Source organism: Pseudomonas sp. NFPP04 (assembly GCF_900113815.1).
Lineage (GTDB): Bacteria > Pseudomonadota > Gammaproteobacteria > Pseudomonadales > Pseudomonadaceae > Aquipseudomonas > Aquipseudomonas extremorientalis.
Map to the genome: position 1 here is coordinate 1 of NZ_FOQS01000020.1, position 57,671 is coordinate 57,671.

Here is a 57,671-nt window from a genome sequence, read left to right on the forward strand (position 1 = left end):
CGACGGCCAAATCATAGAGTTGGTAATACAGCGCCGCGAGGCGGCCGGCCTGCCAGTTGAAGAGCGTCTGGCTGTTGAAGCGGGTGCTCAGCGTATCCAGGACCGCTTGGTTATAGGCCTGTTCCCGTTCTGTTTGCGCCGACTGTTTGTTCGCCATGGTGATCTGTTCCGTTGCTGAAAGGATCTGCGCGTCCAGTTGGGCAATGTCATGCGCGCTCTGGTCACGCAGGGCCTGCCACTCTTCGCGTCGGCGTGCATATTGCTCGGAAGCCTCGAGTTTGTTGGCTTTGCCGTTGTTGGATTGCGCATCCAGCTCCAGCACCTTTGCCGCCGCTTGGGCCAAGCCGCCAAACTCCTTGTAGCCGATGCCGTAGGCCATGCCAGCTGTGAAATGGGTTGGGATCTGGTTTAAGAGGGCCGCGGTGGTGGTCAGTGCGCCGGCGCTGAGTTGTTTGTCATTGGCGCTGGTGCGCAAATCCATGGCGCGTTGTTCGTTGTCGGTGATATGCCGGTCATACAAACCCTTGTAATGCAGTTGACGCTTCTTAACGCCGGCTAGGCTCGCCTGCAACGAGGCCAGGTTGTGTTCCAGTGACGCGATGTTCGCCAGATGCACTTCGTTGGCCATACCCAACAAGGCGCCCTGTTGGGTCTGTTGCAGTACCCCCAACGCATCGGCGTCGCGCCGCTCCAGGATGCCCTGCAAGTTGCTGCCAAACTGGATCACCTGTTGCACGGCCGTACGGGCGCGCTCCAGCAACAGCGGGAAGCGTTGGCTCCAAAGGTCCAGGCCGGCCATTGAGGGCGCCGGGTCGCTGCCATCCCCGGCTTGACGGGCCTGCTGCAGGGCGGTGGGGGAGACGGGTTCTTCGAACAGCCGCAAAATCAACGGCTGGCCGTCAAGTGAGAGGTTATTGCGCAGGTTGAACAGACGCTGCTCCACCCGCCGCCAGTAATCCAGCAAGGCGTCATCGAAGGGTGCCTTGAACGGGCCGTTGGTCACTTGGATCTGCCCAACCAGGCCGGGTGCCAGTGCCTTGGGGTTGTCATCGAACAGCTTTTCCAGGCGTTTCAGTGACACGCTGTTTTCGACACTCGCCTGACCCAGCGTCGGATCAGCCCAGTTCAGCAGCAGCGGCATGGCTGGCCGCTTACCCAGCAGTTGCAGGGCCTGGATATACCACATCTTGGCTTCGGTCAAACTGTCACGGTTTTGCTGGCGGTACAGATGGTCGCCCCGTGCGAGCAACAGTTCCAGCCAACGCAGGTACACGGCCAGCTTATAGTGCATGGGGTCGTTGGCGGCGATCAGGTCTGGGTCATAGGTGTTTTCCGGCGAGGAAGTGTTCCAGGTGGTGTCCTGCTGCAATGGCTGGACGTTCCAGAAGCGCGGTGTGCTGCCGATCATGTCGAGACTGCCGTCTTCCTTGCGATAGCCGGCGGGATTGAAAATGCGCTTGAACCAGCGCTCGGCCTCGTCGAAACGCTGCTCGGCCAGCAGCCGATTGGCGATCAGGAAAGGCACGTGGAAAAACAGCTCCCAGGTATATTGGCCTATGCCACCTTCGAAGCGCATGGGGGTATTGATGATTGTGCCGCCCCAATTCGATCCACTCGGGTCGACAGGGATGGCTTGCGTGTTCCAAGAAAGCAGCACGTCGGTGCCTTCCTGCATCCGTTGTTCCAGTAGCGGCCCTCCAAGGGTCGTCATCACATGCTCGGCACCGCCGTTGGTTCCGTTGGATCGTAGGTGAAAGATTTGACTGTGTCCCAAGCGCTTGGGAGAAGTCACCATCCACCAGTTGACGTTCGGCGTGAAGTTCGTGATTTTTGCGGGTTGATCGAAAACCGCTCGCACGAGAGGGACATCGTAGACAATACGCTCACTGTATTCGGGGAAGGTAGTTATCAAAAATAACCTAATCGTTATACCGTGATTCGACGCTATGACTTGCTGGCTATAACCTGTTGGCAAACGCACTCTTTTATTTGCATTCGTGCGGATCTCTATAGACGAATATAGAGGTTCAATGCCGCCGCCTTTTGTCAATGTAACAAAGTACGCATGGTCGTCGTGATTCTTGGGGGTAGATGTAAAAGACAATGCTCCACTCGTTATTCTAAAGTCAGTAAGAGTGGCGGTGTTGTCCTCGGCTCTCGCTGATGCCGCTACCGTCAAGGTATCAATCGGGGGAGCCAAGCGAGCTTGGTATTTAAGTGGTGGAAACACTGGGTAGTTGGTATGCGTGGTGACGGATTCAATGTCATAGTTGAAATTGAACTCCCACGACTTACCGGGCGAGTCGATATGTTGTAGAAGTTTGTTTAAAAGACATAAGTAGCGCACGTTGGTGTTTGTTTCCTGTTGAACGAAAAACACACCCAATGGCCGATCTGCTGAGCTCCCTTCCTCTCTTAGTTCTGCTGCAAACAAACGTGTAGGGCTGACGAGATCCGTAGAAGGAATTAAATGTTCCAATGGATAGCTACGCTGCGCCCATTGACCATTTGCCTGCAACGAAGCGAGGTGCAGCTCCCACGAGACAATTTCCCATGCCCGCACATCGTTTTCCGAACTACTGGCTTGATCAACCTGCAGTTTACGAATCTTTTTGTGTAACCACATCACATGGACCCGGTGATTGAAGTACACAATCGCTGGATCACCTTCTGCTTTGATAGGCACTTGGATCCTGGACCACTCACTCCAGGCCACAGGATTACGCAATCGACCGTTGACTCCGCCGCTGCTGCCATCAACATAGCGCCAGTAGTAGTCGCCATCCTGATCAAGCGAGCGACCCAAGAAATAGACCGGTGTGTCGCTCACATCCGGCTCGGCCTGGTAGGCGCTGAACGACCTGATATCCAGCACAGCCCGCAACTCCCCCACATAATCGCGCATCGCCTGCTCGACCCGCTCTTCGGTCACCCGTCCCTGGTTGATGGTCTGCTCCAGGTTTTTGAACAGCGTGGTCTTGCGGTAACGCAGTGCCGGGTCCAGATAACTGGCCGGGTAGTGCAGCAAGAGTTGCAACCCGGCCCAAGTGGCATAACGCTTGTTGTAGGCGTCCCACTGGTCCAGGTAGCGGCCGGGGCGCGAAGCCTCTGCCATGGCGGGTAGGCTGACGCCGGGTTCCAGGTACTGGCGACAGCGATGGATATACAGCTGAACGCTGGCAATCGCCTCGGCAATCCGGCTGGTCGTGACCTGGCCGCTCACCTGCGGGTCCAGCAGCAGGTACTCGTAAAGGTCGTCGGCCGTTTTGATGTTTGTGGCGAGAGTACCCAGCCCACGATCAGGAATGACGTACTGCAGGTAGTAGCTCACCAGCGCATCGCGCTTGGTTTGGTTGAGCGAGTTTTCCAATGCGCTATTCATGATGCCTCCGGTTCAGGCGTGGGCAGCGGCGAGGATATTGGCAGCGAATTGTTCAAGCGTATTCTGATCGGGTATCAGTCCGGCCAACAGATCCAGGAGGCTCAGATCCGTCGGGGCCTGGCCCAGCTTCTGCCCCAGTTGCATGCGCGCGACGAGCGGGTACAGCTCACGAAAGCTCCTGGGCGAGACGCCTAGTGATTCCATGCAGCCGAGTACCTGGATTTTGTCCCAGCCATGTAACAGCGCAAGCTCCTGTGCTATGTCCGCGGGCGCCGTCCACTCGCCGGCCGCAGCGCGCTGCAAATACCGCCGCCCTTCGGCCACCGGCAGTACCAGCAATTTCTGCCAGTGCCGGTAGCGTGACAGCAGCAACAGCAATGGCAGGTCAGGAAGCGGCGGCAATAATTCGCCGGTCAGCAGCGAACGGGAAGGGCGCGGCATGATGAGTGCCAGGTCCTGCTCGCTGAGTTGCGCCCAATGGCACAGCAGGGCGAACTGGGCAATCAGGTTTGCATATTGCACCAACTGTGGGAGATCAGATTCCAGGGTAGATAACCCCCTCACCGGGCTACTGTAATAGGCTTGGATCTGATTCCAGAAGGTCAACACCGAGTAGCCGGTAAATGCCGGATTCATGCGAGCGGCAACGGCATCCATCCATTCGATCAGACGCAGGGACGTGCTCGGTTTCAAACCAAACTGCGCACCGATGTGCCGACACAGCAGTTCGAACAGCGCCTGCTCGCTGCGAGTATCACCGGGTTGTCCACTGAGTGTGCTGTAGATGTTCTGCAAAAAGCCTTGCAGCTCCGGTGTCGCGACCTGGCGGTAGTCGCGAGAGGTCATCACAATCAGACGGGCGGCATCCAGACCTTCGCGCCGCATCCAGTCCACCAGGTAACCCGTGCGTTCCAACGCCGCGAGCGCTGCCCCCACCGGACGCTCTTGCTGGCTGAGACTCTGAGCGATCACTCCCGGTGCATCCAGCAGATTCCACAACTGCAATGCTTCGTCCGGAGCCAGCCCAAACAGGCGTGGGATCGCCACCAGCCGATAGAGTGCGTCTACATGCGTTATATTCAGGGTGGGCAGGACATAGCCGATGGCGCCCCCATTATCGATGACTCCAGGCAGCAAGCGGGCCAGCATGATGAGCACATCGGCACTGATGCCCAACCCTCGGCACAATATGGCGCGTGCCGCCTGTGAAGGTGCGTCGTCGCGCGGTGGCGACAGGAACAGGCGCGTACTGAGAAAATCGTCGTTTCCAAACAACTCCCGGAAAAACGACTGCTCGCCCGGGCGGTGGTAGGTGTTGATCGAGCCGATACACGCAACGAAGGCATTGACGGAAAAACCGTAGCGTTCACGCAGCGGCAGGTAGACGGCCAAGGCTTGGAGTGGCCGGGTCAACGGGTAATCGGAGAGGTTGACCGCCGCCGCCACGATCAACCAATCGAGCTCTTCGAAGGTTATCCCGACGCGCCGCTGAAGCCGGATCACGCGATTGAGCCGTTCCAGATTTTGACCATGACGGTTGTACAGCCTGCTGGTCGCCGGGTTGTTGGCAGGCGGCGTCGCGGGGTGCCCTGCCCGTGTTCCTACGTACGCATACAGAGGGGGGTCGGGGTTGACGTCACTATCCCAGCCGTGAATGTAGCGGGCGCCGTACTTCTGCGGGGCAATCAACGGCCACTCCAGGGAGATTGGGCCGTTTGATACATATTGCCGAGGCCTGGGTCGGTAGGGGGGGGAATACCCAAGAACAAAGGTTAGAACAAAATCAGATCGGCTCAGCACTCCTGAGTCGATATCCAAGGTTATTCTCACTTCTCGCGTCACTCCTGCCGGCGTGCCGTTACTCCAATGGATCATGGGGTCGTCACTCGTGACCGATTCGTTTCCCCAGCGCATTTCAATAAAGAGTGACGCATCGTCCATATATGAATAGGTGACGGTATGCCGGGCATTTACCTGAGCCACCCAAGTAATCTGATCAGCCTCCCTATCTATTCTCATGTCGTAGATCGTGACTAAAGAATAGCCACCATCATCAGGCGAGTGATCGATCCTTAGTTCTACCGGTTTACGGTATTCGAGTGTGCGATCGCCCACATCTCTCTGAATGGCACCCACACCCAGTGCCTGCATCAACGTCTCCTGGTCCAGCTGAGTACGTTCCAGCAAGGACCGATCCTTCTGGATCGCTGTAATAGCGGCCTCCGACCCCACATGCGTCATGTCCGCAATTCGGCTCAAACCGTAGTATCGCCCGACTGTGGCCTGGGTGTTCTGCATGCCCTGCGTCAGTATCCCGAACTCCTCAGGCGATAACGCCAGCCGATCGCGCACGCAGCCCGGGGTCAGTACTTGGGTGATCCATGCATCAAAGGGGATAGATGAGAACGCGCGCGCTTCGTTATCGCCCAGCGTGGCCCATATTTCGGCTTGCGAACTCTTCAAGGCAGCCAAGCCCTGGCGGATCTGCTCGCTGGCATGGTTGTAAGGCAAGATCATCGGAAAAACCTTGGTACGCAGCTGTTCCTCGGCATCCCCCACCACGCCTTGCTCCAATACCTCCAGGATCAGGGTCAAGGTGGATATTTCTTGGTTCAGGTGGGTGTCACTCAACGGCAGGCGATTCAGGTCGGGGCGCCGCTTGTCCAGCTGCAAGCCGTGGGTGGCGGGATGCAACGGTTTGGCGACCCGGTACAGCGTCGTCAGGTAACTGCCAGGGGAAAACAGCGAGCCCACCGAATCGGGATGGGCATAGAGCAGGTTCCGGCCGAACCAATCTTGATAATTGCCGCTGGAGCCGATGGCGCGATCCAGCCACTCGGCATCATAGGCAATGCCCAGCTTGGCGATGGCCTGGGCGATCGGCTCGCCGCGTGCGGTCAACTGGCGATGCAACCGGGTCAAGGCTGCGGCGTGGGCTTCGGCCTGTTCAAAAAACTGTTGCGCCGCAGCCCGCTCGCGCTTCGCGGTTTTCTTTCCCAGATAGTTGGATATCGTCTCGGCACGGCCCTTACGGACGACGTCGAACACTGACTCGTAGCCCCGCTCGGCCAGTTGCTGGCGAAACGCTTTGATCTGAGCCACATCACTCTCGGGGGGCGGGGTGACTGCCGGTTGCGGCTTGTTTGCTGTCTTTACTGTCTTGTGGATGCGTGCGGGCGGCTTGGTCTTCGCTGCAGTAGCGCTGGGTGCGCTTTTCTTTGCCATACGTTTCTCCTGACGTACAACATTGCGCACACTGCGGTGGACCGTGCATTGAGTGGGTAATATAAAGTAATAGACGATTTGTTTAAGAGAGCAAGACGAGGCCGTTTCTGGTCCTTCACTTAACAGTAAGCCTCACCGATGTGTTCTTTATGAACCGGCAGCACGGCGATCTCGTAAATCATGGCGTTGCTTCCTGAGTGGGCACGACGGCTATCGCGTTCTTGCCCCAGGCCTGGACCAGGTTCCGCGGCTGCGCTATGTCCATGATCGAGGCCGTGAACGCGTGTGGCCGCCGATGGTATCGAACACCACATCAACGCCGCGCCCGTCCGTTTCCCGCAGGATGGCGTGAACGTAATCTTCCTTTTCGTAGTCGATGATCACATCGGCGCCCATGCGTTGTGCGAACTCAATATTGGCTTCACGCACGGGGGGGAACACCCTGGCGCCGATGGCCTTGGCCAGATGGATCGCCACATGGCCGACTCTGCCGGCGCCGCCATGTATCAGAGTTTTGATCCGCCTCCTATAGCGCACTGTTCACGATCGTGAGTATCAAACGGCTCGGATGCCCGGCGCCGATATGCACGGTATTGCGCGCCACCTGCGGATGCTCGCCCATGCCTTCGGCCTCGCCACTGTTGGGGTTTACATCGAAGCGCGGAAAGTTGCTGCTGGCGATATCCAGGCGCAGGCGGTGGCCACGCTTGAACAGGTTGCAGGTGGCGAAGGGTTCGATCACCACCTTGAACGGCTCTCCCGGCGTGAGCGGAGCCGGGTGTTCCCACGAGTCGCGGTAGCGACACCGGATAATCCCGTCGGTGATATTCATGGCGTACCCCTGCGGGTAATCGCCGCTCGGCGGGTAGACGTCCACCAGCTTGGCGGTGAAATCGGTATCCGGCGCACTGCTGTGCACCCACAGTTCGACTTTCACCGGGCCGGCGACCACCCAGTCGTGCTCAAGCGGTTGGGTTTCGAAGCTCACTACGTCATCTCGGTCGCACAGTGCCGAGTGGTCACCCCGGGTGCCGAAAAAGTCCGGGCTTTCGATCTGGTTGAAAGCGCCACCCACGAACACCGGAGCGCCAGACGTCAACGAGCCGCCAATGGTCGGCACCGGGTGGGCGGGATCGCTGAAGTAGCTCAATGAACTGGGCGGCCCCACAGGAGCGAGCGGCGAAAGGGCTTTTTGTGGTGTCAGGTAGAGGTTCAGCTGTTGGCTGCCCGCGAGCGGCCAACACGGCGACTTGAGCCAACGCCCGCCATGCTCCAGCCGACCCTCTGCATTTTTTCGGCCGCTGCCGCCCCCCATCAGGAACACATCGACCTGATGGGTGGCGTGCCGTCCGGCGTCGGTCGGTTTGAGCCAGCGTTGCATCCATTCCACTCGGCAACTCAACCAGTCTTCGCCCAGGTTGCCGTCGAAAGGCGCGGCGTTGCCAAATTCGGCGTTGCCGCTGTAGCTGATGTTGCGGTCACCGTGCAGCCACGGGCCCATGATCAGTCGTTGAGGTGACTGCTTGCGTGCGGTGAACGCCGTGAAGTTGTCCAGCGTGCAACTGACATAGGCGTCGTACCAACTGGACATGAACAACACCGGGATGTCCGGGATCTGCTCGTAGAAACCTTCAGCGTAGATACCCAGTTGCTTCCAGTACTGGTCAAAGTCACCGTGGGACCACTGCTCGAACAGGTAGTTTTCATACTCCGGTACATGGCGCAATGGCGAATGCCCAGGGCGCCACGGCATGCGCGCAAACCAATCGAGAATGTCTTCCTGGGCCAACGCCTCTCGCAACTGCGGGTCGGCCTGCACGGCGGCGCTTTGCTGGGCTTGCTTGTAGGCCCAGGTCGCTTGCTTGAGTTCGAACGCGCCGCCCTGGCGAATGCCGCACTGGTAGGCGTTAGCGAACCCCCCCGAGTCCAGCACCATGGTCTTGAGACCTGGCGCATTGCAGCAGGCCATCGCCATCTGCGTGTGCGCTGCATAGGACAGGCCCATGCTGCCGATGTGGCCATTGCACCAGGGCTGTTCGACGATCCAGCGCAAGGTGTCGTAGCCGTCTTCGCCTTCATTGATGTATTTGGTGAACACGCCTTCGGAACGGTAACGCCCGCGACAATCCTGGAAGATCGCCACAAAGCCCTGCTCGGTAAAAGCTGCGGCCATTTGCTCGCGGGTAAGGTGCAGCCCGTCCAGGCGTTTTTCCGAGCGTGAGGGGCCGGATTTGTCGTAGGGCGTGCGCTCGATGACAACCGGCCAGGGCCCGGTGCCCAGCGGTAGATAAATGTCGGTGGCCAGGCGCACGCCATCGCGCAGGGTGATCATCTGGTTGCGTACAATGTGCATGTTTTCGAATGCGGGGTGGGTCATGACAAAGCCTTGGTCAGTCGAATTCAATAGCCGGTGAGGGCGGCGCAGGCGAGCAGGAGCAACGCCACCGCGGTGCAGATCAGGAACAGCGGCAGCACAAACCGAGCCCACTGCACCCAGCCCACATTGGCCGCAGCAAGCAGTACCAGCAGGCCGCTGGAAGTGGGCGTGATCATGTTGGTCAAGCCGTTGCCCAGCAGGAAGGCATACACCGTGGTCTGCGGGCTCACGCCGGCCAGTTGGCCCAGCGGACCGAAGATCGGCATCGTCACGGCGGCCTGCCCGCTGGTGGATGGAATCACCACATCCAGGCTCATCTGCGCGAAGAACATGCCGAACGCCGCAGGCAGTTGGCCGTGCTGGCCAATGATCTGCGACAGGCCGTGCACGATGGTGTCCAGCACCTGGCCGCTGGCGAGGATCGACTCCACGGCCGTGGCCAGTGCGATCAGCACGCCGGCCATGAGCATCTTGTTCATGCCTTCGACAAAGGTGCTTGCCGTGGTGCTCGGGCTCATGCCTGCGATGGCGGCGAAGACGATGGTCAGCGCCAGGTAATACGAGGACAGCTCGGGGTACTTCCAGTGCCAGGTGTTGGAGGCGTACACCAGGAAGCCGACCCCAACCCCCAGTGTGATCAGGCTGAGAGTGTGCCGCACGGAGAGTTTTTTGCCCGAGTGGGAAAATGTGGCCGAGGTATCGAAGCCGCTCCGGCGGATGTAGAACAGGATGTAGCCCACGGCCAGCGTGACAAAAATGAAGTACGCGACGATGCGCATGCTCAGCCCGCTGAACACTGGCAGGCCGACCAAGGGTTGCGCGACAGACAGCGCGATGGGGTTGGAAATCGAGCCCATGTACCCCGTCTTTACCGCCAGCGCGACGATTGCCAAGCCGACGATGTTGGGCAGGCCCAGGCGGTTTGCCATGGCCACCATCACGGGCACGAACATGATGTATTCCTTCGCCAGCCCCATGAAGGTGCTACCTGCCGACAATGCGAGCATCAGGGTTGGCACCAGAATGTAGACGTTGCCTTTGGTGGCACCGAGCAGTCGGTCCAGGCCGGCATCGATGGTGCCGGTCTTGTTCAGCACGGCAAACATGCCACCGATGAACAGCACCATGAAAATCAGCCCGGCGCGTTTCTCGATGGCCAGGGGAATGGCCAGAAAGGTCTCGGCCAGCGATACCGGTTGTGCCACGGTTTTATTCGACGAGCGCGGCGGCAGGGCGAAGAGTTGGCTGAGCGAGGTGTCTTTTTCCAGTACCTGATAGGTCCCGGGAATCACGCGGACGTCTTGGCGTTCAAACTGGCCGGAGCGCACCACATAAGTCAGCACCATGGCCAGAAACACAATGCTCAGCAAGATGATTGCCGGGTTGAGTTGGCGGGTGTTTTTGGGTGGCGCGGTGTCGGTGACTGTTGGCGCAGTGGATGACATAGCGGTGCTCTCATCTTTTTTTTATGGGAATAGCCAACGGCTACATCGGCACAGTAGGGCAATCATAAATACCTCACAACGTTATGAAGAACGCGTATTGGGCTATGCGTTTCAAGGTGTTGTCGGGTTATCTGTCATAGCCTGATGCGCTTTTGTCATAAGCTTGTCGCCCCTGTTTTAATTCGATAGCGTTGTTTGCTCATTCAGGTCATTAACACCCAAGAGCATCGGCCAGGAAATACTTGGTCAAGCAACTTTTCTTACTCTCTGCCGCAAAAAATAAAACACAGCTGAGGGCTTTAACATGCGTGCGTTTATAACGACCGGCGGGCTTTTGTGCGCCAGCTTAATGGTGCCTGGTATATCAAGCGTGCGCGCCGAAGGTTTCCTCGAGGATTCCACCGGCCACCTTGCGTTGCGTAATTACGCCTTCAATCATGACAACCGCAGCGGCGGCAACGACCGTGTCGAATGGGCACAGGGGTTGTTGCTGACGATGCGTTCCGGATTCACGCCCGGGACCGTCGGGTTTGGCCTTGACACCCTGGGCCTGCTGGGGCTGAGGCTTGACTCCAGCCCTGCACACGCCGGTACAGGCCTGTTGCCAGTGCATGATGATGGCCGCGCCGCCCGTGATTTTTCCAGCCTAGGCGTGACCGGCAAGCTGCGTTTTGCCGATGTCGTGGTGAAGACGGGCACGTTGTTGCCCAAGAACCCGGTGGTCAGTTACAACGATGGGCGTTTGCTGCCACAGACATTCCAAGGCACGCAGTTTGAATACACCGGTATCGAACATCTATTTGTGCAAGGTGGGCGACTGGATCAATCAAAGTTGCGTAACTCCAGCGATAACGTCGATCTGATACCGAGCGGTTACAAAGGTCCGAAGCATGGTGATTTTTACTTTGTGGGTGGTACGTATGCACTCAATAAAACGATCAGCCTGTCTTATTACTACGGTGAACTTGAAAACTTCTATCGCCAGCACTTTTTCGGGGTTGTGCATAAAGTGGCTGTCGGGCCAGGTCACTTGACGACGGACGTGCGTTATTACAACAGTCTTGAAACGGGGGCGGCCTATAACGGTGCTGCGGACGCCGACATGTTCAGCGGCTCCTTGAGTTATCGGCTCGGCGGGCATACGTTCGGAGGCGGCTATCAGCAATTGTCCGGTAACGCCGCATTGCCCTATTTGAATGGTGCGGCCACCACGTCCTTTACCAGTCCGGGCGTGAGCAAATTCATCCTGGAGGATGAGAAAACCTGGATGCTGCGCTACGACTATGACTTTTCCGCCCTGGCGATCCCGGGCTTGAGTTTCATGGTCCGCTACTACAAAGGTTTCGACGCCAAGTATTCCGGCAAACCGGCCGATGAGCACGAGCTGGATACCAGCCTCAAGTACGTGATCCAGGACGGCACGTTCAAAGGCCTGGGGGCAGAATTTCGCAACACGGCGTACCGCTCCAATGTGCTCACCAGTTGGGACTACAATCGCCTGTACCTGACCTACGACATCAAGCTCTGGTAGGGCTGCAAAGCTGGACGCCGCCGGTGTTGCCAGCGGAAACTGCGCCCAGTCGTGTCTGCTTGGAGCCCGAGCGTGAATCTCAAACAACTGGAAGCGTTCCAGGCCATCATGTCGACCGGTTCGACCATCGATGCCGCCACGCGCATGGGCTTGTCCCAGTCGGCCATCAGCCGTTTGCTCAGCCAGCTCGAAGAGTCACTGGGCTTTGCCTTGTTCCTGCGCAGGAAGGGCAGGCTGACGCCGACCTCCGAGGCCGAGGCGTTTTTGCCGGAGGTGTCGGGGCTGGTCGACAACATGCAACGCGTCCAGCGCATGGCCGACGACCTGCGCCTGGGGCACGCTGGCCGGGCGCTGCTGCGTGTGGCGGTGCCCACCAGCATGACCCACCAATGGTTGCCCCGTGTGGTTGCCGAATTCATGCAGGGCCGCGACGACCTTGTTATCGAACTGGTCACCGGTTCCTACGATGCGCTTGAGCGCGCGGTGCTGGACCGCAGCGTCGATTTTGCCTTTGTGCGCCTGCCCACCGAATTGCCGGGCTTCGACGTGGTGCCGGTGTTGCAGGTGCAAGGCGTATGCGTGCTTCCCCAAGCGCACGCGCTGTGCGAAAAGCGCGTTATCCAGGTGAGTGATTTGCGCGGTGTGCCGCTGGTGCTGCTGGGCCGCCAGCGCAACCTGCGCACGGAGCTTGACCAGGTGTTTCGGCAGGCGTCCATTCTTCCCAACGTGCGCATGGAAGTGCATTCGGCAGGTGCCGCCTGCGCTTTCGTCGCCGAGGGCATCGGCGTGTCGATCATCAACGAATTGCTGGCCAATGATTTCTTGGACTTGCCGATCGTGACGCGGCCTTTTCTACCGGTTTTGCCGTATTCATTCGGCCTGGTTTTTCGCAGTGATGTTCCCCGTACGGCCCTGGCGCAAGCGTTCTCCGATTTACTTGCCCAGCGTTTGCGAATGGCGATGCCGCAGGTGCATTGACGTCAGCGCAGCCCTTCCAGCGTGCGCCACAACTTCCTCATCGTTGGGTTCTGGTTTTCAATCGCGCAGTACGAGCGAATCTCCAACCGCGTACTCCACGCCTCGCCACCCGCCCGCACCAGCAGCCCACGCTCCAACTCATCCACCACCGCGCTCTGTGGCAACCACGCCACACCGTAACCTTCGATAGCCATGCGCATCAGCAGCATGGCCATGTCGGCTTCGTAGCAGCGCTCCAGCACGGCGGGTGCAGGGCCGTTCTTGATCACGATTTCCGCGACCCTGCCCAGGAACGTGGTGGCCGTGTAAGCCAGATGCGGGACGGGTTTTCCGGTGCTCCCCGGCAGGCGATACAGCGGTCGGCCGCGTTTGTCCGGCGCGCACAACGGAATAAACGCATCATGCCCCAGGGCCAGGCTGCCGAAGCGTTGCGCGTCCAGCAGGATCGGCGCCAGGGGATGGTGGTAGACGATCATCAAATCGCAACTGCCTTCTTCCAGCGCAATCACCGCGTCATGAATATTCGCTGCCACCACTCGTGCATTGAACTGCTCGGTCTGGCGCTGGAACTGCGTCAGCCACTTGGGCAGGAAGGTCATCGACAGGCTGTGTGCGGCGGTCACCTGGATCGAGCGCCCTGGCATGCGTTCCACTTCACGCAGGCTGGCGCGCAGGCGCATCAGGCCGGCGAGGGCGTCGCGGCTTTCGCTGCAGAAGGCGGCGCCTGCGGCGGTCAGTTGCACCGGGTAGGTGCCACGGTCGACCAGTTCGACGCCCACCCATTCTTCCAGTGAACGAATGCGCCGCGACAACGCCGATTGCGTCACGCAGCGCACTTCGGCGGCGCGGGAGAAATTTTTCCACTCGGCGATGGCCAAGAGGTCGTCCAACCATTTGATCTGCATGCCGGTTCTCCAGGCGATGAGCCCTGAGTGTATGCCGCCGCGCGCAGCCTGGGCTGGGCTTTCTGCAAACTATTCCAAAAGCGCATGGGGTTAGCTGGATTACTCATCATGGCGGCCGGGGTGGGTCCCTAGAATCCGCTCCATACAACAAAAGCCATCTGAGGGCCGCACCTGTGAAGAAGAACAAACTCCCCCGTCGAATCGCAGTTGGCATCGTCTTGGGCGTGCTGGTGGGTTGGGCATGTCACCACTATGCAGGAAGCGAGCAGGCCGCCAAGGTGCTGGCGGGGTACTTTTCGATGGTCACCGATATTTTCCTGCGCATGATCAAGATGATCATTGCGCCGTTGGTGTTCGCCACCCTGGTGGGCGGCATCGCGAGCATGGGCAGTTCGCACTCGGTAGGGCGCATCGGCTTGCGTGCGATGCTGTGGTTCGTCACGGCGTCACTGGTCTCGCTGATGCTTGGCATGGCCCTGGTCAATCTGTTCCAGCCGGGGGCCGGGCTGAACATGCAGGTGGTGCAACATGCGACGGCAGCGGTGCCGGTCAACACCGGGGACTTCAGCCTCAAGACCTTCATCAGCCACGTATTCCCGCGCAGCATTGCCGAGGCGATGGCCAACAACGAGATCCTGCAGATCGTGGTGTTTTCGCTGTTCTTCGGCTTCGCCCTGGCCGGGGTCAAGCGCGCCGGCTACACGCGCATCACCGACACCGTGGACGAGCTGGCCAAGGTCATGTTCAAGATCACCGACTACGTGATGGCTTTCGCGCCGATCGGCGTGTTCGCCGCGATTGCCTCGGCGATCACCACCAACGGCCTGGGCCTGCTGGCCGATTACGCCAAGCTGATTGCCGAGTTCTACCTGGGGATCGCCCTGCTCTGGGTGTTGTTGTTCGCCGCCGGTTACCTGTTTCTCGGACGCTCGGTGTTCACCCTCGGCAAGCTGATCCGCGGGCCGATCCTGCTGGCGTTTTCCACGGCCAGCAGCGAGTCGGCCTACCCCAAAACCATGGAGGCGCTGGAGAAGTTCGGCGCGCCCAAGCGAGTCTCCAGTTTTGTGTTGCCGCTGGGCTATTCGTTTAACCTTGACGGCTCGATGATGTATCAGGCGTTCGCGATCATGTTCATCGCCCAGGCCTACAACATCGACCTGAGCTTCACCCAGCAACTGCTGATTTTGCTGACGCTGATGATCACCAGCAAAGGCATGGCCGGCGTGGCGCGGGCGTCGGTCGTGGTGGTGGCGGCGACGCTGCCGATGTTCAACCTGCCCGAGGCGGGTTTGTTGCTGATCATCGGTATCGACCAGTTCCTCGACATGGCGCGCACCGCCACCAACGTGGTGGGCAACAGCATCGCCACGGCGGTGGTGGCCAAATCCGAGAGCGCGGAAGAACCCGCTGAACTGCCGCAGGGAGTGCACGCATGACAACCACCTCCCGGCTGGGCATCGTCGGCGGGCTCGGTTCGCTGGCGGGCGGCGATCTGTTCTACAAACTGGTCAAGTCCCGTGCCGTGCTGGAGGACCAGGGGCGCTATCACTTCCTGTTCGAGCAGCACCCGTTCAAGGATGTACTGCTGCCCCTGGACCGTAACGCGAGCATGACCGCGCGCAAGTTCTATGTGTTCCAGGTATGCAAGACCTTTGAAAACACCGGGGTGGATGCGGTGCTGCTGCCGTGTTTCGCCAGCCAGACCTTTCGCGCTGAAATCCAGCAGGAACTGGGCATTCCCGTGCTGGACATGATGCACGCGCTGGTCCGGCACATCACCCGTCGAATAGCGCCTGGCGCCACCCTCGGCGTGATCGCATCGGACTTCGTGCGTCACGGCGGCTTGTTTGAACAGCACCTCGGCCAGCACTTCAACCTGGTGTACCCGGAGGACCACGCCCAGGCCGCCTTGATGGAGGCGATGTACGGCGTCAACGGCATCAAGGACGGCCACCTTGACGGTGTGCCGCTGGAGTCGGTGTACCAGGCGTGCCTGTCGCTGCAAGGGCAGGGCGCCACGGTGATTGTGCCGGGCATGACCGAGCTGTCGCTGGTCTGCGGCGACCTGCAACGGCGTGGTATCAGCGCCCTCGACATCAACCAGATCTACGCCGAGTTCGCCACCCAGGCCGATGGCTCGGCGCGTCAGCCACCGTTCAAACTGGGCATCGTCGGCGGCGTCGGCCCGGCGGCTACCGTGGACTTCATGGGCAAGGTGGTCGCCCATACCCCGGCCGGCAAAGACCAGGACCACATCAAGATGGTGGTGGAACAGAACCCGCAGATCCCCGACCGCACCGCCAACCTGCTACGTGATGAAACCGACCCGACCCTGGCCCTGTACGCCACCTGCAAACGCCTGGAAAGCGCCGGCGCCCAGGCCATCGCGATTCCGTGCAACACCGCCCATGCGTTTGTCGAACGCATCCAGGCGCACCTGCGCGTGCCCATCGTCAACATGCTCAGCGAGACGGTGGAGTGGATCGTGCAGACCTACGGCAGCGGCCAGGCCGTGGGCTTGCTGGCGACGTCCGGCACCCTGCAAAGCCAGGTCTACCACCAGGCCGCGCGAGGCTGCGGCTTGCAACTCATCACGCCTGGCTTTGATTACCAGGCGCTGGTGATGGAGGCGATCTACGGCGAACGGGGGATCAAGGCGGGGTTTACCGCTGGCGTGTGCCGTGAGCAGTTGCTGCTGGCGGCAGAGCATCTGTGTGAACAAGGGGCGAAGGTGTTGATTCTCGGGTGTACCGAGTTGCCGTTGGTGCTGGCGCATTGCGAGGCGTTCGAGATCGGCGCCCACCGGGTCGCCCTGGTTGACCCCACGACGGTCCTGGCGCGCCGTTGTGTCAGCCTTTCGTCGGGAGCTCATCATGTCGGATAAAAAAATTTTGTGAGCGCCGCTTGAAAATATTCAGCCCGAACCTACTTAGGTTTTACGCGATGCCGAATGCGGGTCGCGTATCAAATCACTTGGAGAAACCTCAGGAGATTTTGCAATGGCTACTACTCTTTCGTTGGCCCCACTGTTCCGTCACTCTGTCGGCTTTGACCGTTTCAACGACCTTTTCGAATCGGCGCTTCGCAGCGAGGCCGGCACCACCTACCCACCTCACAACGTCGAAAAGCACGGTGACGATCATTATCGGATCGTGATTGCGGCCGCAGGCCTGGTGGAGGATGACCTGGAAATCCAGGTGGAAAAAGGCGTGTTGACCGTCGCCGGCGGCAAGCGCGAACACGATGAGGGCATCACCTACCTGCACCAGGGCATCGCCCAGCGTGCGTTCCGCTTGTCGTTCCGCCTGGTCGACCACATCGAAGTGCAGGGCGCCCAGCTTTCCAACGGCCTGCTGAGCATCGACCTGCTCAGGGTGGTACCGGAGGAAGCCAAGCCAAAACGCATTGCGATTGGTGGCGCTGCCAAGGCGGATGTGAAGTCCATCAGCGAGCAGTGAGTTGAAATGAATAAAGGCGCTCTTTGGAGCGCCTTTATTTTGCCCAATGATTCACAGTCATTTTCTATCTTTTTGCACTCGTCGTTTGAGCCCGAGTCCACCCCTGCGCGGCCGGGCACGATGCCAAGGGCTCGGGATCGTCCGGTGCATATGGGGTCATGCCTTTATGAAGAATTATTTAAGAATGACCTGGCACATCCTGTCGGCGTGAGTGCTTTCTGGGCGTAATGCGTTTTTGACTCCCTTCATTAACCCCTAATAATCAATTGCTTGAAAAAGAATAGTCAGTGTCGGATCGGGAAACCGTTCTTAAGCTGGCTATCTTTTTATGCGCGTTTTATTCCAAAAAGGTCTTTTGTCGAAAAAGCGGCGACATGATTTATTCAAGTTGAAGTGTAACAACTTGTTTCAGATTTTTTGCCGCTTTTCGGTACCGATCTGGGGGCTTTCTGTCGGCGAACAGGGGATACCCGTTCGTTGCGACGCAGTGGTTTCGGCCTGTGACATTGATGATTTTGCTTCCACCCACGCGGTGGAGTGCAAACAAGGGATCTGTATTAATTATCGAGGCTTGAACCGATGAACCACATGATCAACTCCATACTTGAAGATGCGTCAACCCGTTCCTCTATCAGCCATACACACCCCGCGCTTGTGCATGATGTGTTGTGGCGCGCGTTGGAACAGGCACTGAAGATCAGCACCGATGATGTTTCTCACAGTCCGCATACCCGAGCCTGCCTGAGGATCTACGCCGAAATCGATACCCTGTCTTATCTGGATAAAGCAGATTCGAAATTGGCCGCCGCCTTGGGCAAGGCCTTCTTTGAGTCGCGTTCCAGTAAAGACGTCGAGGCGTTCTGGAAATTGTTGTTGATCAAGCAACTGCTGTTTGAAGTATCTGTCAGGGGCGTCGCTTCCCATATTGCTTCGCAGGCCAATCATAACCCTGTGTCTCCGCCGACCTTTGCCGGGTCGTCCAGGGTGAACGTCAGCCTGGGCCTGCTGTGCAAGGAGACCGATCAACTCAAGCACTCCGTTGTCCAGGTGTTGCAAAAACTCGCCCAGCATCTGGAAGACCACGGGCTCAAGAAACCCCAGGCCACTCAAGAGATTTTGTTGGCGCTGTACAACGCCGTGTGGTCGGGCAACCAGGGTGTCGATATCGAGTCGCAGATCTTCTATGCCAACAGCGTGTACGACGCATTGCCCGATGTCTATCAGGCCCTGGGTCTGGCGGCCCGGACCCAGTGGCTCACGGTGTTCACCTGGTTGTATGGCGACAAGGATGGGCGGCCGTACGACACAAACCAGCACACCGAAACCTTGGTTATCGCCCTGGAATCAGCGCTGCGCAGCCGTTATATCGCAGACATCAATAGCCTGATCAAAGACGGTGGCGCACGGCATCGCCTGGAAGAGATTCGTGCCCGACTGGACAAGGATCACGCCGATGCCTTTGCCGCCCCGGCCGAATTGATCGAAGCGCTGAGCAGCATCCGCTTCACCCAGCCTGCGGGCATCGACCCGTTGTTGCTGCGGGTGCAGGCCTTTGGTTTTCATTATGTGGAGATCGAGTTCCGCGAAAACGCCGAGATGTTCAGCAGCGTGGTCGATGAGATTGTTTCCAGCCAATGGCAACAGGATCCTGGCGCAGGCACATCCCGCCCCTATCGTGACCTGGATGAGCGGGAGCGCCGGGCGGTGCTTGATGCCGCGCTGGCGGACGACAGCGTTCAGCCGCCCACGGATTTCTGGCAGGCCTACCTGCGGCGCACCGCTGCGATTTATGAAGAGAAAGCCCTGCGCTACAAGGGCCAGGACTACATCGCATTGATGGAACAGGACCCGGGCTACATTCGCATGTACGACGCCCGCAATGCGGTCGAACGTTTTGAGATGATCGACCGTTATCGCGAACGCATGAACATCCACGGGATCGCCGAGTACACATCGAGCCTCAGTGTGCTGGAAGTCCTGTTTTTGATGAAGGCGGCCCAGGTGCGGGAGGGCATCGACATCGCCCTGCAACCCGAAGACCTGGCGGGCGCCGAGCAAACCCTGGCCACGGTGCATGAGATTTATGAAAGCCCGGTTTACAGGCAGCACTTGGCATCACGGGGCAACCGCCAATACATCACCTTCGGCCCCAGCGACACTGGCAAGCAGGGTGGCAAGGGGATGCACAAGCTGAACATGGCTATCGCTCACCAGCACCAGCGGATCGCGGCTCGGTACGGTATCGAGGTGGTTACCCACGTGATCATGGGGGGCGAGCATGCGCGTTGTAATGGAGTGATCGCCGATACCCTGCAAGAGTTCGGCGCCCTGGACGGACCGGAAACCCGATTCATGCTGGCCGGGTGTGCGGAAATGCGCGGCCATTTGTTGACCCGCAATCAATCGGTGAATTTTCTCAGCCAACTCTACCGCATGCATGCTGAGCCCCGCACGCAGCCCTCGGAGGCGGTAATCGCCGACAGGATCCAGCGTTGGTCCGATGTCGTGCGCCGCTACCAGTCGCGTTTTTTCGAGCATCCGGCGCTGCCAGCCTTGCTGCGGGACATGGCGCGATTCGACGTGGTCAGGGCCACCGCCAAGGGCACTCGGCCGCCGTCACGCCTCTTCAATATCAAGGTCTTCGAGTCCAGGCCGGATGCCATTCGTGCGATTCCCTGGACTCGCGCCCTCTTGGCCAGTGGACTGCACAGCGAACTGATCGGGGTCGGGCAGTTCGCCGATGAGCCCGCGGCGAAATTGTTGGAAGCCTTTACGGAGGACGACAGCTTTCGCAGCTATGTCAAAGGCATGGCGTACGCCATCGCCCGAACCGACCTCACGTGCGCCTGGCTGACCTTGGCGGGCAGCGTTCCAGAGAAAACGCACATCCTGTCGCTGGCGCAGGCGTTGCACACCGAAGCTGTCGGTACCGGCGAGCAACTGTTGGCCAGCCTGCATCTGGAAGTGGTGGCGGGTAAGCGTTTTGTGCACAAGGCCACCACCGGCGTAGAGCCGCAGGACCCGTGGAAAATCAAGGAAAACTCCCTGCTCAATCTGTGGCCTAGCCTCAAGGCCGAGGTCTACCGCAAAGAGAAAAACCTGCGCATTTATCGGTTGTTCCTCATCTATGCCAAAAGCAACCCAGACTTTATCAAGGCCTCTTCACTGAACGATTTTTACAGTGGGTTCCTGGCGGCAGCCAGTACCGATACAGGCTTGGTCGATCCTGACAGCGCCTGCCACTTCACTTGGTAAAGCACCCGCCGACAGCCGGGGCGACCTGGCTGTCGGCGCGGTTGTGCGCCGTTCAAGAGGATCACAAGCATGGCATTCACCACCCTGATACTCGATGCACCCGGCCCGCCGTTGTTATTCGAGGAAGTCGACCGATTCCTCGCGTTGGGCCTGGTCGTCACCCTGAATCTCTACTATTTCACTGATAAGGATGGTATCCGCGAGCACTATGGCGAGCGCATTCACTACACCGAGATCAACGGTCACGACCGGCAGGCTTTCATGGGGGCCGTGATGTTGGCCGGAGGGTACAGCGTGTTCAAGACGCGCCTGAATATTCCCATTGAGGGCGAACTGATTCGCAACGCTGCGTCACCGGCTCTGCCAACGCCGCTGCGCGCTATCGCTCAAGCCGGTACGGGCGTCAACCATATCGACCGGCAAGCGGCCCAGCAGTGTGGCGTGACCCTGCTGAACACTCCAGGCGCCAACGCGGCTGCGGTTGCTGAATATGTCCTGGCCCAGGCGTTGTATTTATCCCGGGACCTGGACCACTACAACGCTGAAACGCACAAGGGATGCTGGTCCAAGGGCACCTTGGCGCCAGGCCTGGAGTTCGGTGAACTCACGCTAGGGGTGGTCGGCACGGGCAGCATCGCTCAAGAGGTCGCACGCAAGGCGGGAGCGCTTGGTCTCAAGGTCATCGCCACCGGTTCGGAACGCTTTACCGACCAGGTCGCGCGCAGCCTTGGCCTTGAGCGCCGGCAAACCCTCGAAGCATTGCTGAGGGAGGCCGACGTGGTCTCGATCCACGTACCGTTGACCCCGCTGACCCGCGGCCTGTTTGGGCTGACCCAGTTCAGGCAGATGCGCCAAGGTTCGATACTGATCAATACCGCGCGCGGCGGCATCGTCGATGAAGCGCAGTTGGCGAGTTTCATGACGGCGTTTCCCAGGCATATAAAAGCAGCCGCCATCGATACCTTCGCCCTGGAAAAAGACTGCTTCCACTCGCCACTGGCAGGCGTCGGCAATGCCCAGCTCACACCGCATATTGCAGGCACCACAACGACGGCGATCCGCAAGGCTTCGCGGCAGATTGTCGACAAGATCCACGCGCTCAGCCTGGCGGCGAACGCAGGTTAACCCCTCAACACAAGGAAGCCTTCCTCATGCAACGCTCTATTCATCAACGCCTGGACGCCCTCAGTTGTACCGACCTCAGCGATGCCATGGATCGCCTGAAAATCCTTTGTCAATGTACCGACATCAAGCCGCTGGACCGGTCCTTCAGCCTTACGGGCAAAGCCTGGACCCTGCGCTACGGACCTGTTGGCCTGGAGGGGGGCTCGGTGGGCGACTACATCGACGACCTTGCCCCAGGGCAAGTGGTGGTGATCGACAATCAGGCACGCCTCGACACCACCGTATGGGGCGACCTGCTGACCTCTACGGCTGCCCGCAAACAATTGGCCGGCACGGTGATCGACGGTATCTGCCGCGATGTCGATCGTGCGTTGGAACTCCATTACCCGATCTTTTCCCGGGGCAACTGGATGCGCACCGGCAAGGATCGCGTGCGTGTCGAGGCGATACAGGAGGCGGTGACGCTGGGTGGCGTGCGGGTTAGACCGGATGACTGGCTACGGGGCGATGGTGACGGGCTAGTGGTCATTCCTGCGGTTTCAGTGAGCGAGGTGCTGACGGTCGCCGAAGAAATCCACCAGGCCGAGGAACAGATTCGTGCGGCCATCGACGCCGGTGTCCCATTGCGGCAAGCGCGCGCAGACTACGGGTACCACGCCTTGCAAACCCCGCGCGGCTGACAACCCTGATCGAGCCAACGGCGTAAGCAAGCAGTGGCACACTGGGCGCGGACGTGTTGCAATCCCCCGCAGCCGTAACCGGGTGGACCCAGTGTGAAACGCCATTTCGAAGACCTGCAGCTCGGCAGCATCGAGCTGTTTTGCCTCGCCGCCGAAGCCAACAGCTTCACCGCCGCCGCGCAGGTTGCCGGTGTCACGCCGGCGGCCGTGAGCCGCAGCATTTCACGCCTGGAAGAGCGCCTGGGCTCGCGGCTGTTTGTGCGCACCACGCGCAGCATCCGCCTCACTGACAGTGGCCGCACCTTCTTCGAACAATGCCGCCAGGCCCTGACCCAACTGGTGGAAGCGCAACAGGAGGTGATGGGCGCGCAAGCAGTGCCGTCCGGCCTGTTGCGTATCAGTATTCCCACCACCTACGCCCATCACCGTCTGCTGCCGCTACTGCCGAAGTTTCGTGCGCTGTACCCGCAGGTGACGGTGGATACCCACATCAGCAACCGCAATATCGACTTCGTCGCCGAAGGCTACGACCTGGCGGTCCGTGTGCGCGCCCAGCCCGACTCATCGCTGATTGCGCGCCTGCTGGAAGACGCCGAGTTGGTGGTGGTCGCGGCACCGTCCTATCTTGAGCGCGCCGGCATCCCACAGACGCTGGAAGATCTACCCGCCCATGAATGCATCCAGTACGAACTGCCCAGCAATGGCCGGCGTATCTCCTGGCCAGGCACGGCGCGGGGTTGTTTCAGACCTACAAGTTTATTGTCGAGCAGGAACTGGCTGACGGCAGCCTGGTAGAAGTCCTGCAGCCGTTCGGTGGGCGTTCACGGCCGTTTACCTTGTTGTATCCCCATGGTCGCTATGTGCCGCATCGGGTGCGGGCGTTTGTGGATTTCCTGATGCAATGCCGGGACGAATCGGCGGCGCCGTAGACGCGGCAATATCCCAGGTCAGCAGCAGTTGGCTGATCGCCGCGTCGATGCTGGCGTGGGGAACGTTGTCGCGCGCAAGGATCGAAATGCCCTGCAGGAAACTGTCAAATACCGTCGCCATCACCGCCGGGTCAATCGTGCCTGGCAATTGCCCTGCACGTATCGCACGCTGCACACAGGCCACAATCCCCGCCCGTGTGCGCAGCCGCGATTGCGTCAATCCATTCGCCACCCGCGCATTCTCGGGGCTCGGCGCACTCATCACGCCCAGCGCCACCATGCAACCCTTGGGATGCCCGTCTTCACACTGCATGCGTGCCGACTGGCGCAGCGCCGTTTCAACCGCCTGACGCGGCGACAGGCTTTCGTCCCACAGGCATTCGGTGACCTGTGCGTAGGTCGTCAGGTAGCGCTGAACACATTCGTCGAACAGCGCCTCTTTGGAACCGAACGCCGCATAAAAACTCGGCGCGGAGATACCGCCACCCAGGCCAGCCTTGAGTTGGGCGAGTGAGGTGGCGTCGTAGCCGTGCTGCCAGAACAGGTGCAAGGCCTGGTCTACGGCGTGATCGCGGTCGAAGGTGCGGGGGCGGCCCATTTGTGCCATGGCGGATCTCCGGTGGGGGAAGCGAGATAAATACTAGTCGATACATAAGTCGTTGACAACGCGCTATGTCCGGTCGCAACATTTGTATCGATCAGTATTTAAATCCCGTTCAAGGAGTTACCCGTGACACCTTCACTCACTTTATCGGCGTCATCCGACCGCCTGCCCATCGGCGCCTTGCTCGCCCTGGCCATGACCGGCTTTATCTGCATCGTCACCGAAACCCTGCCCGCCGGCCTGTTGCCGTTGATCAGTGACGGCCTGGCGATTTCCCCGTCGATGGCCGGGCAGATGGTCACCGCGTATGCCTTGGGCTCGGTGCTGGCGGTGATCCCCATGACCATCGCGACCCGTGGCTGGCGCCGGCGCAATGTGCTGTTGCTGACCATCGTCGGGTTCCTGCTGTTCAACTCCATCACCGCGCTGTCGTCCCACTATGGTGTGACCCTGGTGGCGCGTTTTTTCGCCGGTGTGGCAGCGGGGTTGGCCTGGAGCCTGCTGGCCGGTTACGCCCGGCGCATGGTCGCGCCGCACCAGCAGGGCAGGGCGCTGGCGTTGGCGATGGTCGGCACGCCGATTGCGCTGTCGTTGGGTGTACCGCTCGGCACCTGGCTGGGTGGGTTGGTGGGATGGCGCACCACGTTTGGCCTGATGTCGGCGGTGAGTCTGGTATTGATTGCGTGGGTGTTGGTCAAAGTCCCGGACTACGCTCCCCAGCCCGCCCATCAACGTATGTCGCTGGGCCAGGTGCTGAGCACGCCGGGCGTACGGCCGGTGCTGGCGGTGGTGATCAGTTGGATGCTGGCGCACAACATTCTGTACACCTACATTGCACCCTTCGTGGCGCCGGCGGGGTTGGCCGAGCGGGTCGACCTGGTGCTGTTGGTGTTCGGGGTTGCCGCGTTGGCAGGGATCTGGCTCACGGCCAGGCTCGTTGAGTCGTTGTTGCGCAAGACCGTGCTCGTCAGCCTGGCGGTGTTCGCGGTCGTCTCGCTTGGGCTGGGCCTTTTTGGCAACCTGCCGGAAGTGGTCTACCTCGGCGTGGCCGTGTGGGGCCTGAGTTTCGGCGGCGCCGCGACCCTGCTGCAGACTGCCCTGGCCGATGCGGCGGGCGATGGCGCCGACGTGGCGCTGTCGCTGAATGTGGTGGCCTGGAACAGCGCGATCGCCGGCAGCGGTGTCGTCGGTGGGGTGTTGCTGGAGACCTGGGGCGTGGCCTCGTTTCCGTGGGCGATGCTGCTGTTGATCGGTGTGTCGCTGGCGATTGCCTGGAGCGCCCGTGCCCATGGTTTCAAACCAGGTGCGCGGGCTGCGGGAAAACCTTCAGCAGTCGGGCACTAATCTGACATCTGCTAGTCAATAATCCTCGCAATATCATCCACTTGGCTCCGTACGCCGGAGCCAGCCGCTTCACTCCTTTTCGAAGATTCAATGCATGTACCTACGCAAACTTGCCGTTGGGCTGACCGCCTTTGTTTTGCTGTCTTGCGGGGCCAACGCCCGCAGCCTGCCGGACCTGTATTCCAAACAGGAAAAGCAACTGTCCTTCGACAGTTGTGCCGACCTGTTCCCCGCCGCACCGATCAACACCGCCACCGTGCCAACCGCGATGAAACCGCTGGCGCTGTGTTCCGACCATTTCGCAGTGCTCTACTCGCAAACCAGCAAGACCCCGCTGGTGGTGGTCGAACGCCTGAATGCCGCCTTGTTGAAAGACGCCAAGGGCGAGGAACGCACCAACCAGTTCTACGCCGACCCGCGTATCCCCAAAGGCGGTCGCGCCGAGTTGAGCGACTACCGCGCCCAGCACCCGGCGGTGGACCGTGGTCATCAATCCCCGGCCGCCGATGCACCGAATGCCAATGCGATGGCGCAGTCGTTCGCGCTGTCGAACATGGTGCCCCAGGACCCCACCAACAACCGCAAGGTCTGGAGCAAGGTCGAGGCCGACGTGCGCAAGTTTGCCGTGCGTGCCGGTGGCGACGTGTATGTGTTCACCGGCCCGTTGTTCGACCCGGGCTACGGCACCATCGGCCACAACAAGGTCTGGGTGCCGACGCGGTTGTTCAAGCTGGTGTATGACGCCTCCAGCAAGCGCGCCTGGGCCTATGTGCTGCCCAACGCCGAGACGCGCATCCAGAAACCGATGGACTACGCGACGTTTGTGAAGAGCACCGGGCTCAAGTTGCTGGGTGATCTTCCGGTGTCGGGGTCCGTGGGGCGGGGTTGATCCGCGATCGTGCGGGCCAATTGTGAGGAGCGGGCCTGCGTGGTGAGTGGTCTTTTTTTTGTGGCGAGCGGGCTTGCCCCGCGTTGGGCTGCGTAGCGGCCCCCCAAAAAGCGGGAGCGCTGCGCACTCCAACGCGGGGCAAGCCCGCTCGCCACAGATGTATGAACAGCCTTACCTGGCTTTTTTCAACGCCTTGAGGCGCTGTGTCGCACGCTGTACGGCCGCCATCTTCTCCGGGCGTTTCATGCGTTTCCATTTGCGGATGTCATCCTTGGTGCGTCCGCAACTGACGCAGAGGTCGCCGCTGAGCTGGCAGAGGGAAACGCAGGGGTTCTCGATGTCTTTGGCCACGGGTTCACCGGCTGATGGAGGAAAGGGGCGCCGTCAGGCCACACGCATCCCGGGATTATCTACACACAAGGGTATAATCGCCACCCTCGCAGCCTACTCCTTTCAAACAGACCGAGATTCCCCATGAGTACCTCTCTGCCTCTCACCCCCGCGCGCAAACCCGTCGCGCCGCTGGTGGCCTTTATCATCCTGGTGCTGGGCGCCCTGTTCCTGCAAAACAGCGTCGGTTCGCACCAGGTGCTGTTGCTGGTGGTCGGCGCCGCACTGGGCTTGACCCTCTACCACGCCGCCTTCGGTTTCACTTCGGCCTGGCGCGTGTTCATCAATGATCGCCGTGGCGCCGGTTTGCGCGCGCAGATGGTGATGCTGGCGCTGGCGGTGCTGCTGTTCTTCCCGGCGCTGGGGGCGGGCACGCTGTTCGGGCAGCCGGTGACCGGGCTGGTGGCGCCGACCGGGGTGTCGGTGGTGTTCGGGGCATTTATTTTCGGCATCGGCATGCAGCTGGGCGGCGGTTGTGCGTCGGGCACGCTGTTCACCGTCGGCGGTGGCAATGCGCGCATGCTGGTCACGTTGCTGTTCTTTATCTGCGGTTCGTTGATCGCCACGCACCATGTTGACTGGTGGTTCGGGCTGCCGGCGTTCCCGGCGGTGTCCATCGTCAAGAGCTTCGGCGTGGTGCCGGCATTGGGCTTGAGCCTGGCGGTGTTCGCGATCATTGCGTTGGTGACCGTACGGTTGGAGAAGGGTCGCCATGGTCAGTTGGAAGAGGGCGTGAAAAGCGAGCACCGAGGCCTGCGCCGCTTTCTGCGCGGGCCATGGCCACTGGTGTGGGGCGCCATCGGCCTGGCCCTGCTCAACTACGCCACCCTGGCGCTGGCGGGACGGCCCTGGGGCATCACCTCGGCGTTCGCGCTGTGGGGCGCCAAAGTCGCCAGCGGCCTGGGTGTGGACGTGGCCAGCTGGGCGTTCTGGCAGATGCCGGGCAATGCCAAGGCCCTGGCCGCGCCGGTGTGGGAAGACATCACCAGCGTGATGGACATCGGCATCGTCCTCGGTGCGCTGCTGGCCGCCGGCCTGGCCGGGCGCTTTGCCCCCAGCCTCAAGATCCCGGCGCGCTCGCTGGTGGCGGCGGTGATCGGCGGCCTGCTGCTCGGCTACGGCTCGCGCCTGGCGTACGGTTGCAACATCGGCGCGTACTTCAGCGGCATCGCCTCGGGCAGCCTGCATGGCTGGGTATGGCTGGTGGCGGCGTTTATCGGCAACAGCGTGGGCGTGCGGTTGCGGCCGTTTTTCTTTGCGGGGGAGCGGCGGCAGGTGGCGTTGAGCGGTTGCTGATTCAGCTTTGCGGCGAACTGTCTGGCGCCTGAGCCGCTTCAGCCGCCAGCTTTTCGCGGTCCGCCTTGCTGATGTACTTGTCCTTCTTTTTCGGCGCCAACTTGGCATTCGCCTTCCTGGCTTTTTCCTTGAAGAGCTGCTGGAGTTTTTTCTGGCGATTCATGTGGGTCTACCCGGTTTGTACAGGCCCGGGATGATACCAGCTAAAAATCCGCCGCCGTGCGCCGTGCCGCTGTCCGCCACAAAAAACCAGTGATCAGAGCCACCACCTGTTGCTGAATCACCGCCCGTGGCCGAGCCCCCTCGCCATCGCGGCAAATCATGCCATCGCCCGGCGAGTCTTCTTCGATCAACGCCATGCCACCCGGCTTGCAGATCGACATAAAGCTGAAGTGCGTAGCATCGCTGATCTCCACATACTCGGTCGAGGCCTCTGGCATACGCCTGACCATGTCGGCGGACTCCAGGTTGGGGTCCATATCTTCCGTTGACACGCCCCCCGCAATCACCAGCGCCGGCACCGGCAGGGCGGCCAGGCTGGCGTCGGTGAAGCCGCGCGACAGGCCCAGGTCCAGGGTCACCACGGCGCCGACGCGTGGGTCGCGCAGGTCAGCGGCCAGTTGGGCCTTCGCCGCCGTAGCCGTGGGAGAGCACCACCAGCGGATGTTCGCCGCTCGCGGCGGGGTACCAGACGACCATTTGCAGCGGGCGTTGCGCATCAGGGACGCTGATGTTCTTGAAGCCGATGGGCTTGGTATCGGCGAATGCAGGCATCGCCGAGCCAATCAACAGCAGCGCGGTGAGGGTGGTTTTCACGGTTTTATCGTCCTTGATGTGAGGGCGGCATCATGCCTTGGAACAGGGGTTTTTAATAGAGGCGAGGCGGGACTAGGAAGTTACTGACAAAGTCCTACTTGTAAGTATTACAGTTAAGGACTTCATGTTTTTAGGAAGCGGGTGCCTTACTTGAATTGAAAAATCGTGCAAGGGTAGTGGTGTGATTCCTACTGCTGGAATGATTGGAACCTCAGGTGCTCACTTATGAACTAGGGTGAAGATTATGAAAAGCTCGAAAAGTATCAATAAGGTTTGGATTGTTGTGTGTGTTGTGTTGGCGGTTTTTACAAAGGATGTGGTCTTGGCGGCAGAATACTCCATTGCTAAAACAGTGGCGCCAGGTCCCATACTGGTGTTATCTAATTCCAATACTCATCCGGGTGTGGAATTCGCAAGTTTTAACGTGCTGGCCTCGGATATTCCTTCAGGAACACTCGCGGATCCCAAGCAAATACTGGAGGTTCAGTGGCGTACAACCTACTATCCCGGGACTATTCGTGAGGAGGTTAGGCTGTGTTACTACCGTCCATTTAGTTTAGAAGAGAACTGTCAGATCATCGCTCCGAGTTCGTCGGGTGTGCTGATGGATTTTAACAATCAGTCCTTTGGTAATGGCTCAAAAATTCAGATTTTTCATAAGGTGTGGGGCGGCACTCCACCGTACGCTCGTCCTGCCGGTGCCGATTCAGTGACTATTAAATATAGGTATTAGTGTGCGGTGTGATGCCCGCAGCCAATTTGGCTGCGGGTATTTGGATAGGTAAGAAAATTTTACATGACCATTCACATGCCTAACGCAAGGTGAATACTAATGATCACTATCAGCCCTAATACCTCCTCGTCAAACAATCGCGTGACGAATGATTCCGTCGGCATTGTTATTCCGTCTACAGTCTCGCCTGACAACGTCGAGACTGATGCGCTCGCTAAGCGTAATGACGGCACCACCACCGTCTCAATCCTGGCGCTTCAATTGAGTGATGCGGCACAGCGTGCGGAAACCCCCACGGGTCAAACGAACGCCGACCCCCTCGAACTCATCACCGACGAACAGTATTTCGCCAACAAGGCACAACACGACGCAGAGCTTCCAACGGCCAATAATCCGGAACTCCTGGCCCGTGCGCGGCAAGCGACTGGTTTCCTCAACGGTCATGACAGCAACCCCTTCAAGGGGCTCGGGCGAGATCAACTCAACCTGATCGCCCGCGACAACGGCGGCGCCTTCACGGTCAATGAGCGAAGGGTGGCGTGGCAAACGGCCAAGTCGATGGAGCCTTCAGGCGGTTCTAGTTCGGGGCAGGCTGCCAGCGTCGGCCGTGAGATCATGATTTCGCGCGTGTTTGGCGGTAGAGAACCCCCAGTCGCCCTTCCACCGGCCACCTCAGTGAATGCCCTTCAAAGAGCAAGCGACTTCCTCAACCTCGATGATCGTGCCTTGGTCGCGGATATGTATGCATATCTACAGTCAGAAGGTGCGGATTTAGGCCACGTTGATCTTTTGGTCTGGGCACTCGGCGAGTATCGACGCTCCAGCGACGGTCGCCAATACATAGCCACCAATGGCTTTTACGTAGACGGGTATTGGACGACGTTTAATTACAAGCCAGAGGACGAGGCCATCGCCTCACGCATACTGACCAGTTCAGCGCTCAGCAGCACCCGTGTTGACCCTGGCTTTGTGAAACACATCCTGAACCCAGGCATGGGCGCGTTCACCCACATCGGCGGCATACCGTTCCTGGAGCGAATGGTGAAAAAATTCTCCGACGAGGGCGCGGATCAACCTCCACTCGGCAGCGAGTACGCCACCTTCAAACACGCCAAAACTGCGGACCATATCGTCACCACCACGCACAAGGACATCAAGCTTCCACCCTCAAAGGCAGTCTCCCAAGTCATCGACGGTGTCTGGAGCCTCACTGAGTACGGCAAGGCCGCCGGTTACGTGCTGGATGCAGTCACCCATCGGGTCTATAAGCCGGAGGACCCGCCAAACGATCCAACTCTCCCGCGTCAAAACGTGAATGGACCTGACGGTGATGCGCCCACCAAAACCTTTCTGGACGCTCTCGGTGAGACTCGCGACCCGCCCCAGTCACGCTGGATCTGGCCCGGCCACCTGTTCAAATTGATGAAAAACTTCAAACCCTGAGGTCTCGGTGCACTGCATGACAAACCCGTGAATCTTGCTATTGGCCAACACGGCCCCATAACTAGGCGGGTATCCACTGAACGCAAGGGCAGACCATGACCAACTCAACCGAAACCGCCATCCTCGCCGGCGGTTGCTTCTGGGGCATGCAGGACCTGTTGCGCCGCTACCCCGGCGTGCTGCACACCCGCGTGGGCTACACCGGCGGCGATGTGCCGAATGCCACCTACCGCAACCATGGCAACCATGCCGAAGCGATTGAAATCGTGTTTGACCCGGCAGTGATCAGCTACCGGCAGATTCTGGAGTTCTTTTTCCAGATCCATGACCCGAGCACGCCGAATCGGCAGGGCAATGATTTGGGGCCGAGTTACCGTTCGGCGATTTATTACCTGAGTGAGCAGCAGCGGGAGGTGGCCGAAGATACGGCGGCGGACGTGGATGCATCGAAGCTGTGGCCGGGGAAGGTGGTGACGGAGATCGAGCCGGCGGGGCCGTTTTGGGAGGCGGAGCCGGAGCATCAGGATTATCTGGAGCGGATTCCCAATGGCTATACCTGCCACTTTATTCGGCCGAATTGGAAGTTGCCCAAGCGTGGCTGAAAGCACTGCCTGCAAGCGCGAGTCGTTGTAAGGGGCAGCCCTTTCAGGTCTTTAGGTAGAACTGACGATAAGTACCCCTGTGGCGAGCGGGCTTGCCCCGCGTTGGGCTGCGAAGCAGCCCCAAAACCCGCGGTCGAAGAGGGCCTGACTCCGCGCATTCCTCCTTCCAGGGTTGCTTCGCAACCCAACGCGGGGCAAGCCCGCTCGCCACAGTTGCAATGTTCGCCCTTATGGGACGTTATCAGCCGGATATGGCCGGTTTCTCAAAGACCTGGATCAGCTAGCGTAGCTTCGCGCTCCATCAGCTTATCCACCAACAAAACCCCCAACTCACTCAACTGGTGAATGGCCAGCGCCACATCCCGCTGTTTACCCGTCAACGCCTCCGACAGGTCGAGTAGCAAGGCGCTGACCGAGGAAAGGGTTTCGTAGCAGTTGACGATCAATGTTTCGTTGCTGGCATCGCTGGCGATGCTGAAGAGTGGCGCAGGTGGTGCTTCGGCACCGGGATTGAGGTAATGGTCAATCGCACGATTCGCCGCATGATTGAGCTTCAGGTCGGGACCGTTTGGAGGATTGGGCGTGACTTTGAACATGTGTGTTGTACCTGTTTTAGGGCCAACACCTTTTCGCTACTAAACGAGAGGGTGGCGGCTGTACGCAGGTTAGTAGACCGGGGAAACACACAAAGCCGGCGCGCCCGAGGGCGCCCTGCGCACAGCCACCATCAAGCACAGACAAGAACATCTGATCGATGAGGCTCATGCACTTTATGTTGTCACTCGGGCTACTAAACCCGATCACTGAGTGTTCAGCGACCGAGCCACCTTAGAGACGCTCACCCAAGCGCACAAGCCGGCGGATTCTGACGCAAGCGTAGGCAACCGGGCAAGGCTCGCGCCTTTCGTCCCGGCAGGATTAGGACTTGTCGTACGCCCTGTACGCGTTCTGCAGCACGATATGGTCCGCCACGTACTTCGCATCGTGCCAAACCCCATAGATAAATGAAGATGCGCGGTTGACCAGGTTCGGCAAACCCAGGAAGTAAATCCCGCTCTGCGCCGAGATCCCGCGTTTGTGGAACGGCTCGCCTTTCTCGTCGAACGCGTCCACCTTCAACCAGCTGAAATCGAACTTGAAGCCGGTGGCCCAAAGGATTGTGGTCACGCCCGCTTCAGCCAGGTCCAGGCTCAACATCGGGTTCACCAGGCACTCTGGATCGGGCAACAGTTCCCAGGCCTGTGGCTCCGGCGGAAAGGGCAAGCCATTGGCCTCGATATACGCATCCGCATCGCGCAGTACGTCAAAGTAAGCGCGGTCGCCTTCAGCCACGTTCTCGGCCAACCCCGGTTGAAACGTCATGACGCCCTCCGCCCAGTCCTGGGTGACGCCCACCAACTGAATGCCTTGATGTGCCAGTCGGCGAAAGTCCACCGTCTTGCCGCCTTCGTAACCACTCACCGCAAACGCCACGTGCTTTTTCTTCGGCTGGATCTTGACTTCATCCCACAAGCCCAACGCGCCCAGCCACCAGCAATAGTCGCGGCCACGATAGGCGCGAGGCGGGCGGTAGTGTTCGCCCACCGAGAGGTACACGGTCTTGCCGGCCTTTTGCAGTTCTTCGGCGATCTGCGAGCCGGAGGCACCGGCGCCGACCACCAATACGGCGCCTTCGGGGAGTTGGCCGGGGTTCTTGTAGGCGCAGGAATGCAGTTGGTGCAGCGGTGCGCTGGCGGGAACGATGTTCGGGATTGACGGGCGCTGGAACGGGCCGGTGGCAGCAACGACGTTGGCGGCTTCGATCACGCCCGCGGAGGTGGTGACCTTGAAGCCGGGGCGGCCTGCGTGGCGTTCCACCGATTGGACTTCCACGCCCGTGCGGACAGGGGCCTGCAACTTATCTGCGTAGGCCTCGAAGTAGTCGGCCATGCGCTCTTTCGGCGCGAAGGCTTCCGGCGAAATGCCTTCGAAGGTGAGACCGGGAAAGCGGTCATGCCACGCCGGCCCGTTGGCGACGAGAGAGTCCCAGCGTTCCGAGCGCCAGCGTTCGGCAATGCGGTGGCGTTCCAGCACGAGGTGGGGCACGCCCATCAGGGACAGGTGCTCGCTCATGGCGACGCCGGCCTGGCCTGCGCCGACGACCAGGGTGTTGATTTTTTCGACGGACATAGGCGGTTCCTGAACAGTCATTAGGCGGTTTGGCCTAGCAATTCGGCCACAGCCGTGATTGCCAGTTGGTAACCCAGCGCCCCCAACCCGGCGATCACACCGGTGGCGGCCCTGGACACGTAGGAGTGGTGCCGGAAGCTTTCGCGCTGCCAGATATTGCTCATGTGCGCTTCGATGATCGGGCCGTCGAACGCCAGCAACGCATCGAGGATCGGCACCGAGCTGTAGCTGAGCCCGGCGGCGTTGATCACGAGGGCGTCGGCGTGCAGGCGTGCTTCCTGAACCCAGTCAACCAGCACGCCTTCATGGTTGCTCTGGCGAAAGTCCAGCGTGAGGCCCAGGGCGGCGGCGTGGCGTTGGCAGCGGGCGTCGATGCTGGCGAAGCTTTCGCTGCCATAGGTGCCGTTTTTATCCAGCCCGTACAGGTTGGCGTTAGGCCCATTGAGGAAAAACACACGATGGGTCATGGGGCACTCCAGGCAATCAGCGCTTTCATACGGCCCAATCGTCCGGCACCACGGCGATCACATCGATCTCCATCAACCACTCCGGCTGGCCCAGCCCGGAGATCACCAACCCAGTGGAAATCGGGAACACACCTTTGAGCCACTTGCCCACCTCCTGGTACACCGGCTCGCGGTAGCGCGGGTCGATCAGATAGGTGGTGGTCTTCACGATGTGCGACAGGTCCGAACCTGCTTCTTCCAGCAGTTGCTTGACGTTCTTCATCGCCTGCTCGGCCTGGGCGCGCGGGTCGCCGAGGCCGACCAGGTTGCCGTCGAAATCGGTGCCGATCTGGCCGCGCACGTAAATGGTGTTGCCGGCGCGCACGGCCTGGCACAGGTCGTTGTCCAGCGCCTGGTTGGGGTAGGTCTGTTGGGTATTGAACATGCGGATGCGGGTGTGGGTCGGCATAACGGTAACTCGTGGGAAGCGGGATAGATCCAGCTTCACACCGCGCCGGCTGCGGCGAAACCAGCATTTGCGCGGGGTAGTGCTTAGGAAAAACCGAAGCCCGTGCAGGTCATCGGTTTGCGCCTGACCCGGCACGAACCCTGCAACACCACCGGTACAGTCATTGTTGAGGGGCAGGCGTCATGCTCAGTCGTATTACTCAGCGTCAACTGGAGTATTTCGTCGCGTCGGGAGAGGCGGGCAGCATCAGTGCGGCCGCCGAGCGCATTCATGTGTCGTCGCCGTCGATCTCGGCGGCGATCACCCATATGGAGGCGGAGCTGGGCATTCAGTTGTTCATCCGCCATCACGCCCAGGGCATTTCCCTCACGGCGGTGGGGCGCCTGGTGATGCAGGAAGCCAAGCTGATCCTGGAGCAGATGACTAACCTCTACACCATCGCCTCGGAGTCCTTGAACACGGTGCGCGGGCCGTTGCGCGTGGGCTGCCTGGAGTCGCTGGCGCCGATGATCACGCCAGAGCTGGTGTTCGGTTTCGGCCGTGCGTTTCCCGGCGTACGGCTGACGCAAGCCGAGGGCAACCATGAAGAGCTGCTGGAAAAACTGCGCAGCGGCGAGCTGGATATCGCCCTGACCTACGACCTGGTGACAAGCCCGGATATCGACTTCCAACCCCTGGCGCAACTGCCGCCCTACGTGATGGTGGGCGAGTACCACCCGCTGGCGAACTCACCGGCCGTGAGCATGCAGGACCTGGAGGCCTACCCGGTGGTGCTGCTCGACACGCCGTGGAGCCGTGACTATTTCCTCAGCCTGTTCATCCAGGCCGGCACCACACCGAACATCATCATGCGCTCCACCAACCTTGAAACGGTGCGCGCCATGGTGGGCAACGGTATCGGCTATTCCTTCGCGAATGCGCGGCCCAAATCGAACATGTCCCAGGACGGCAAGCGCGTGATCCGCCTGCGCCTGGCGGGTGCACACCGGCCGATGCGCCTGGGCTACGCCACCGCCAGCAACACCCAGCTGTCGCGGGTGGTGTCGGCGTTTGCCGAGCGGTGCCGCATGTTTGTGTCCGACCAGTACATCCCCGGCATGGCGCCGCCGAGCTTTTTTGACCCGCATGCGGTGCGGGTGTTGAGCGGTGTGAGCTGAGCTTGCACCAGTAAGTGGCATGCACAATACGGCCGATTCAAGCCTGCACCAAAGGTGGGAGGGGCCCCCTCCCACATTGGATTTTGGGTGCTCTCAGGCTGCATAGGTTCTGCCTACCCAGTGCCCCGGCTTTTACGAATTGACCCCAACCGCCTCCCGCCACGACTCTGAACCCATCGATGTAGATCAACTTCTCAGGGCACAGCGACGATGACATTCGACTGGAACTACATGTTGGGTTTGCTGGGCGATGCCGAGTTCTGGCGCGCGACGTGGACGGTGATCAAGCTCAGCACCTTGACCTGGGTGTTGAGCATTGGGCTGGGCTTTCTGCTGGCCCTGGCCAAGCAATCCAGACATGGCCTGCTGAGCGTGCCGGCCCGCGGCTACATCTGGCTATTTCGCAGCCTGCCGTTGCTGGTGCTGCTGATCTTTATCTACAACCTGCCGCAAGCGTTGCCCGGTACCTCGGTGGTGCTGGCCGACCCGTTCTGGTCCGGCCTGTTGGCCCTGGTGATCTGCGAGACCGCCTACGTGGCCGAGATCCATCGCGGTGGCCTGCTGTCGATTCCCAAAGGGCAGGGCGAGGCGGCTCGTGCGCTGGGCCTGAAGTTCTTCGGCACCCAGTGGCGCGTGGTAATTCCCCAGGCGCTGCGGGTGGCGTTGCCGTCGCTGGCCAACGAATACATCTCCATCGTCAAGCTCACCTCCCTGGTGTCGGTGATCTCCCTGACCGAGATCCTGATGGTCGGCCAGCGCCTGTATTCGCAGAACTTCCTGGTGATCGAAACCATGGCGGCGGTGGCGTTCTTCTATGTGTTTATCGTCACGGTGTTCGACTTCCTGCTCAAGCGCCTGGAGCGCTTTCTCGACGTCAACCAGCGCAACGTGTCCCGTGTTCCCGATGCGGCGGTGCTGGCCCTGGCGACCCAGCAGCGCACTGCCTTGGCGCGCCCGGCCAATAATGGCGAGTCGGCGTTGCAGGCCACGCGGTTGCACAAGGCCTACAACGATATCGAGGTATTGGGCTCGGTGAATCTGCAGATCCAGCCCGGTGAAGTGGTGTCGGTGATCGGCCCGTCGGGTTCCGGCAAGACCACGCTGATCCGCCTGCTTAACGGTCTGGAGCAACTGGACAACGGCGAGATCAGGATCAATGGCCAACCCTTCATCCACTTGAACAAAGTCGGCGCGCAGAAACCCCAGTACATCGAGCACGCCGAGCATCGCCTGCACATCGGCATGGTGTTCCAGAGCTTCAACCTGTTCCCGCACTTGAGCGTGCTCGACAACCTGCTGATGGCGCCGAAATACCACCGCCTGGGCGCGACCGCCGAACTCAAGCAACAGGCCTACGCGCTGCTGCACAAGGTCGGCATGCTCGACCACGCCTGGAAGTACCCGCACCAGTTGTCTGGCGGCCAACAGCAACGCGTAGCCATCGCCCGCGCCTTGATGATGCGCCCGCAGATCATGCTGTTCGATGAGCCTACCTCGGCGCTGGACCCGGAGAAGGTCAACGAAGTGCTGCAGGTGATCGAAGCCCTGGCCGAGGAGGGCATCACCATGGTCATCGTCACCCACGAGATGAACTTCGCCTTCAAGGTCTCCGACCGCATCGTGTTCATGGAGAAGGGCCGCGTGGTCTGCGACGACACGCCGTGCGCCCTGCGCAGCGGCCACAACCCACGCGTGGATGCGTTCCTCAAGGACGTCTCGCTGGCGTGATCTCTTTAACGTTCAGGAAACACTAAAATGATCGAGCAATCGCAAATCGAACAATTCCAGCGCGACGGCTTCCTGGTGGTCGAAGGCGTGCTGTCGCAGGATGAAGTGGCCGCGTTGCAGCACGACTTCGACCAATGGGTGGAAGAAAGCCGCAGCCATGACCGGGGCTGGGGCGCCACTGTCGATGGCCGTGAGCGCTTTGACCTGGAGGGCGACCACCGCGCCGACCATCCGTCCCTGCGCCGGGTCAGCTCGCCCACGGAGATTTCGCCGGCCTATGAGCGCGTGGCGTTGCACTCGCGCATGGCGGCGATTTCCGCGCAACTGATCGGCGCCCAGGGCACGCGTTTTCACCACAGCAAGATCAACTCCAAGCTGCCCCACACCGCGACGCAGGTGAAGTGGCACCAGGACTTTCTGTTCACGCCCCACAGCAACGACGACATCGTCACAGCCTTGCTGATGGTCAGCGAAGTGACGCCGCAGAACGGCCCGCTGAACGTGATCCCCGGCAGCCACAAGGGCCCGCTGTGGTCGCACTGGCAGCACCAGCGTTTCACCGGTTCGGTGGACGACAGCGTGGTCGCGCAACACTGCCAGCAACCGGTGGCCTGCTACGGGCCGGCCGGCTCGGTGTGCTTCATGCACACCCGGCTTTTGCATGCTTCCAGCCCAAACGAGACCGAACTGCCGCGCACGCTGTTCATCAGTGTCTATGCCGCTGAAGACGCGCTGCCCTTCGGCGAAAACCCGTTGCCCAGCGCACATGCCGGCCTGTTGGTGGCCGGTGAAGAAAGTGGCTTGGTGCGTTCCACCGACAACCACATGCGCCTGCCGCAGAAGCCTCGTGGTGCGTCGTTCTTCGTGCAACAGGCGGGACAAGATTCAGCCACTGCCTAACCCCCTAAACCCTTGCAGGTAATCACCATGACAGCGTTTCGTAAAAGTGTTCGTCCCCTTGCCGTGTGCCTGCTGGGCGCAGCCGTTGCACTGACCTCGTTGGCCGCTTCGGCGTTCCAGCAGGACGGCAAGATCATCGCCGGTTCCGACGTGACGTTCTTCCCCTATGAGTACATGGATAACAACAAGCCGGCGGGTTTTGATATCGAGTTCATGGACGGCCTGGGCAAGGTCATGGGCCGCCAGGTCGAGACCCTCGACACACGCTTTCCCAACCTGATCACTGGCCTGCAGGCCGGGCGTTTCGATGTGACCAACTCGTCGATGTACATCACCGCCGAGCGGGTCAAAGTGATCGACATGATCCCTTATCTGAAAAGCGGCGAGTCGATCCTCACCCTTAAGGACAGCGCCTTCCAGCCCAAGACCCCGGAAGAGTTCTGCGGCCACAAGATCGGCTCCATGGGGGCCACCTCGTGGCTGGCGCAGATGAACAAGCTGTCCACCGAATACTGCGTCGCCAAGGGCCTGAAGCCGATCCAGATCAGCGAATACAGCACTGACCCGCAAACCACCCAGGCGCTGCTGGCCCACGCCGTCGAAGCGCAGATCACCGATGCCGCCGTGGCCCGAGGCGTGATCGACAAGCTCGGCAGCCGCGTGGTGATCTCGTCCGACACCCTGATCTACCCGGTGCTCAACGGCTTCGGCGTGAAGAAAGGCAATGACACGGTGAAAAAAGCCCTGCTCGACGGCCTGGAAAAATACCGCGCCACGCCGGAGTACGCCGCCCTGCTCAAGAAGTACAACTTCCAAGCGCCGACCGATGCCGACATCGCCGCACTGATGCCGAAGTAAACCTACACGCGCGTGCCGCATTCGCCTGCGGCCGCGCCCTGCGGAGAGCGATCCATGGCGTTATCCCACGAAGAACAGACGCGCATCGACCTGGCGGCGACCTTTCGCATCATCGCCCACCTGGGCATGCATGAAGCGGTGGCCAACCACTTCAGTGCCGCCGTTTCGGCCGATGGCAAACAGTTTCTGCTCAACCCGAAGTGGAAGCACTTTTCGCGTATCCGCGCGAGCGATCTGTTGCTGTTGAATGCGCACGACACGGCCTGTGCCGATCACCCCCACGTGGACGCCACGGCCTGGTCGATCCACGGGCAGATCCACCGGCTGTTGCCACAGACCCGTGCGGTGCTGCACCTGCACCCGGTGTACACCACCGCGGTGGCGTGCCTGGCCAGGCCGCACATCCCGCCGATCGACCAGAACACCGCGCGTTACTTCAACCGCGTAGCCGTGGACGAGTTGTACGGCGGCATGGCCGACACCGAGGCCGAAGGCGCACGGCTGGCCGGGTTGCTCGACGGCAAGACGCGCTTGTTGATGGGCAACCACGGCGTAATGGTCACGGCCGGTTCCATCGGTGAAGCGTTCGACGACATCTGGACCCTGGAACGTTCCTGCCAGATCCTCGTCACGGCCTGGTCCACCGGACAGCCGTTGCGGGTGCTGTCCGATGAAGTGGCAGAAAAAACCGCGCGGGGCTGGGAAGGCATCGCGGACTTTTCGCGCCAGCATTTCGAAGAAATGAAGCAGTTGATGATCGACGCTGACCCTTCCGTGCTCGATTGAGGACACCTCCATGACGTTTTCCGTTGTCGCCCGCTGCGCCGAGACGGGCCAGTTGGGCATTGCGATCAGCTCATCGAGCATTGCCGTGGGCGCGCGTTGCCCGTGGCTGCGTCCCGGCGTGGGAGCGGTGGCATCGCAGAACATTACCTTGCCGAGCCTGGGGCCTCAGGTGCTGGATTTACTGGAGCAGGGCCTGACACCGAGTGAAGCACTGGCGACGTTGGCCTGTCAGGATCACAGCGAGTATCGCCAGGTCAGCGTGATTGATCACCAGGGCCGCACCGCGCATTTCAGCGGTGCGCAGACCCTGGGTATTCACCACGCAGTGAACGGCGAGCAATGCGTGGCGGCAGGGAACATGTTGGCCAACCCCGGCGTAATCGAGGCCATGGTGGCGGCGTTCGAAGCGGCCCCGGGGCACCTGGCCGACCGCCTGCTGGCCGCGATGCACGCCGGTGTGGCAGGTGGTGGTGAAGCGGGGCCGGTGCATTCGGCGGCGCTGGTGATTGTCGATGACCTGCTGTGGCCAGTGGTCAATCTGCGTGTGGATTGGGCCGATGCGGACCCGATCAGCGCCCTCGACCAACTCTGGCAAGCCTATCGCGGGCAACTGCAGGATTACATCGACCGCGCCCTCAACCCGCAGATCGCACCGGGTTATGCGGTGCCGGGAGATGACCGATGAACAGCCGCGACCTGCTGGCGCAACTGGTGCGTTTCGACACCACCAGCCGCGAATCCAACCTGGCCTTGATCGACTTCGTGCGCACCTATTTGCAAGACCACGGCGTGGCCTGTGAGCTGGTGTACAACGCGCACAAGAGCAAGGCCAACCTGCTTGCGACGATTGGTCCGGCGCAGGTGCCCGGCATCGTGTTGTCCGGGCATACCGATGTGGTGCCGGTGGACGGGCAGCGCTGGCGCGTGGCGCCGTTCGAGCTGACCGAACAGGACGGCAAGTTGTACGGCCGTGGCACGGCGGACATGAAGGGCTACATCGCTTGTGTGCTGGCGTGCGTGCCGGCGTTGGTGCAGGCGCCGTTGCGCATGCCGGTGCATATCGCGCTGTCCTACGATGAGGAAGTCGGTTGCCTGGGCGTGCGCTCGCTGATCGAGCGGTTCCACGGGCAGCCGGTCAAGCCGCTGCTGTGTGTGATTGGCGAACCCACCGAACTCAAGCCGGTGCTGGGCCACAAAGGCAAGCTGGCGATGCGCTGCCAGGTGCATGGCGCGGCGTGCCATTCGGCGTACGCGCCGGCGGGCGTGAACGCCATTGAATACGCGGCGCGCCTGGTCAGCGAATGGGTGCGGCTCGGCGAAACGCTCAAGGCGCCAGAGCATCTGGATGCGCGTTTCGACCCGGCGTTTTCTACGGTGCAGACTGGTTTGATCAGTGGCGGCAAGGCGCTCAATATCGTGCCGCAGGACTGCAGTTTCGACTTTGAAGTGCGCTCGCTGCCGGCCCAGGATCCCTGGCAGGTGGTGCAGCAACTGCGCGACTACGCCGAGTACTCACTGTTGCCGGCGATGCGCGCGGTGAGTGCGCAATCGGCGATCAGCATCAGTGAGTTGTCGAGCTATCCCGGGCTGGCCACAGCGCCTGAAAGCCAGGCCGCCGAATGGGTGGCGCAGTTCTGTGGCTCGCAGGATTTTGGCACGGTGGCCTTTGGGACAGAGGGTGGTCTGTTCGACCAGGCCGGTATTCCTACGGTGGTGTGTGGGCCTGGCAGCATGGAGCAGGGCCACAAACCGGACGAGTTCATCAGCCTGGCGCAGTTGCAGGCCTGCGACCGGATGTTGGCGCGGGTGCTGAAGTTTGTGAGCGTGTAGGTTACCTGTGGGAGGGGGCTTGCCCCCGATGGCGATGGGTCAACTAACAATGCAGTGACTGATGTCCGCAATCGGGGGCAAGCCCCCTCCCACCTTTGATCTTTGTTGTGCCCTCTAACTGTCAGTGCTTTGCCACACCCACCCGCCACTGCGCAGGCGGCAGGACTCCATTGACCAGGTAATTGCCTACGATCCGCGACTTGTACACCCGCGGGTTATGGTTCGCCAGGGTGCGCGCGTTGCGCCACAGCCGGTCCAGCGCCTTGCTGCTGGCGGTGGCACTGGCGCCCAGGGCGTCGAACAAGGCGGTGGTCGCGGCCAGCGTCGCATCCACCACCGGGTTCACCGCCAGGCACACTTCCAGCTCGGCCAATGCAACCTGCGGATCATCGTCATGCAGTGGCTGGTCATGGGCAATCACAGACTGCGCGGTGTACTCCAGGCGTTGCGCCGCTTGCTGGGCAATCGCTTGAGCAGCGTAGGCTTGGCTCGCGACTTCGCCAATCACCTGTAGCAGTTGCACGTCCTGGCCTGCGGTGTCGGCATTGCCGGTGGTGAAGGTGCGGGCGCGCTGGCTGAGTTCTTCGGCACCGCTGAGGGCGGCGCGTCGGGCGATTCCGGCGAGGGTGCTGAGGTGGTAGAGCTGGAAGAACGACTGTCCATGGCCGAAGCGCTGTTGGGTGGGGCGCGCGTCGTTGTCCATCACCGGTGCGTTATCGAAGATGCAGGTGCCGCTGGCGGTGAGGCGCTGGCCGAAGCCGTTCCAGTCGTCGACGATCTTCACGCCGGGGGCTTTCAGGTCGATGACAACCGTATACACGGTGCCGTTTTCACCCGTCGCGATGGTATTGATCAGGTCGCTGTAGAGCGCGCCGGTGGTGTAGAACTTCTTACCGCTGATGCGCAATGCGCCGGCGGCATCGCGGTGCAGGCGGGTGTCGAAATCGCCACGGGCTCCGTTGCCGACTTCGGTGCTGCCGGGGGAGAGTAGGGCGCCTTGGCCGAGGCGGTCCAGCCACTTGGCGCGCCAGTCAAGGTCCTTGGCGCTGAGCACGTCTTCGCAAAAACCAAAGTGGCCGCGCAGGGCCTGGGTGATGTTGGAGTCGGCGGCGGACAGTTCCGCAAGCAGCGTGAGCAGCTCGACCAGGGTCGCATCCTGGCCGCCATAACTGGCCGGCAGGCGCCAGCGCGGCAAACCCAGGGCGTTCAGTTGCTGGATCACCGTGGCGAGGCTGGCGCGTGTCTGATCCGCCTCGGCGGCCTGCGCGAGAATGTGCGCAAACAGTGGGCGAAACGGCGCGGCCAGTTGCTCGTAGCGGGCAGTGGGCGGAGCGCCCCAGATATTCAAAGCGGGAATCGACATGCAATGGACCTTGCTGAAAGTGGTTCAGGTGCTGGGGTCCAGTGGTCTGGTGACGTCACCCTAACCCAGCGGCAGCGAAGGTTTTAATACGAAAAGCAACTAGCGACCTGTGGGACGGTTCTATCGATAGTGCCCAACAGTATTAAACCCCGCGCTTTTATTGCGTTAGCTTCTACCTGAAGCGACCAGACTGCATGCCCACAGATGGTTAAACCAACCCTCTAACCCTGTGGGATTTTTCATGATCAACCGTCGAACACTGCTGTCCTTGCTGGGCGTGGCCTCTCTTGCGCTCTATGGTCCGTCGGCCAGCGCCGCCGAGCCGTTGACCCTCGTCGTGGGTGACCAGTTCTTTTCCAACCGCATCGTGCTGGAGCTGTCGGGGGAGCTGGAGGACCTGCCGTACAAAATCGACTTCAAGCGCTTCAACACCGGTTCCCCGGTAGCCTCGGCCGTGGCCAGCGGCGCGCTGGATGTGGGCATCGTCGGCGACACCCCGGTGATCAGCCTGGCCGCCAACGGCGCACCGGTAAAAGTCGTCGCCAGCACCCAGACCAGCCTTGATGGCGTGGGCATTGTGGCGCGCAAGGGCATTCACTCGGTGGCCGACCTCAAAGGCAAGACCGTCGCCATCTGGAACGGCTCGTGGAGCCAGCAACTGGCGTACAAGGCGCTGGATGAAGCGGGTGTGCCACGCAGCAGCGTCAACTTCAAATACCTGCTGCCGGCCGAGGCCAGCCTGGCGTTGACCCAGGGCGACATCGACGCCTTCGGCACCTGGGAACCCTACGTGTCGTTGCAGGAAAAAGAAGGCAGCACCCTGATCCGCAACGCCAAGGGCCTGATGAGTGCGCCTACCTACATCGTGGCGTATGAGCCGGCCCTGGCGCAGAAAAGCGCGATCATCAAAGACTTCATTGCCCGCCTGACTCGCGCCCGAGCCTGGAGCAACACCCACGTCGATGAATACGCCGAAGCCTGGGCGAAGGCCAACCAGTCGGCGCCGGAAATCGCCAAGGTGTGGTTCAAGCGCGATGCAATCAAGGTGCTGCCGATCTCGCCGACGATTATCAGCGAGGCCCAGGCCACGGCGGACTTTTTGGTGGATGCACAGATGTTGAAGCAGCGGTATGACGTGGCGCCGTTGTTTGATCGGGTGCTTTAAACATCGGGGAAACAAGCGCTCATAAGGTGTGAACAAAGTGGCCGAGGCGGCTGGGGTGAACCGGGAGAGTCTTTATAAAACGTTGAAAGGCGGCTCGAAGACCCGCTACGAGACGATCCAGAAGCTGATGCTGGCCTTGGGCGTCGAGCTGACGGTACAGCCAATTGCAGGGGCGAGCGTGCTCGCGAAGAAAACCTAGGCATTGCGTTTATCCGGAGAGGACGCTTTATCCTTGGCGATCTTCGCGAGCAAGCTCGCTCCTGCAGGAAGGGGTTATCGCACCAGGCAGGGTTGCTTGTTGTTGAAGCGCCACCCCGGAATCAAGAATTGCATCGCCACGCTATCATCCCGCGCGCCGAGGCCCATGCCTTTGTAGGCTTCGTGGGCCTGGGCCACGGCGTCCAGGTCGATCTCCACACCCAGGCCTGGTTTGCTTGGGACCTTCACGTAACCACCTTCGATTTTCAGCGGCGCTTTGGTCAGGCGCTGGCCGTCCTGCCAGATCCAGTGGGTGTCGATGGCGGTGATGTCGCCCGGTGCTGCGGCGGCCACCTGGGTGAACATCGCCAAGGAAATATCGAAGTGGTTATTGGAGTGCGAGCCCCAGGTGAGGCCCCACTCATGGCACATCTGTGCAACACGCACCGAGCCCTGCAGGGTCCAGAAGTGCGGGTCGGCGAGGGGGATGTCGACCGATTGCAGCTGGATCGCGTGGCCCATCTCGCGCCAGTCGGTGGCGATCATATTGGTGGCGGTCTTAAGGCCGGTGGCACGGCGGAATTCGGCCATGACCTCACGACCTGAGTAACCGTTTTCTGCACCACAGGGGTCTTCGGCATAGGCGAGTACGTGGTGCTGGTCGCGGCACAGGCGGATGGCTTCCTTCAGTGACCAGGCGCCGTTCGGGTCGAGGGTGATGCGTGCATCCGGGAAGCGTTCGGCCAGGGCGGTGACCGCTTCGATTTCGGCATCGCCGCTCAATACGCCGCCTTTGAGCTTGAAGTCGTTGAAGCCGTATTTGGCCTGGGCGGCTTCGGCCAGGCGTACCACGGCGTCGCTGGTCAGGGCTGTTTCGTGGCGCAGGCGGAACCAGTCGTCGTCGCTGTCGGCTTCGTTGCGGTAGGCGAGCGTGGTGGCGTTGCGGTCGCCGACATAGAACAGGTAGCCGAGCATTTTTACCGCATCGCGCTGCTGTCCTTCGCCGAGCAAGGCCGCCACCGGCACTTCGAGAAACTGGCCCAGCAAATCGAGCAGCGCCGCCTCCATGGCGGTGACGGCATGGATGGTGATGCGCAGGTCAAAGGTCTGCAGGCCGCGACCGGCGGCATCGCGTGAAGCAAAGGCGCTGCGCATCTGGTTGAGGATGCGCTGGTACTGGCCGATGGGCTGGCCGATCACCAGGCTGCGGGCGTCTTCCAGGGTTTCGCGGATGCGCTCGCCGCCGGGCACTTCGCCGACGCCGGTGTTGCCCGAACTGTCCTTGAGGATGACGATATTGCGCGTGAAGTATGGCCCATGGGCGCCGCTGAGATTGAGCAACATGCTGTCGTGGCCGGCGACGGGGATGACCTGGAAGTGCGTAACGACGGGAGTATTCATGGCAGGTTCCTGACGGGTCTCAAAGTGGTTTGCCGAGGGCGGCGGTGGGCACGCCGCTCGGTGGCTTCAATGCGGCAGAGGGGGCCGTCCTGGCAAAAAACACCAGGACCGCGGCGAGCACCGAGGTGCCGGCCAGGCCATAGAGGCCACCCTGGATCGAACCGGTGGTCTGCTCCAGAAAGCCGAAGGTGGTCGGCGCGACGAAGCCGCCCAGGTTACCGATGGAGTTGATCAGCGCGATCACCGCAGCGGCAATGCGCACATCCAGGTAGCCCTGGGGGATCGGCCAGAACAGTGACGACGCCGACTTGAAGCCGATGGCCGCAAAGCAGATCGCCACAAACGCGAAGATAGGCCCGCCGGTGGTCGACATGAACATCCCCGCCGCCGCAATCAGCAGTGCTGCCGCGACCCAGGCCTGCTGGAACTTGAACTTGCCGGACAACGACGCGAAGGCGTACATGGCGATGATCGAGATCAGCCACGGGATCGAGTTGAAGAAACCGACCTGAACATCACTCAAGTCGCCCATCTTCTTGATGATGCTCGGCAGCCAGAACGTGGCGGCATAGATCGTCAGCTGGATGCAGAAATACAACGCGCAGAACAGCAGGATCTGGCGGTCCTTGAGCAGCTTGCCGAGGGTCGGCTTGACGCGGGTGAGGGCTTCGCGGTCGCGTTGTTCCTGGTCGATGGCATTGACCAGTGCGTCCTGTTCCTCGCGGGTCATCCATTTGGCGTCGTGGGGTTTGGAGTCGAGCCAGAACCACACAAAGAACCCCAGCGCCACTGAGGCCAGGCCTTCAATGGCAAACATCCATTGCCAGCCGTGGAAGCCAAACCCTTCGATCTGCAACAGCGCGCCGGAAAGCGGACCGGAAATCAGCGATGCGACCGCCGAGCCACTGAGGAAAATCGCAATGGCTTTACCACGCTCCACACCGGGCAACCAGCGCGTGAAGTAGTAGATCACCCCCGGGAAAAAGCCGGCTTCAGCCACGCCCAGCAAGAAACGCAGGATGTAGAAGTGGGTTTCGTTCTGAATGAACGCCATCAGCGTGGCGACGATGCCCCAGGTGAACATGATGCGGGTCAGCCAGATACGCGCGCCGACCTTTTGCAGCAGCATATTGGAGGGCACTTCGAAGAGGGCATAGCCGATGAAGAACAACCCGGCACCGAAGCCATACGCCGCTGCGCCGATGCCCAGGTCGTGTTCCATGTGCGTGCGCACAAAACCGATATTGACCCGGTCGATGTAGTTGAGGATGAACATGATCACGAACAGTGGGAGCACATGGCCCTTCACCTTGCTCACGGCGCGCGTGAGGACGGCATCATTTTCGGGTGTGGCAGATGCATGGCTTGAAGTGGTCACCATTCCAGACTCCCCCTGATTGTTTTTATGTGGGTTTGCGTGTCGAGTTGCCAGACATCATACAAGCTGTTTTATTTTTTCTGCAACATCCTTGGGTTTTCTTGGTTTTAGAGAGCTATGCAAATTGGTTGTCATACAAGTAGGTGGTTTTTTGGGCATCAACCACCCTGGAGGCGCGAGGGCCAGGTGGGGATGTTAAGCTTGCGGTTGCTCAACCCTGTGGACGCGTAATATGCCCATCGATAATGGAAGCTCTGTCCGCAGACGCTCCACCAACCTGGCCCAAGGCGTGGTCGACGCGCTGACCCAGCGCATCCTGCTCGGCCAACTCAAACCCGGTGAAAAACTGCCCTCGGAATCCACCATCGTGCACGAGCACGGCGTGAGCCGAACGGTGGTGCGCGAGGCTATCTCCAAGTTGCAGGCGTCCGGTCTGGTCGAGACCCGCCACGGCATCGGCACCTTTGTGTTGGAGCAGCAGGCCCAGCAGGGTTTGCGCCTGCATGTGGACACGGTGGCCAGCGTGCGCAACATGCTGGAGTTGCGCCTGGGCCTTGAAGTACAAGCCGTCGCGCTGGCGGCCGTGCGCCGCACCGATGCCCAATTGGCCCACATGCGCCAGGCGCTGGACGACTACCAGGCTTCCCTGGCCAGTAACGACAGCTGCGTGGAGGAAGACAAACGCTTTCACCAACTGATCGCCGAGGCCACCGGCAACACCTTCTTCACCGAAATCATGCTGCACCTGGGCAATGCGATGATCCCGCGCACCCAGGTCAAGGGCGATGAGCGCGGCGGTGCCGACTTCGCCAGGCTGGGCCAGTTGGCGAACCTGGAACACGAGGCGATCTTCAACGCGATCAAACGCCAGGACCCGGACGCCGCCCGTGCCGCGATGGTGCTGCACCTGACCAACAGCCGCGATCGTTTTTCCGGGGAGCAGGGCCGTTGAACGAACACACCTTATCCCTGCGCCTGGAGCGCGTGGCCGCTAACGTACCGGCGAGTGCGCGGCTGGCCGATATCGGCTCCGATCACGGTTATTTGCCGGTGGCGTTGCTGCGTCGCGGCCTGATCACGGCGGCAGTGGCGGGGGAGGTGGCGACCACGCCATTCCATGCGGCGCAACGTACCGTGCGCGACAACGGTCTGGAACAGCAGGTCACCGTGCGCCTGGCCGATGGGCTGGCGGCCATCGAACCCCATGACGGCATCACCGCTATCAGCGTCTGCGGCATGGGCGGCGAGACGATCCGCGACATTCTTGAAAGCGGCAAACAGCACCTGAGCGGTCAGGAGCGCCTGATCCTGCAACCCAACGGTGGCGAACAACCGCTGCGCCAGTGGCTGATGGACAACGGCTACGCGATCCTCCATGAAGAGCTGCTGCGCGAGAACCGTTTCTATTACGAGATCATCGTCGCCGAGCGCACCGGACCGGTGGCCTACACCGCCGAACAGCTGTACTTCGGCCCCCTGCAAATGCAGGCGCGCAGCCCGGCGTTCCTGGCCAAGTGGCAGCGCCTGTTGCAGCAAAAGCACAAGACCCTGGCCAGCTTCGAGCAGGCGCGGCAGGCGGTGCCGCCAGACAAGTGGCAGGAGATTTCCCAGCAGGCCAGGTGGATCACCGCGCTGCTGGCTTGATCGACCCTCATTCAAACCTGATGACCAAGGAAAACCACCATGGCAGACGCCATCGACCCCACCTTCTACGACCGCGCCGACGCGCATATCGAGCTGTCGAACGAGCAGCTCAAGGCCCACGAAAACCTCGGCCAGGTCAGCGCCTCGATGATGTTTGGCACCACGCGTTTCAACGCCTGGGCCAGTGCGCGCAACTTCAAGTCCGGCGCGGAAATGGCCGATGCACGGGAGGCGATGTTGAAGTACTTCTGCGACCAGTACCGGATGATGCTTGAGGATAATCTGGATGATCACATCAATAACTTCAGCCGGTACATGGCCGGACAGACGCAAGGGTAAGCGAGGCTGTCGGCGGGTGAAAATGTAGGAGGGGGCTTGGATTCGTGGCGTGGTTACAAATGTGCGCTCAGTGATGGGTGCTTTTGCCCCATTTCAGGGCGCTTTGCGTGCACCATCAGGTGCCAACCCGTCTGTATCCGGCCTCTCTACCAACGGCCCACATCTTGCTAGTGCCTTCCCAATCAATGACATGGCATTTTGCTGTTAGTCATTTCAAGGCTTCACCCGGCGGTGCACCGCCTGGGTCGTTTTTGGGGAGTGGTCGCACATGCACAGCCTTTTATCACCGGGTATCCGCCTGCTGGGGCGGTTCGGCTTTGCGCGCAAGTTCCAGATTCTATTCTTCCTGTTCATGCTGCCCCTGGCGGGCAGCCTGTGGATGATCGGCTCGGACTATCGCGACAAACTGACCGTGATTTCCAGCGAGCAATCCGGCGTTCGCCAACTGCTGGCCCTGGATGGGCTGGACGGCCAGTTGACGGCGCAGCGCAACCTGGCCGCACGCTGGAAAGCCGCCGATATCCTGCACGCCCCGACCCCGGCGGCGAAGGCGGCGATGGACAAGGTCGATGCGAATTTCCCACTGATCCTGCAGAGCCTGCAAGCCCTGGGGGATTCACTCAAGGCCCGGAATGCCGGCGCCGACGTGCTGGCCCGCTTCGATGCGTTGCAGGCCACGGTCAAGGGCATGGACTCCCAGTCCCTGCGTACCGTGGGCTGGTGGCCGGACGGTTACGACCGTTTCACCTCGGCCCTGACCGCCATGCAAACCCTGCGCGAACAGATCACCCTGGACGCCGGCCTGATTCTCGACCCGTGGCTGGAAACCTACCTGTTGATGCAGATTTCCACTCAGTACACACCGGACCTGATCGAGCGCATCGGGCGCATGGCCAGTGTTGGCCAGTCGTCCATCGCCTCGGGGCAATTCACCTTGCAAAGCCGTTTGCAGATGCGTGACCTGCGCGGCCGTATCGGCGATGCGCGGGACCAATTGGTCAAGGCGGCGGCCTCGCTCAAGGCCAAGCAATATGCCGGCCTGGAACCCTGGACCACCCAGTACGACACCAGCCTGCAACGCCTGGACAACGAACTCAAAGTGCTCGACGACGGCGTGTTCGGCGGCACCATCAAGCTTGACACCGCGGCCTTCGAAACCAGTGTCGACGGCATGCTCGACAGCCTGGGCGCGCTGCGTAACCAGTCCCTCGACTCGCTGGATGCGCGCCTGGGTCACTACCGTGACCGTTCGTTGCAGAAATTTGTCCCCGTCGCGGCCCTATTCAGCCTGCTGGCCCTGGCCGCACTGTACCTGTTCATGTGCCTGCAAGCCTCGATCCGCCGCAGCGCCAGCGGCATCACCACCCTGGCCGAGTCCCTGCGCGACGGCAACCTGTGCGTGGAGGTGGCGGTGGAAGGGCGCGACGAACTCGCGGCCATCAGCACCGCGCTGAACGTGGCGGTGGTGCAACTGCGCACCAGCCTGCTGGGGGTCAATCACGAGACGCAGCAACTCGGCTCGGCGGTGCTCACCCTCAATTCGCAATCGGGCAGCACCCTTACCGAAGTCGAAGACCAGCAACACCAAATCAGCCAGATTGCCGCCGCTGCGACCCAACTGGCCGCCACTTCCCTGGGCGTCGCCAAAAGCTGCGAGCACGCCTCGGGCAGTGCCCAGCAGACCCGGCGTATTGCCGAAGACAGCAGCCGTGACAGCCAGCGCACCACGGCCAGCATCCAGCAACTCAACCAACGCCTGACTGATACCTCCGATGCGCTGGAGCAAGTCAGCCAGCAGGGCCAGCAGATTCAGTCGGTGGTCGACACCATTCGCGGCATCGCCGAACAGACCAACCTGCTGGCCCTCAACGCCGCCATCGAAGCCGCGCGCGCCGGCGAGCAGGGCCGTGGTTTTGCGGTGGTGGCCGATGAAGTGCGCAGTTTGTCGCAGCGCACCCAGGCCTCCACCGCACAGATCGCCGGTACCGTGGACAGCCTGCGCGCCACGGTCAGCCAGGCGGTCACCCTGATGGGCGCCGCGTGTGAACAAGCGCTGGCGGATGCGGAGTCCGTCACCGGGCTGGGCACCCGTCTGGGCGAGATCGCCGGGGCGGTGCAGCAGGTGACCGACACCCTGGCGCAGATCGCCACCGCCGTCGAGGAACAAGCGGCGACGGCGGATGAAGTGAGCGGCAACATCCAGCAAGTGGACCAGGCCGCCGGACGCTTGCTCGACGGTGCGCGGGCAGTGAACCGCGCAGCCGATACCCTGAGCAAAGGCAGCCAGGCACTGAGTGACAACACTGCGCGGTTCCGCCTGGGCTGAGCTGTCTTCCAAACAAACCAGATCCAATGTGGGAGGGGGCTTGCCCCCGATTGCGGTGTACCAGTCAACAGATTCAGCGACTGACACACCGCATTCGGGAGCAAGCCCCCTCCCACATGTTGTCCTGCGCTGTTTTCAGCACCGGGTCAGGTCCTCCTCCTGCGGCCGTGTCCTCAGGCGATCTTCACATTCATGGTGATCTTCGCCGTAAACACCTTCACCCCGCCCTCATCGAAAATATCCACCGGCACGATCTTGTCGCCAGCCGTTGCCCAGTCAATGCCACTGCCATCCGCCACCGCACGGATGTTCGACTTGGCCTTTGCCAGGTACTCCACGGTCATGCCCTTGGGAATCCATTTGGCGCCTTGGGGGATCGACACATCGGTCATCGTGCCACCGGCCAATTCCGCCGCGTTGCACAACGCAATGGCATGCACCGAGGCCAGGTGGTTGGTGATTTCCTTGCGAAACGGCACGTTGACCACCGAGTGGCCTGGGCGCAGTTCGGCGATTTCAGGGTTGATTGTGCTGAAGTAGGGCGCCACCTGGCAGGCCATCTGGCTGAAGGCGGCTGGACCTACGCTGTTGAACATGCTGAGAAACTGACTCATGGGTTTCCTCCTGATAGGGTTACAGAATAATATTCTGTGGCAGAACAATATTCTGTTAATTCTAAAGGTGTCAAGCCATGCCTTCTCTAGCGGCTGCTGTAGCTTTAGACTCCGCACATTTGGCGAGCGACTTCATGCACGCACCTGACCTGATCGAGCGCACCTTCCCGGGCCGGCGCAGCGACCTCAAGCGCAGCATCCTGCGCGAGGCCCTGGCCTGCTTTAACGAAGTGGGTATTGAAGCCACGAACATCGAAACCATCCGCGCGCGGTGCGACACCAGCGTGGGCGCCATCTACCACCATTTCGGCAGCAAGGAAGGCATCGTCGCCGCGCTGTTTTTTGCCGCGCTGGAGGACCAGGCCGCCCTGCGTGAGCACTACCTGACGCACGCGCAAACCGCCCAGGCAGGTGTGCAAGCGTTGGTGTGCAGCTATGTGGAGTGGGTGGACGCGCAACCCGACTGGGCGCGCTTTGTGTTCCAGAGCCGTTTCGCCGTGGCCAACGGCCCGTTCAAGGATGAACTGCTCACCCGCAACAAACAGCGCAATCGGCAGTTGACCGAGTGGATGAGCGAGGAGGGCCGCGCTCAAGCGTTCAGCCACATTCCCGCCGAGCTTTTGCTATCGCTGATCATTGGCGCGGCAGAAAACTACGCCCGGGCGTGGTTGTCCGGGCGGGTCAAGAACAGCCCGAATGCCTATGCGTCGTTGTTGGCCCAGGCGGCGTGGGCGTCGATCAGCCAAACGCCTCCACAATAAACGCCTCGAGTGTCTTCTCTTCCAGGATCTCCATGGAAAAGTTCCCGAAGCGCTTGGGTAGCCAGATAATGCGCCCGCCGGAAGGCGACTGCAGGTTCTCGCGGGCCAGGGGCACGCCGTTTTCATTCTCGGGCTGCACACCGGCGGCGATCAGCTCGTCATAGGCGACCTCGATGTCCGGTGTGGTGTAGCAGTGACGGTAAATCATGCCTTCGCCGTGGGCGTCCAACAGCTCGCGCAGATTCCCGGCAATCGGCTGCACCAGCATGAACCGCTCTTGCCCCATCAGCACCACGGCATAACGCACATGCAAACCGCCGCGTTCCCACACAAAGGTCTTGGAGATGCGTGCCTTGAGGATGTTTGCGTAATAGGCGCAGGCCTCCTCGAGGTTTTCGACCAGTATGTCGACGTGACTGAACTTCAGGTCCATGGCGGAACTCCTGTGGATTCGATCCCCATGGTAACCACGAGTGTTTGTCGCGTTGAAATTTAATTGTCGGCACTCCCGGACGCTGGCGTAGTCTGTTTCCAAGACATCCCTCTCGCCCTGCGGAGCACGCCATGATCATCGTCCATCACCTCAACAACTCACGTTCGCAACGCATCCTGTGGCTGCTCGAAGAACTCGGCCTGCCTTACGAGATCAAGCGCTACCAGCGCGACCCGAAAACCAACCTGGCGCCGCCGGAACTCAAGGCCATCCACCCGCTGGGCAAATCCCCGGTGATCGAAGACGGCGGCCAGGTGCTGATTGAATCCGCCGCGATCATCGACTACTTGATCCGCCATCACGGCCAGGGCCGCCTGCAACCGGACCCAACCAGCGCCGCCTATGACACCTACGTGCAGTGGCTGCACTTCGCCGAAGGCTCGGCTATGTTGCCGCTGATGCTCAACCTCTATGTTGGCCGCCTGGGTGAAGCCGGCGCGCCGTTGCATCCGCGTATCGAATCGGAAGTGGCCAACTATTTGGGTTACCTGAACGACGTGCTGGCCGATAAAGCGTACCTGCTGGGCGACGAGCTGAGCGGTGCGGATATCCAGATGAGCTTTATCGGCGAAATCGCCAAGGCCCAGGGCAAGTTGCAGGCTTACCCGCACCTGGCGGCGTGGGTAGAAAAATTCCAGGCCCGACCTGCCTATCGCAAGGCGGTGGAGCAGGGTGGGGAATATGCGTTTGCTAAGTGACTAACGCTGTTGCAACGCGACCTTCAGCCCCAGCCCCATAAACAGCGTGCCGATGATTTTTCCTTCCCAGCGCCGCAGTTTGGACAGCCCCTTGATGCCTCGGCTCAAGGGGCGGATGGCGAGGGCGAGCAGGCTGGTGTACACCGCGCTGAGCACCGAGAAAATCAAACCCAGCACCGCGAACTGCACCAGCGATGAGCCGGCTTCCGGGTGCACGAATTGCGGCAGGAATGCCAGGAAGAAAATCGCGGTTTTCGGGTTGAGCAACTCGGCACCGACCGCCTGGAAAAACGCCTGGCGCGGCGTGACTGTAGGCAACGTCAGCCCTTTTTGTGTGCCGGTCTTGGCCGTGAACGCACGGATGCCCAGGTAGATCAGGTAAGCCGCGCCGGCCCATTTCACCGCGTTGAACGCGGTGGCCGAGGTCATCAGGATCGCCGATAACCCCAGCGCCGCGCCCAGTGTATGCAGCAGGTCGCCGCACGCCACCCCCAGGCCGGTGGCGACCCCGACCTTGCGGCCGCCCTGCACGGTGCGGGTGATCACCAGCAACACCGACGGGCCGGGGATCAGGAACAGGCCGATCACGACGGCGATATAGGTGATGAGGGCTGCGAGTTCAAACATGATGGGCACTCTCGGAACGGGGCCCGACCGCCAGTTATCCCCAACTGAGCGTTGTTTACAACTGTTAACGGATTCAACGGCGCAATCGCTATAGGCTTTGCGTGGTCCATACAGGAGCCCTCGACCATGAACCTGCGAGCCGCCGTCGCCACGTTGTTTGCCTTTGCCCTTTTGCTGCCGTCACCGGCCGAAGCCTCGGCGCCTATCACCCGTGTCGCCATCTACCGTGGCCCGGCAGGCTGCGATGACTGTTCGGAAAACGTGGCAAAGGCCTTGCAGCGCATCAACCCCAACTACCGTATCGACTTCGTGGGCGCCGACGAGCCCATCGACATCACCCCGCAAACCCTGGCGCGCTACGACCTCTACGTGCAACCCGGCGGCGGCCAGGACATCCCCGGCGCCCTGCGCAGCATCGGCGATGCGCGCAGCGAAGCGATCCGCGATTACGTGGCCAACGGCGGGCGCTACCTGGGCTTGTGCATGGGTGCCTACCTGGCGGATGACAACAACCTCGGCCTGATCCCGGTGGACCTCGACGGCGAGGCCGGCCGCCCCGGCTTCGAAGTGCCCGACAGCGCCGACGCCGCCGTGCAGGTCACTTGGGAGGGCAAGCCTGATCAGGTGTTCTTCCAGGACGGCCCGTACTTCCCCAAGGTCGCGCCCTACACGGCCATCGCCACCTACCGCAACGGCGACATCGCGGCGGCGCGGTATACCTTCGAGAAGGGCGTGGTGATCCTGAGCGGCCCCCATCCCGAAGCCAGTGCGCAGTGGTTCGAGAACGCCGACATCCCGTTGAGCAAAATGCCCCGGGGCGACCTGTTTGGTTCGCTCATACGGCACTTTTAACCGTCTCTCCATTCCTTGTGGTGAGCGGGCTCATTGTGGTGGACAGGCCCGTTCATCACACGTTGAGTACGACTGCGGCTAAAACACAATGGGCGATCAGCCGGCGCGTCGGTGTGTTCTTGCGTGGCGTGGAGCGCCTAATCAGCGCACCACATCCAGCGTCTGGATTTCATTCACATAGTGGGTCTGGCTCGACGTCGACTCCAGCGTCAGGGCCACCCCCAGGTCCTCGATAAATGCGCGCGACGATGTGTAGCCGTCCTGCTCGCACGCCAGCCGGATGGCATCGCCCGTCAACGATGCAAACACCTGGCGCGCCGGGAAGCGCTCGCCGACCTTGCAGGTCAAGGTGGTCTCGGTCGGTTTGTCAGTGGGCTTGACCGGCACATTGGCCATCTTCAGGTGCGCACTCAGGGTCTGGCCCGGTGCCCAACTGGTCGGCAGTTTTACCTCGGCCTCGCGGGTCTGCAGCACCTGGCCTTCGCCTACACCGTTCATTTTCGATTTCAGCTGGATCAGGTCCGCCAACATCAGTCGGTCCACATTGAAGGCGCTGCCGTAGGCCTCATTCTTGACCAGCAAACCGCCCTCGGCCTTGAACCGGATGGTGATCGGCGCGTCCTTGCCCGCGGCATTCCTCGACAGGTAGGTGTAGCTCAACGTCTTGAACCTGGGCTGCAACAACGGCGCATCGAGGCCCTGTAGCACAGTGGGCGGCACCGGCACATCGGCGAGATTGGTGTCGGCCACTGTACGCGGGTAATCGACCGGCGCAATGTCCGGCCGCAGCAGTGCGACCAGGCCCGGAGTCACTCCGCCCTGCACCGAACAGCTCACACGGGAGTGCGTGCCCTCCGGCTCCACGATCAGCACCCGCTCCACATGGCGCAGCCCTGGCGCCTTGCCCGGCATCGGCTTGATCGCCTGCCAGCTGTTGCCCACCTTGAGCTCGCTGCGGGTGTATTGCCCTTCGCCTTTTTGCAGCGCAGCGGGTTGGTCCAGCAGTGCGGCAAAGCGCTGGGCGACCTCATCAATGTTGCCGTCCACCGTGAAACCCCAGAAGTAATACAGGCCCAACGGGCCGAGATCGCTGACCTCATCGTTGTAGGACAGCAACTTCAAACCGGCGATGGCCGGCGCGCTCACCGGCACTGCGGTGGCCTTGGGGTCGGTGCGATCGCGCACCGCGATCCAGCTGAAGTCCTTCTCTTGCTTGAGCGGCGCGTAGGCCTGCCAGGCGTCACGGTGGGTGTTCAGGCTGCTGAAAAAACTCGCGTCGCAGCGGGTGAAGGCCTTGAGGGTGTCGACCAGGGCGGCGTCTTCGGCGTGGGCCATCGAAGGCGACAGCAGGGCAGACGCGAGCAGGGCAGCGGAAAGCGGCAACTTCATGGGGCGGGATTTCCTTTTCAGCGGGCGGAGAGCAGGGCGAGGCATTATCCAGCAGTTGGGCGCCAGGCTCTAGTTGGCTGAGCGGGTCAGGCGCAAACGCCAATTGCCGCCGTGCTGGGTTTGGCAGGCTTCTTCGGAGTCAAGTTGAACGCAGCGCGGCAACGGCACGGGTGGGATGTCGGCGTCGTGCAGGGCCGCGGCTGTGAGTTCGCGGATGCGTGCGTCCAACCCGGTCGCCACCGCGTTGTCTTTATTGGCGCGGGTGTCGAAGACCCAGGTGATGCGCAGGCTTTGAGGGAAGTCGGCGTAGTTGACCGTGTGGGTCAGCCATTCAAACCCCGGGATTTCAGCCTTCGCCGTTTCGCAGGCGTCAGTCAGTGCAGCGACCAGTTGGCGTTCGATACCAACGGTTTCACGTTTGGACAGGGCCATTTATAGCTCCGAATGCAGATCAATTGTAGGAGCTGTCGAGCTTCAGCGAGGCTGCTATGGGATCACCTCGGTGTCCAGATAGCGCGACGCGCCAGGGCTACGCCTGAGCTCTAAGCGCACTGATGATAAACCCATGCAGGCTGCTGACCGCCTCGGACCCGCGCGAAGCCCGGCTACGTAGAATCGACACCTCCATCGGTTCGATAGCGCCCAGGCCGTGTTCGCTGCTCAAGACCTGCAA

At 61.0% G+C, this 57,671-nt stretch carries 50 protein-coding genes and 4 pseudogenes (1 of these 54 running past the window's edge); 31 read left to right on the forward strand and 23 right to left on the reverse strand.

What is annotated here, in order from left to right:
- From BM017_RS28980 to BM017_RS27995, 5 genes and pseudogenes are all read right to left on the reverse strand, one after another.
- On the reverse strand, positions 1–3,382 hold a 3,382-nt coding region (locus tag BM017_RS28980), incomplete at its 3' end, for a neuraminidase-like domain-containing protein (protein WP_139216883.1).
- A gap of 12 nt (positions 3,383–3,394) precedes the next feature.
- Positions 3,395–6,607, reverse strand: coding sequence for a Tc toxin subunit A (locus BM017_RS27980; RefSeq protein WP_092250605.1), 3,213 nt, complete (start codon positions 6,605–6,607; stop codon positions 3,395–3,397).
- A 214-nt stretch (positions 6,608–6,821) separates the two neighbouring features.
- Positions 6,822–7,117, reverse strand: a pseudogene (locus BM017_RS27985) (zinc-binding dehydrogenase); the annotation flags it as partial.
- A 16-nt stretch (positions 7,118–7,133) separates the two neighbouring features.
- Complete coding sequence (locus tag BM017_RS27990) at positions 7,134–8,960, reverse strand: CocE/NonD family hydrolase (protein WP_092250743.1); 1,827 nt, start codon at positions 8,958–8,960, stop codon at positions 7,134–7,136.
- A gap of 47 nt (positions 8,961–9,007) precedes the next feature.
- Entirely contained in the window at positions 9,008–10,429 is a 1,422-nt protein-coding gene (locus BM017_RS27995) for a YfcC family protein (RefSeq protein ID WP_078049506.1), read from the reverse strand.
- Positions 10,430–10,733: 304 nt separating this feature from the next.
- Here BM017_RS27995 and BM017_RS28000 point away from each other — a divergent pair, with 304 nt between their 5' ends.
- Positions 10,734–11,960, forward strand: a complete 1,227-nt coding sequence (locus tag BM017_RS28000) for an OprD family outer membrane porin (protein ID WP_371914607.1) — start codon at positions 10,734–10,736, stop codon at positions 11,958–11,960.
- Positions 11,961–12,032: 72 nt separating this feature from the next.
- Complete coding sequence (locus tag BM017_RS28005; RefSeq protein WP_092250611.1) at positions 12,033–12,938, forward strand: LysR family transcriptional regulator; 906 nt, start codon at positions 12,033–12,035, stop codon at positions 12,936–12,938.
- Between the two features lie 2 nt (positions 12,939–12,940).
- Here BM017_RS28005 and BM017_RS28010 read toward each other — a convergent pair whose 3' ends face one another.
- On the reverse strand, positions 12,941–13,843 hold the full coding sequence (locus tag BM017_RS28010) for a LysR substrate-binding domain-containing protein (protein ID WP_092250614.1): 903 nt from the start codon (positions 13,841–13,843) through the stop codon (positions 12,941–12,943).
- Between the two features lie 173 nt (positions 13,844–14,016).
- On the opposite strand from BM017_RS28010, the gene BM017_RS28015 reads away from it, so the two are divergent.
- The 7 genes and pseudogenes from BM017_RS28015 to BM017_RS28045 all read left to right on the forward strand — a co-directional run bounded on the left by BM017_RS28015 (position 14,017) and on the right by BM017_RS28045 (position 23,290).
- Entirely contained in the window at positions 14,017–15,279 is a 1,263-nt protein-coding gene (locus tag BM017_RS28015) for a dicarboxylate/amino acid:cation symporter (protein ID WP_092250617.1), read from the forward strand.
- A complete protein-coding gene (locus BM017_RS28020) occupies positions 15,276–16,727 on the forward strand; it encodes a cysteate racemase (RefSeq protein WP_092250620.1) in 1,452 nt (483 codons plus the stop codon). Before BM017_RS28015 ends, BM017_RS28020 begins: the two co-directional genes overlap by 4 nt.
- 115 nt (positions 16,728–16,842) lie before the next feature.
- Positions 16,843–17,301: an Hsp20 family protein gene (locus tag BM017_RS28025; protein ID WP_071490189.1), complete on the forward strand. Its 459-nt coding sequence runs from the start codon at positions 16,843–16,845 to the stop codon at positions 17,299–17,301.
- A 588-nt stretch (positions 17,302–17,889) separates the two neighbouring features.
- Positions 17,890–20,556, forward strand: coding sequence for a phosphoenolpyruvate carboxylase (locus BM017_RS28030; RefSeq protein ID WP_256575695.1), 2,667 nt, complete (start codon positions 17,890–17,892; stop codon positions 20,554–20,556).
- 69 nt (positions 20,557–20,625) lie between these two features.
- The gene (locus BM017_RS28035) at positions 20,626–21,681 is read left to right on the forward strand and encodes an NAD(P)-dependent oxidoreductase (protein WP_092250626.1); all 1,056 of its coding nucleotides are present in this window, start codon (positions 20,626–20,628) and stop codon (positions 21,679–21,681) included.
- Between the two features lie 26 nt (positions 21,682–21,707).
- Complete coding sequence (locus tag BM017_RS28040; RefSeq protein ID WP_092250629.1) at positions 21,708–22,361, forward strand: RraA family protein; 654 nt, start codon at positions 21,708–21,710, stop codon at positions 22,359–22,361.
- Between the two features lie 93 nt (positions 22,362–22,454).
- A pseudogene (locus tag BM017_RS28045) lies at positions 22,455–23,290 on the forward strand (LysR family transcriptional regulator).
- Here BM017_RS28045 and BM017_RS28050 read toward each other — a convergent pair.
- Positions 23,193–23,897: a TetR/AcrR family transcriptional regulator gene (locus BM017_RS28050; RefSeq protein WP_092250632.1), complete on the reverse strand. Its 705-nt coding sequence runs from the start codon at positions 23,895–23,897 to the stop codon at positions 23,193–23,195. The pseudogene BM017_RS28045 and the gene BM017_RS28050 overlap by 98 nt on opposite strands.
- Positions 23,898–24,020: 123 nt before the next feature.
- Between BM017_RS28050 and BM017_RS28055 the strand changes: the two genes are divergently transcribed.
- Positions 24,021–25,238 (forward strand): MFS transporter, encoded by a 1,218-nt coding sequence (locus BM017_RS28055; protein ID WP_092250635.1) that lies wholly within the window; start codon positions 24,021–24,023, stop codon positions 25,236–25,238.
- 94 nt (positions 25,239–25,332) lie between these two features.
- Positions 25,333–26,127, forward strand: coding sequence for a DNA/RNA non-specific endonuclease (locus tag BM017_RS28060; protein WP_092250638.1), 795 nt, complete (start codon positions 25,333–25,335; stop codon positions 26,125–26,127).
- 171 nt (positions 26,128–26,298) lie between these two features.
- Here the strand turns inward: BM017_RS28060 and BM017_RS28065 are convergent, their stop codons facing one another.
- Complete coding sequence (locus tag BM017_RS28065; RefSeq protein WP_058425670.1) at positions 26,299–26,478, reverse strand: DUF1289 domain-containing protein; 180 nt, start codon at positions 26,476–26,478, stop codon at positions 26,299–26,301.
- 123 nt (positions 26,479–26,601) lie between these two features.
- Here BM017_RS28065 and BM017_RS28070 point away from each other — a divergent pair, with 123 nt between their 5' ends.
- Positions 26,602–27,813 carry a YeeE/YedE family protein gene (locus BM017_RS28070; protein ID WP_092250641.1) on the forward strand — a complete coding sequence of 404 codons (1,212 nt, stop codon included), beginning with the start codon at positions 26,602–26,604 and terminating at the stop codon, positions 27,811–27,813.
- A 1-nt stretch (position 27,814) separates the two neighbouring features.
- Here BM017_RS28070 and BM017_RS28075 read toward each other — a convergent pair whose 3' ends face one another.
- A complete protein-coding gene (locus BM017_RS28075; RefSeq protein WP_092250644.1) occupies positions 27,815–27,976 on the reverse strand; it encodes a DUF2986 domain-containing protein in 162 nt (53 codons plus the stop codon).
- 40 nt (positions 27,977–28,016) lie between these two features.
- Positions 28,017–28,629: pseudogene (locus BM017_RS28080) on the reverse strand (alpha/beta hydrolase family protein).
- A 244-nt stretch (positions 28,630–28,873) separates the two neighbouring features.
- Between BM017_RS28080 and BM017_RS28985 the strand changes: the two are divergent.
- The 3 genes from BM017_RS28985 (at position 28,874) to msrA (ending at position 31,407) form a co-directional block, all read left to right on the forward strand.
- A complete protein-coding gene (locus tag BM017_RS28985) occupies positions 28,874–29,362 on the forward strand; it encodes a hypothetical protein (protein WP_139216884.1) in 489 nt (162 codons plus the stop codon).
- A gap of 99 nt (positions 29,363–29,461) precedes the next feature.
- The gene (locus BM017_RS28085; protein WP_092250647.1) at positions 29,462–30,805 is read left to right on the forward strand and encodes a hypothetical protein; all 1,344 of its coding nucleotides are present in this window, start codon (positions 29,462–29,464) and stop codon (positions 30,803–30,805) included.
- A 95-nt stretch (positions 30,806–30,900) separates the two neighbouring features.
- Complete coding sequence (msrA, locus tag BM017_RS28090; protein ID WP_071490175.1) at positions 30,901–31,407, forward strand: peptide-methionine (S)-S-oxide reductase MsrA; 507 nt, start codon at positions 30,901–30,903, stop codon at positions 31,405–31,407.
- 263 nt (positions 31,408–31,670) lie between these two features.
- On the opposite strand, the gene BM017_RS28100 is transcribed toward msrA, so the two are convergent.
- The 4 genes from BM017_RS28100 to BM017_RS28115 all read right to left on the reverse strand — a co-directional run bounded on the left by BM017_RS28100 (position 31,671) and on the right by BM017_RS28115 (position 34,491).
- On the reverse strand, positions 31,671–32,003 hold the full coding sequence (locus BM017_RS28100) for a DUF6124 family protein (RefSeq protein ID WP_092250653.1): 333 nt from the start codon (positions 32,001–32,003) through the stop codon (positions 31,671–31,673).
- Between the two features lie 322 nt (positions 32,004–32,325).
- A complete protein-coding gene (locus tag BM017_RS28105) occupies positions 32,326–33,576 on the reverse strand; it encodes a flavin-containing monooxygenase (protein WP_092250656.1) in 1,251 nt (416 codons plus the stop codon).
- A gap of 20 nt (positions 33,577–33,596) precedes the next feature.
- Positions 33,597–34,043 (reverse strand): type II 3-dehydroquinate dehydratase, encoded by a 447-nt coding sequence (locus BM017_RS28110; RefSeq protein ID WP_092250659.1) that lies wholly within the window; start codon positions 34,041–34,043, stop codon positions 33,597–33,599.
- 25 nt (positions 34,044–34,068) lie between these two features.
- Positions 34,069–34,491: a RidA family protein gene (locus tag BM017_RS28115; protein ID WP_058425659.1), complete on the reverse strand. Its 423-nt coding sequence runs from the start codon at positions 34,489–34,491 to the stop codon at positions 34,069–34,071.
- Between the two features lie 182 nt (positions 34,492–34,673).
- Between BM017_RS28115 and BM017_RS28120 the strand changes: the two genes are divergently transcribed.
- The 7 genes from BM017_RS28120 (at position 34,674) to argE (ending at position 41,750) form a co-directional block, all read left to right on the forward strand.
- On the forward strand, positions 34,674–35,648 hold the full coding sequence (locus BM017_RS28120) for a LysR family transcriptional regulator (RefSeq protein WP_092250662.1): 975 nt from the start codon (positions 34,674–34,676) through the stop codon (positions 35,646–35,648).
- 210 nt (positions 35,649–35,858) lie between these two features.
- Positions 35,859–37,376, forward strand: coding sequence for an amino acid ABC transporter permease/ATP-binding protein (locus BM017_RS28125; protein ID WP_092250664.1), 1,518 nt, complete (start codon positions 35,859–35,861; stop codon positions 37,374–37,376).
- A 27-nt stretch (positions 37,377–37,403) separates the two neighbouring features.
- The gene (locus BM017_RS28130; protein WP_071490169.1) at positions 37,404–38,276 is read left to right on the forward strand and encodes a phytanoyl-CoA dioxygenase family protein; all 873 of its coding nucleotides are present in this window, start codon (positions 37,404–37,406) and stop codon (positions 38,274–38,276) included.
- Between the two features lie 27 nt (positions 38,277–38,303).
- Positions 38,304–39,134 carry an ABC transporter substrate-binding protein gene (locus tag BM017_RS28135; RefSeq protein WP_071490168.1) on the forward strand — a complete coding sequence of 277 codons (831 nt, stop codon included), beginning with the start codon at positions 38,304–38,306 and terminating at the stop codon, positions 39,132–39,134.
- 54 nt (positions 39,135–39,188) lie between these two features.
- Positions 39,189–39,920, forward strand: coding sequence for a class II aldolase and adducin N-terminal domain-containing protein (locus BM017_RS28140; RefSeq protein ID WP_092250667.1), 732 nt, complete (start codon positions 39,189–39,191; stop codon positions 39,918–39,920).
- Positions 39,921–39,930: 10 nt separating this feature from the next.
- Positions 39,931–40,605, forward strand: a complete 675-nt coding sequence (locus BM017_RS28145) for a DUF1028 domain-containing protein (RefSeq protein ID WP_092250670.1) — start codon at positions 39,931–39,933, stop codon at positions 40,603–40,605.
- Positions 40,602–41,750 carry an acetylornithine deacetylase gene (gene argE / locus BM017_RS28150; protein ID WP_071490165.1) on the forward strand — a complete coding sequence of 383 codons (1,149 nt, stop codon included), beginning with the start codon at positions 40,602–40,604 and terminating at the stop codon, positions 41,748–41,750. The genes BM017_RS28145 and argE overlap by 4 nt, the downstream gene beginning before the upstream one ends.
- Before the next feature lie 121 nt (positions 41,751–41,871).
- Here argE and BM017_RS28155 read toward each other — a convergent pair whose 3' ends face one another.
- Entirely contained in the window at positions 41,872–43,113 is a 1,242-nt protein-coding gene (locus BM017_RS28155) for an acyl-CoA dehydrogenase family protein (RefSeq protein ID WP_092250673.1), read from the reverse strand.
- Positions 43,114–43,354: 241 nt separating this feature from the next.
- Between BM017_RS28155 and BM017_RS28160 the strand changes: the two genes are divergently transcribed.
- Positions 43,355–44,278, forward strand: coding sequence for an ABC transporter substrate-binding protein (locus BM017_RS28160; protein WP_092250677.1), 924 nt, complete (start codon positions 43,355–43,357; stop codon positions 44,276–44,278).
- 25 nt (positions 44,279–44,303) lie between these two features.
- Positions 44,304–44,477, forward strand: a pseudogene (locus BM017_RS28165) (DNA-binding protein); the annotation flags it as partial.
- A gap of 74 nt (positions 44,478–44,551) precedes the next feature.
- Here BM017_RS28165 and gudD read toward each other — a convergent pair.
- Both gudD and BM017_RS28175 read right to left on the reverse strand, forming a co-directional pair.
- A complete protein-coding gene (gudD, locus tag BM017_RS28170) occupies positions 44,552–45,877 on the reverse strand; it encodes a glucarate dehydratase (RefSeq protein ID WP_092250680.1) in 1,326 nt (441 codons plus the stop codon).
- A gap of 19 nt (positions 45,878–45,896) precedes the next feature.
- Positions 45,897–47,255, reverse strand: coding sequence for an MFS transporter (locus BM017_RS28175; RefSeq protein ID WP_092250746.1), 1,359 nt, complete (start codon positions 47,253–47,255; stop codon positions 45,897–45,899).
- Between the two features lie 232 nt (positions 47,256–47,487).
- Between BM017_RS28175 and BM017_RS28180 the strand changes: the two genes are divergently transcribed.
- From BM017_RS28180 to BM017_RS29785, 4 genes are all read left to right on the forward strand, one after another.
- Complete coding sequence (locus tag BM017_RS28180) at positions 47,488–48,207, forward strand: FadR/GntR family transcriptional regulator (RefSeq protein WP_071490160.1); 720 nt, start codon at positions 47,488–47,490, stop codon at positions 48,205–48,207.
- Positions 48,204–48,899 (forward strand): tRNA (adenine(22)-N(1))-methyltransferase, encoded by a 696-nt coding sequence (locus BM017_RS28185; protein ID WP_092250683.1) that lies wholly within the window; start codon positions 48,204–48,206, stop codon positions 48,897–48,899. Before BM017_RS28180 ends, BM017_RS28185 begins: the two co-directional genes overlap by 4 nt.
- 39 nt (positions 48,900–48,938) lie before the next feature.
- On the forward strand, positions 48,939–49,238 hold the full coding sequence (locus BM017_RS28190; RefSeq protein ID WP_092250686.1) for a DUF3144 domain-containing protein: 300 nt from the start codon (positions 48,939–48,941) through the stop codon (positions 49,236–49,238).
- A 1,318-nt stretch (positions 49,239–50,556) separates the two neighbouring features.
- Complete coding sequence (locus tag BM017_RS29785) at positions 50,557–51,564, forward strand: methyl-accepting chemotaxis protein (RefSeq protein ID WP_371914608.1); 1,008 nt, start codon at positions 50,557–50,559, stop codon at positions 51,562–51,564.
- Positions 51,565–51,737: 173 nt separating this feature from the next.
- Here the strand turns inward: BM017_RS29785 and BM017_RS28200 are convergent, their stop codons facing one another.
- Entirely contained in the window at positions 51,738–52,178 is a 441-nt protein-coding gene (locus BM017_RS28200; protein WP_092250692.1) for a hotdog fold domain-containing protein, read from the reverse strand.
- A 134-nt stretch (positions 52,179–52,312) separates the two neighbouring features.
- On the opposite strand from BM017_RS28200, the gene BM017_RS28205 reads away from it, so the two are divergent.
- A complete protein-coding gene (locus BM017_RS28205) occupies positions 52,313–52,939 on the forward strand; it encodes a TetR/AcrR family transcriptional regulator (RefSeq protein ID WP_092250695.1) in 627 nt (208 codons plus the stop codon).
- On the opposite strand, the gene BM017_RS28210 is transcribed toward BM017_RS28205, so the two are convergent.
- The gene (locus tag BM017_RS28210) at positions 52,917–53,372 is read right to left on the reverse strand and encodes a VOC family protein (protein WP_092250698.1); all 456 of its coding nucleotides are present in this window, start codon (positions 53,370–53,372) and stop codon (positions 52,917–52,919) included. The genes BM017_RS28205 and BM017_RS28210 overlap by 23 nt on opposite strands.
- Before the next feature lie 131 nt (positions 53,373–53,503).
- Between BM017_RS28210 and BM017_RS28215 the strand changes: the two genes are divergently transcribed.
- Positions 53,504–54,130: a glutathione S-transferase family protein gene (locus BM017_RS28215; protein WP_092250701.1), complete on the forward strand. Its 627-nt coding sequence runs from the start codon at positions 53,504–53,506 to the stop codon at positions 54,128–54,130.
- Here BM017_RS28215 and BM017_RS28220 read toward each other — a convergent pair whose 3' ends face one another.
- A complete protein-coding gene (locus BM017_RS28220) occupies positions 54,131–54,757 on the reverse strand; it encodes a LysE family translocator (protein ID WP_092250704.1) in 627 nt (208 codons plus the stop codon).
- A gap of 126 nt (positions 54,758–54,883) precedes the next feature.
- Between BM017_RS28220 and BM017_RS28225 the strand changes: the two genes are divergently transcribed.
- Positions 54,884–55,609 (forward strand): BPL-N domain-containing protein, encoded by a 726-nt coding sequence (locus tag BM017_RS28225; protein WP_092250707.1) that lies wholly within the window; start codon positions 54,884–54,886, stop codon positions 55,607–55,609.
- Between the two features lie 141 nt (positions 55,610–55,750).
- Here the strand turns inward: BM017_RS28225 and BM017_RS28230 are convergent, their stop codons facing one another.
- The 3 genes from BM017_RS28230 to BM017_RS28240 form a co-directional block, all read right to left on the reverse strand.
- The gene (locus BM017_RS28230) at positions 55,751–56,998 is read right to left on the reverse strand and encodes a hypothetical protein (protein WP_092250710.1); all 1,248 of its coding nucleotides are present in this window, start codon (positions 56,996–56,998) and stop codon (positions 55,751–55,753) included.
- Positions 56,999–57,067: 69 nt separating this feature from the next.
- Entirely contained in the window at positions 57,068–57,430 is a 363-nt protein-coding gene (locus BM017_RS28235) for a hypothetical protein (RefSeq protein ID WP_092250713.1), read from the reverse strand.
- A 97-nt stretch (positions 57,431–57,527) separates the two neighbouring features.
- On the reverse strand, positions 57,528–57,671 hold the final stretch of the coding sequence (locus tag BM017_RS28240) for a LysR family transcriptional regulator (RefSeq protein WP_092250716.1). Its footprint extends 720 nt past the window's final position; the window shows 144 of its 864 coding nt (coding positions 721–864); its start codon lies off the right edge, out of view; its stop codon occupies positions 57,528–57,530.

Excerpts from the sequence above, each read along its gene's own strand:
- BM017_RS28050 (WP_092250632.1), bottom strand. The coding sequence starts at position 23,897 with ATGGCACAAATGGGCCGCCCCCGCACCTTCGACCGCGATCACGCCGTA.
- BM017_RS27995 (WP_078049506.1), bottom strand. The coding sequence starts at position 10,429 with ATGTCATCCACTGCGCCAACAGTCACCGACACCGCGCCACCCAAAAAC.
- BM017_RS28105 (WP_092250656.1), bottom strand. The coding sequence starts at position 33,576 with ATGTCCGTCGAAAAAATCAACACCCTGGTCGTCGGCGCAGGCCAGGCC.
- BM017_RS27980 (WP_092250605.1), bottom strand. The coding sequence starts at position 6,607 with ATGGCAAAGAAAAGCGCACCCAGCGCTACTGCAGCGAAGACCAAGCCG.
- BM017_RS28230 (WP_092250710.1), bottom strand. The coding sequence starts at position 56,998 with ATGAAGTTGCCGCTTTCCGCTGCCCTGCTCGCGTCTGCCCTGCTGTCG.
- BM017_RS28140 (WP_092250667.1), top strand. The coding sequence starts at position 39,189 with ATGGCGTTATCCCACGAAGAACAGACGCGCATCGACCTGGCGGCGACC.
- BM017_RS28100 (WP_092250653.1), bottom strand. The coding sequence starts at position 32,003 with ATGTTCAAAGTCACGCCCAATCCTCCAAACGGTCCCGACCTGAAGCTC.
- BM017_RS28010 (WP_092250614.1), bottom strand. The coding sequence starts at position 13,843 with ATGCAGATCAAATGGTTGGACGACCTCTTGGCCATCGCCGAGTGGAAA.
- BM017_RS28060 (WP_092250638.1), top strand. The coding sequence starts at position 25,333 with ATGTACCTACGCAAACTTGCCGTTGGGCTGACCGCCTTTGTTTTGCTG.
- BM017_RS28030 (WP_256575695.1), top strand. The coding sequence starts at position 17,890 with ATGATCAACTCCATACTTGAAGATGCGTCAACCCGTTCCTCTATCAGC.
- BM017_RS28215 (WP_092250701.1), top strand. The coding sequence starts at position 53,504 with ATGATCATCGTCCATCACCTCAACAACTCACGTTCGCAACGCATCCTG.
- msrA (WP_071490175.1), top strand. The coding sequence starts at position 30,901 with ATGACCAACTCAACCGAAACCGCCATCCTCGCCGGCGGTTGCTTCTGG.
- BM017_RS28220 (WP_092250704.1), bottom strand. The coding sequence starts at position 54,757 with ATGTTTGAACTCGCAGCCCTCATCACCTATATCGCCGTCGTGATCGGC.
- BM017_RS28210 (WP_092250698.1), bottom strand. The coding sequence starts at position 53,372 with ATGGACCTGAAGTTCAGTCACGTCGACATACTGGTCGAAAACCTCGAG.
- BM017_RS28115 (WP_058425659.1), bottom strand. The coding sequence starts at position 34,491 with ATGCCGACCCACACCCGCATCCGCATGTTCAATACCCAACAGACCTAC.
- BM017_RS27990 (WP_092250743.1), bottom strand. The coding sequence starts at position 8,960 with ATGCACATTGTACGCAACCAGATGATCACCCTGCGCGATGGCGTGCGC.
- BM017_RS28155 (WP_092250673.1), bottom strand. The coding sequence starts at position 43,113 with ATGTCGATTCCCGCTTTGAATATCTGGGGCGCTCCGCCCACTGCCCGC.
- BM017_RS28110 (WP_092250659.1), bottom strand. The coding sequence starts at position 34,043 with ATGACCCATCGTGTGTTTTTCCTCAATGGGCCTAACGCCAACCTGTAC.
- BM017_RS29785 (WP_371914608.1), top strand. The coding sequence starts at position 50,557 with ATGTGCCTGCAAGCCTCGATCCGCCGCAGCGCCAGCGGCATCACCACC.
- BM017_RS28040 (WP_092250629.1), top strand. The coding sequence starts at position 21,708 with ATGCAACGCTCTATTCATCAACGCCTGGACGCCCTCAGTTGTACCGAC.
- BM017_RS28035 (WP_092250626.1), top strand. The coding sequence starts at position 20,626 with ATGGCATTCACCACCCTGATACTCGATGCACCCGGCCCGCCGTTGTTA.
- BM017_RS28160 (WP_092250677.1), top strand. The coding sequence starts at position 43,355 with ATGATCAACCGTCGAACACTGCTGTCCTTGCTGGGCGTGGCCTCTCTT.
- BM017_RS28145 (WP_092250670.1), top strand. The coding sequence starts at position 39,931 with ATGACGTTTTCCGTTGTCGCCCGCTGCGCCGAGACGGGCCAGTTGGGC.
- BM017_RS28200 (WP_092250692.1), bottom strand. The coding sequence starts at position 52,178 with ATGAGTCAGTTTCTCAGCATGTTCAACAGCGTAGGTCCAGCCGCCTTC.
- BM017_RS28125 (WP_092250664.1), top strand. The coding sequence starts at position 35,859 with ATGACATTCGACTGGAACTACATGTTGGGTTTGCTGGGCGATGCCGAG.
- BM017_RS28985 (WP_139216884.1), top strand. The coding sequence starts at position 28,874 with ATGAAAAGCTCGAAAAGTATCAATAAGGTTTGGATTGTTGTGTGTGTT.
- BM017_RS28235 (WP_092250713.1), bottom strand. The coding sequence starts at position 57,430 with ATGGCCCTGTCCAAACGTGAAACCGTTGGTATCGAACGCCAACTGGTC.
- BM017_RS28225 (WP_092250707.1), top strand. The coding sequence starts at position 54,884 with ATGAACCTGCGAGCCGCCGTCGCCACGTTGTTTGCCTTTGCCCTTTTG.
- gudD (WP_092250680.1), bottom strand. The coding sequence starts at position 45,877 with ATGAATACTCCCGTCGTTACGCACTTCCAGGTCATCCCCGTCGCCGGC.
- BM017_RS28075 (WP_092250644.1), bottom strand. The coding sequence starts at position 27,976 with ATGAATCGCCAGAAAAAACTCCAGCAGCTCTTCAAGGAAAAAGCCAGG.
- BM017_RS28020 (WP_092250620.1), top strand. The coding sequence starts at position 15,276 with ATGACAACCACCTCCCGGCTGGGCATCGTCGGCGGGCTCGGTTCGCTG.
- BM017_RS28190 (WP_092250686.1), top strand. The coding sequence starts at position 48,939 with ATGGCAGACGCCATCGACCCCACCTTCTACGACCGCGCCGACGCGCAT.
- BM017_RS28025 (WP_071490189.1), top strand. The coding sequence starts at position 16,843 with ATGGCTACTACTCTTTCGTTGGCCCCACTGTTCCGTCACTCTGTCGGC.
- BM017_RS28085 (WP_092250647.1), top strand. The coding sequence starts at position 29,462 with ATGATCACTATCAGCCCTAATACCTCCTCGTCAAACAATCGCGTGACG.
- BM017_RS28120 (WP_092250662.1), top strand. The coding sequence starts at position 34,674 with ATGCTCAGTCGTATTACTCAGCGTCAACTGGAGTATTTCGTCGCGTCG.
- BM017_RS28205 (WP_092250695.1), top strand. The coding sequence starts at position 52,313 with ATGCACGCACCTGACCTGATCGAGCGCACCTTCCCGGGCCGGCGCAGC.
- BM017_RS28180 (WP_071490160.1), top strand. The coding sequence starts at position 47,488 with ATGCCCATCGATAATGGAAGCTCTGTCCGCAGACGCTCCACCAACCTG.
- BM017_RS28135 (WP_071490168.1), top strand. The coding sequence starts at position 38,304 with ATGACAGCGTTTCGTAAAAGTGTTCGTCCCCTTGCCGTGTGCCTGCTG.
- BM017_RS28130 (WP_071490169.1), top strand. The coding sequence starts at position 37,404 with ATGATCGAGCAATCGCAAATCGAACAATTCCAGCGCGACGGCTTCCTG.
- BM017_RS28000 (WP_371914607.1), top strand. The coding sequence starts at position 10,734 with ATGCGTGCGTTTATAACGACCGGCGGGCTTTTGTGCGCCAGCTTAATG.
- argE (WP_071490165.1), top strand. The coding sequence starts at position 40,602 with ATGAACAGCCGCGACCTGCTGGCGCAACTGGTGCGTTTCGACACCACC.
- BM017_RS28070 (WP_092250641.1), top strand. The coding sequence starts at position 26,602 with ATGAGTACCTCTCTGCCTCTCACCCCCGCGCGCAAACCCGTCGCGCCG.